General features: G+C 41.6%; 47 protein-coding genes. 16 read left to right on the forward strand and 31 right to left on the reverse strand.

Annotated elements, in window-relative coordinates; genetic code table 11:
• Positions 1 to 117 precede the first annotated feature (117 nt).
• From MF4640_RS11740 to MF4640_RS11765, 5 genes are all read right to left on the reverse strand, one after another.
• On the reverse strand, positions 118 to 507 hold the full coding sequence (locus MF4640_RS11740) for a DUF3106 domain-containing protein (RefSeq protein WP_078389691.1): 390 nt from the start codon (positions 505 to 507) through the stop codon (positions 118 to 120).
• The gene (locus MF4640_RS11745) at positions 497 to 814 is read right to left on the reverse strand and encodes a hypothetical protein (RefSeq protein WP_078389692.1); all 318 of its coding nucleotides are present in this window, start codon (positions 812 to 814) and stop codon (positions 497 to 499) included. The genes MF4640_RS11740 and MF4640_RS11745 overlap by 11 nt, the downstream gene beginning before the upstream one ends.
• On the reverse strand, positions 811 to 1,425 hold the full coding sequence (locus MF4640_RS11750) for an RNA polymerase sigma factor (protein ID WP_078389693.1): 615 nt from the start codon (positions 1,423 to 1,425) through the stop codon (positions 811 to 813). The genes MF4640_RS11745 and MF4640_RS11750 overlap by 4 nt, the downstream gene beginning before the upstream one ends.
• Positions 1,426 to 1,586: 161 nt before the next feature.
• Entirely contained in the window at positions 1,587 to 2,363 is a 777-nt protein-coding gene (locus MF4640_RS11760) for a TrmH family RNA methyltransferase (protein WP_004693884.1), read from the reverse strand.
• Positions 2,364 to 2,415: 52 nt separating this feature from the next.
• Positions 2,416 to 3,390: a class 1 fructose-bisphosphatase gene (locus MF4640_RS11765; protein WP_078389694.1), complete on the reverse strand. Its 975-nt coding sequence runs from the start codon at positions 3,388 to 3,390 to the stop codon at positions 2,416 to 2,418.
• Positions 3,391 to 3,571: 181 nt separating this feature from the next.
• Here MF4640_RS11765 and MF4640_RS11770 point away from each other — a divergent pair, with 181 nt between their 5' ends.
• Positions 3,572 to 3,772 (forward strand): NF038105 family protein, encoded by a 201-nt coding sequence (locus MF4640_RS11770; RefSeq protein WP_004980614.1) that lies wholly within the window; start codon positions 3,572 to 3,574, stop codon positions 3,770 to 3,772.
• Positions 3,773 to 3,831: 59 nt separating this feature from the next.
• Here MF4640_RS11770 and pal read toward each other — a convergent pair whose 3' ends face one another.
• The 6 genes from pal to ybgC form a co-directional block, all read right to left on the reverse strand.
• On the reverse strand, positions 3,832 to 4,401 hold the full coding sequence (gene pal, locus MF4640_RS11775; RefSeq protein WP_004693879.1) for a peptidoglycan-associated lipoprotein Pal: 570 nt from the start codon (positions 4,399 to 4,401) through the stop codon (positions 3,832 to 3,834).
• Positions 4,402 to 4,453: 52 nt separating this feature from the next.
• The gene (gene tolB, locus MF4640_RS11780; protein ID WP_005399723.1) at positions 4,454 to 5,737 is read right to left on the reverse strand and encodes a Tol-Pal system beta propeller repeat protein TolB; all 1,284 of its coding nucleotides are present in this window, start codon (positions 5,735 to 5,737) and stop codon (positions 4,454 to 4,456) included.
• Between the two features lie 360 nt (positions 5,738 to 6,097).
• Positions 6,098 to 7,333 (reverse strand): cell envelope integrity protein TolA, encoded by a 1,236-nt coding sequence (gene tolA / locus MF4640_RS11785; RefSeq protein WP_004693874.1) that lies wholly within the window; start codon positions 7,331 to 7,333, stop codon positions 6,098 to 6,100.
• A 3-nt stretch (positions 7,334 to 7,336) separates the two neighbouring features.
• Positions 7,337 to 7,789 (reverse strand): protein TolR, encoded by a 453-nt coding sequence (tolR, locus tag MF4640_RS11790; protein ID WP_078389695.1) that lies wholly within the window; start codon positions 7,787 to 7,789, stop codon positions 7,337 to 7,339.
• Positions 7,789 to 8,487, reverse strand: a complete 699-nt coding sequence (gene tolQ, locus MF4640_RS11795; protein WP_004980607.1) for a protein TolQ — start codon at positions 8,485 to 8,487, stop codon at positions 7,789 to 7,791. The genes tolR and tolQ overlap by 1 nt, the downstream gene beginning before the upstream one ends.
• A gap of 26 nt (positions 8,488 to 8,513) precedes the next feature.
• Positions 8,514 to 8,921: a tol-pal system-associated acyl-CoA thioesterase gene (gene ybgC / locus MF4640_RS11800; RefSeq protein ID WP_004693869.1), complete on the reverse strand. Its 408-nt coding sequence runs from the start codon at positions 8,919 to 8,921 to the stop codon at positions 8,514 to 8,516.
• A gap of 221 nt (positions 8,922 to 9,142) precedes the next feature.
• On the opposite strand from ybgC, the gene MF4640_RS11805 reads away from it, so the two are divergent.
• Together MF4640_RS11805 and MF4640_RS11810 are read left to right on the forward strand one after the other, a co-directional pair.
• Positions 9,143 to 9,724 (forward strand): hypothetical protein, encoded by a 582-nt coding sequence (locus MF4640_RS11805; protein ID WP_078389696.1) that lies wholly within the window; start codon positions 9,143 to 9,145, stop codon positions 9,722 to 9,724.
• 218 nt (positions 9,725 to 9,942) lie between these two features.
• Positions 9,943 to 11,175: an acetamidase/formamidase family protein gene (locus MF4640_RS11810; protein ID WP_078389697.1), complete on the forward strand. Its 1,233-nt coding sequence runs from the start codon at positions 9,943 to 9,945 to the stop codon at positions 11,173 to 11,175.
• 54 nt (positions 11,176 to 11,229) lie between these two features.
• Here MF4640_RS11810 and ruvB read toward each other — a convergent pair whose 3' ends face one another.
• From ruvB to MF4640_RS11825, 3 genes are all read right to left on the reverse strand, one after another.
• Positions 11,230 to 12,240 (reverse strand): Holliday junction branch migration DNA helicase RuvB, encoded by a 1,011-nt coding sequence (gene ruvB / locus MF4640_RS11815; RefSeq protein WP_005399718.1) that lies wholly within the window; start codon positions 12,238 to 12,240, stop codon positions 11,230 to 11,232.
• 196 nt (positions 12,241 to 12,436) lie between these two features.
• Entirely contained in the window at positions 12,437 to 13,039 is a 603-nt protein-coding gene (ruvA, locus tag MF4640_RS11820) for a Holliday junction branch migration protein RuvA (protein ID WP_078389698.1), read from the reverse strand.
• Between the two features lie 126 nt (positions 13,040 to 13,165).
• Entirely contained in the window at positions 13,166 to 14,506 is a 1,341-nt protein-coding gene (locus tag MF4640_RS11825) for a deoxyguanosinetriphosphate triphosphohydrolase (protein ID WP_078389699.1), read from the reverse strand.
• A 436-nt stretch (positions 14,507 to 14,942) separates the two neighbouring features.
• Between MF4640_RS11825 and purL the strand changes: the two genes are divergently transcribed.
• The 4 genes from purL to MF4640_RS11840 all read left to right on the forward strand — a co-directional run bounded on the left by purL (position 14,943) and on the right by MF4640_RS11840 (position 20,334).
• The gene (gene purL, locus MF4640_RS11830) at positions 14,943 to 18,779 is read left to right on the forward strand and encodes a phosphoribosylformylglycinamidine synthase (protein WP_078389700.1); all 3,837 of its coding nucleotides are present in this window, start codon (positions 14,943 to 14,945) and stop codon (positions 18,777 to 18,779) included.
• A 215-nt stretch (positions 18,780 to 18,994) separates the two neighbouring features.
• The gene (locus MF4640_RS19905; protein ID WP_004693854.1) at positions 18,995 to 19,123 is read left to right on the forward strand and encodes a KGW motif small protein; all 129 of its coding nucleotides are present in this window, start codon (positions 18,995 to 18,997) and stop codon (positions 19,121 to 19,123) included.
• A 124-nt stretch (positions 19,124 to 19,247) separates the two neighbouring features.
• Positions 19,248 to 20,018, forward strand: coding sequence for an abortive infection family protein (locus MF4640_RS11835; protein WP_078389701.1), 771 nt, complete (start codon positions 19,248 to 19,250; stop codon positions 20,016 to 20,018).
• Positions 20,019 to 20,022: 4 nt separating this feature from the next.
• Positions 20,023 to 20,334 carry a hypothetical protein gene (locus tag MF4640_RS11840; protein WP_004693851.1) on the forward strand — a complete coding sequence of 104 codons (312 nt, stop codon included), beginning with the start codon at positions 20,023 to 20,025 and terminating at the stop codon, positions 20,332 to 20,334.
• Positions 20,335 to 20,581: 247 nt separating this feature from the next.
• On the opposite strand, the gene MF4640_RS11845 is transcribed toward MF4640_RS11840, so the two are convergent.
• Complete coding sequence (locus MF4640_RS11845; RefSeq protein ID WP_004693849.1) at positions 20,582 to 21,337, reverse strand: nitroreductase family protein; 756 nt, start codon at positions 21,335 to 21,337, stop codon at positions 20,582 to 20,584.
• A gap of 103 nt (positions 21,338 to 21,440) precedes the next feature.
• On the reverse strand, positions 21,441 to 22,241 hold the full coding sequence (locus MF4640_RS11850) for an enoyl-CoA hydratase-related protein (protein WP_078389702.1): 801 nt from the start codon (positions 22,239 to 22,241) through the stop codon (positions 21,441 to 21,443).
• A 104-nt stretch (positions 22,242 to 22,345) separates the two neighbouring features.
• Between MF4640_RS11850 and MF4640_RS11855 the strand changes: the two genes are divergently transcribed.
• A complete protein-coding gene (locus tag MF4640_RS11855; RefSeq protein WP_004980593.1) occupies positions 22,346 to 22,915 on the forward strand; it encodes a nicotinate-nicotinamide nucleotide adenylyltransferase in 570 nt (189 codons plus the stop codon).
• A gap of 43 nt (positions 22,916 to 22,958) precedes the next feature.
• Entirely contained in the window at positions 22,959 to 23,555 is a 597-nt protein-coding gene (locus tag MF4640_RS11860) for a YceI family protein (protein ID WP_078389703.1), read from the forward strand.
• Positions 23,556 to 23,592: 37 nt separating this feature from the next.
• Here MF4640_RS11860 and MF4640_RS11865 read toward each other — a convergent pair whose 3' ends face one another.
• A complete protein-coding gene (locus MF4640_RS11865; protein WP_078389704.1) occupies positions 23,593 to 24,483 on the reverse strand; it encodes a LysR family transcriptional regulator ArgP in 891 nt (296 codons plus the stop codon).
• A 119-nt stretch (positions 24,484 to 24,602) separates the two neighbouring features.
• On the opposite strand from MF4640_RS11865, the gene MF4640_RS11870 reads away from it, so the two are divergent.
• The gene (locus tag MF4640_RS11870; RefSeq protein WP_078389705.1) at positions 24,603 to 25,202 is read left to right on the forward strand and encodes a LysE/ArgO family amino acid transporter; all 600 of its coding nucleotides are present in this window, start codon (positions 24,603 to 24,605) and stop codon (positions 25,200 to 25,202) included.
• Positions 25,203 to 25,274: 72 nt separating this feature from the next.
• On the opposite strand, the gene MF4640_RS11875 is transcribed toward MF4640_RS11870, so the two are convergent.
• The 6 genes from MF4640_RS11875 to dapD form a co-directional block, all read right to left on the reverse strand.
• Positions 25,275 to 25,733 carry a peroxiredoxin gene (locus MF4640_RS11875; protein WP_004693838.1) on the reverse strand — a complete coding sequence of 153 codons (459 nt, stop codon included), beginning with the start codon at positions 25,731 to 25,733 and terminating at the stop codon, positions 25,275 to 25,277.
• A gap of 9 nt (positions 25,734 to 25,742) precedes the next feature.
• Positions 25,743 to 26,435 (reverse strand): diphthine--ammonia ligase, encoded by a 693-nt coding sequence (locus MF4640_RS11880; RefSeq protein ID WP_078389706.1) that lies wholly within the window; start codon positions 26,433 to 26,435, stop codon positions 25,743 to 25,745.
• Between the two features lie 74 nt (positions 26,436 to 26,509).
• Positions 26,510 to 26,917 (reverse strand): hypothetical protein, encoded by a 408-nt coding sequence (locus MF4640_RS11885; RefSeq protein ID WP_004980581.1) that lies wholly within the window; start codon positions 26,915 to 26,917, stop codon positions 26,510 to 26,512.
• A 16-nt stretch (positions 26,918 to 26,933) separates the two neighbouring features.
• Positions 26,934 to 27,602 carry a 7-cyano-7-deazaguanine synthase QueC gene (gene queC, locus MF4640_RS11890; RefSeq protein WP_078389707.1) on the reverse strand — a complete coding sequence of 223 codons (669 nt, stop codon included), beginning with the start codon at positions 27,600 to 27,602 and terminating at the stop codon, positions 26,934 to 26,936.
• 43 nt (positions 27,603 to 27,645) lie between these two features.
• Entirely contained in the window at positions 27,646 to 28,356 is a 711-nt protein-coding gene (gene queE, locus MF4640_RS11895; RefSeq protein ID WP_004980577.1) for a 7-carboxy-7-deazaguanine synthase QueE, read from the reverse strand.
• 95 nt (positions 28,357 to 28,451) lie between these two features.
• Positions 28,452 to 29,273: a 2,3,4,5-tetrahydropyridine-2,6-dicarboxylate N-succinyltransferase gene (gene dapD / locus MF4640_RS11900; protein ID WP_078389708.1), complete on the reverse strand. Its 822-nt coding sequence runs from the start codon at positions 29,271 to 29,273 to the stop codon at positions 28,452 to 28,454.
• Between the two features lie 302 nt (positions 29,274 to 29,575).
• Between dapD and carO the strand changes: the two genes are divergently transcribed.
• A complete protein-coding gene (gene carO, locus MF4640_RS11905) occupies positions 29,576 to 30,319 on the forward strand; it encodes an ornithine uptake porin CarO (protein WP_078389709.1) in 744 nt (247 codons plus the stop codon).
• 54 nt (positions 30,320 to 30,373) lie between these two features.
• Here the strand turns inward: carO and MF4640_RS11910 are convergent, their stop codons facing one another.
• The 7 genes from MF4640_RS11910 to MF4640_RS11940 form a co-directional block, all read right to left on the reverse strand.
• The gene (locus MF4640_RS11910; RefSeq protein ID WP_078389710.1) at positions 30,374 to 31,570 is read right to left on the reverse strand and encodes an outer membrane protein transport protein; all 1,197 of its coding nucleotides are present in this window, start codon (positions 31,568 to 31,570) and stop codon (positions 30,374 to 30,376) included.
• Between the two features lie 189 nt (positions 31,571 to 31,759).
• On the reverse strand, positions 31,760 to 32,683 hold the full coding sequence (locus MF4640_RS11915; RefSeq protein ID WP_078389711.1) for a CysB family HTH-type transcriptional regulator: 924 nt from the start codon (positions 32,681 to 32,683) through the stop codon (positions 31,760 to 31,762).
• A gap of 57 nt (positions 32,684 to 32,740) precedes the next feature.
• Positions 32,741 to 33,802 (reverse strand): sulfate/molybdate ABC transporter ATP-binding protein, encoded by a 1,062-nt coding sequence (locus tag MF4640_RS11920; RefSeq protein WP_004693820.1) that lies wholly within the window; start codon positions 33,800 to 33,802, stop codon positions 32,741 to 32,743.
• Between the two features lie 12 nt (positions 33,803 to 33,814).
• On the reverse strand, positions 33,815 to 34,696 hold the full coding sequence (gene cysW, locus MF4640_RS11925) for a sulfate ABC transporter permease subunit CysW (protein ID WP_004693818.1): 882 nt from the start codon (positions 34,694 to 34,696) through the stop codon (positions 33,815 to 33,817).
• Positions 34,693 to 35,526, reverse strand: a complete 834-nt coding sequence (gene cysT / locus MF4640_RS11930) for a sulfate ABC transporter permease subunit CysT (RefSeq protein ID WP_004693816.1) — start codon at positions 35,524 to 35,526, stop codon at positions 34,693 to 34,695. Before cysT ends, cysW begins: the two co-directional genes overlap by 4 nt.
• An 85-nt stretch (positions 35,527 to 35,611) precedes the next feature.
• The gene (locus MF4640_RS11935; RefSeq protein ID WP_078389712.1) at positions 35,612 to 36,217 is read right to left on the reverse strand and encodes an RBBP9/YdeN family alpha/beta hydrolase; all 606 of its coding nucleotides are present in this window, start codon (positions 36,215 to 36,217) and stop codon (positions 35,612 to 35,614) included.
• Positions 36,218 to 36,254: 37 nt separating this feature from the next.
• Complete coding sequence (locus tag MF4640_RS11940) at positions 36,255 to 37,265, reverse strand: sulfate ABC transporter substrate-binding protein (protein WP_078389713.1); 1,011 nt, start codon at positions 37,263 to 37,265, stop codon at positions 36,255 to 36,257.
• Between the two features lie 164 nt (positions 37,266 to 37,429).
• Here MF4640_RS11940 and pabC point away from each other — a divergent pair, with 164 nt between their 5' ends.
• The 4 genes from pabC to MF4640_RS11960 all read left to right on the forward strand — a co-directional run bounded on the left by pabC (position 37,430) and on the right by MF4640_RS11960 (position 40,403).
• Complete coding sequence (gene pabC, locus MF4640_RS11945) at positions 37,430 to 38,239, forward strand: aminodeoxychorismate lyase (protein ID WP_078389714.1); 810 nt, start codon at positions 37,430 to 37,432, stop codon at positions 38,237 to 38,239.
• Positions 38,240 to 38,243: 4 nt separating this feature from the next.
• Positions 38,244 to 39,299: an endolytic transglycosylase MltG gene (mltG, locus tag MF4640_RS11950; RefSeq protein WP_078389715.1), complete on the forward strand. Its 1,056-nt coding sequence runs from the start codon at positions 38,244 to 38,246 to the stop codon at positions 39,297 to 39,299.
• Complete coding sequence (gene tmk / locus MF4640_RS11955; protein WP_005399695.1) at positions 39,300 to 39,899, forward strand: dTMP kinase; 600 nt, start codon at positions 39,300 to 39,302, stop codon at positions 39,897 to 39,899. It abuts the gene before it with no gap.
• Positions 39,900 to 39,986: 87 nt separating this feature from the next.
• Complete coding sequence (locus MF4640_RS11960) at positions 39,987 to 40,403, forward strand: PaaI family thioesterase (protein ID WP_078389716.1); 417 nt, start codon at positions 39,987 to 39,989, stop codon at positions 40,401 to 40,403.
• Between the two features lie 46 nt (positions 40,404 to 40,449).
• On the opposite strand, the gene nadB is transcribed toward MF4640_RS11960, so the two are convergent.
• Positions 40,450 to 42,084 (reverse strand): L-aspartate oxidase, encoded by a 1,635-nt coding sequence (gene nadB / locus MF4640_RS11965; RefSeq protein ID WP_017397087.1) that lies wholly within the window; start codon positions 42,082 to 42,084, stop codon positions 40,450 to 40,452.
• 229 nt (positions 42,085 to 42,313) lie between these two features.
• Here nadB and MF4640_RS11970 point away from each other — a divergent pair, with 229 nt between their 5' ends.
• Positions 42,314 to 43,693: a Do family serine endopeptidase gene (locus MF4640_RS11970; RefSeq protein WP_004980546.1), complete on the forward strand. Its 1,380-nt coding sequence runs from the start codon at positions 42,314 to 42,316 to the stop codon at positions 43,691 to 43,693.
• Positions 43,694 to 43,843: the final 150 nt, after the last annotated feature.

Here is a 43,843-nt window from a genome sequence, read left to right on the forward strand (position 1 = left end):
TTCTTGACTCAAGCATTAATGCAGTACGATCTTCAAAGTTAAGATGATGGTATGACAATTTTATATACTCCATAAACCCTTTAAATTAATTAGGTGGTTTATGTCGCACTTCAAGTTTTACTCTGCCATGTATTTATTGATATATTCATTTCGAATATTCACACGTTCATCTACATCTGCTTTTTGCATGCGTACACGTAAATCACGTCGTTCTTGGGTGCTCATCTGTTGCCAAGTGTCACGCATTTTTTGCTTTTCTTGCTCAGGTAACTGAGTAAACCAGTCCATACGTTGTTGCAGGGCTGCACTTTGTGCATCGGGCAGTTCTTTAAGGGATTGGTAACGTTGAATCAACGCACGCTGTTCTTCTTCAGACAATGATTCCCATGTTTCAGACACTTGAGTATCTGCATCTTTGGAAAAAATCCAAAAACGATCAAAACCTGCAAAACTGGTTTGTAAAAAACCTAGCGTGCAAAGTGCGAAAGCGACACGTTTAGCTGCCATGTGGAACAGTGTCCTCACCTAAAACCAATAACATTTCTAAATCTTCAACCATTTGAGGTGAAAGTTTAGGAGTCGAAACCACTTGGTTATGTGGTTTTTCATCAAGGGTTACAGAGTTCGGAAGTACGACAAAGCCAGTAATAGCCGCAGCTAAAGCAAAACCAGACATTTTCCAAAGGCCATAACGTGAGGACTTTTGATCTTGAATGTCATCAAGAACATGTTGCATCACCACAGGTTTGTTTTTGTGATGTTGCGCGAGCCCATCAAGTTTGGAGGTTACTTGCTTTAAGAAATCATCTTTCATTCGGATGATCCTCCTAGATGTGGATTCAAATGTGCGAGAGCATTGCGTAAGCCTTGAATCGCACGGTGGTAATGAGTTTTAACACTGCCTTCAGAGCAATTCATGATTTGCGCAGTGGTTGCAGTATCAAAACCTTCCCATGCACGTAACATAAATGCTTGCTGCTGACGAACAGGAAGACCCGCAATGGCTTCTTGAATTTCATCCGCAGTGACAGCTTGACTTAAAAAGTCTGAAGGATTCAGCGCTCTTTCATCGACCACCTCATTGACTTCAAAATCGTCATCATCAAGACTGACTTTTTTGAAGAAAGAAAACGGTTGTGCTCGACGTGCTTCTTTACGACGCCAATCCTGTAATTTGTTGGTTAGAATAGTATAGAACAGGGGATACCATTCTTCCGTAGATCGATCGGAATAAGATTTGTGTAATGAAATAAAAGCTTCTTGCACCAAATCCATGGCGATACCTTGCTGGTTTTGGGTGGCACTTTCCATCATTACTAACGCACGACCAGTCACTTCTTGCATGAAGTTTTTTAGGCGAGACTCGGTTGTACTCTTAAGAGTACTAGAATCTTGAGTTTTAGACTGTTTGGGTGCTAAATCCATAGAGATGGAAAATCCTGTCATCGGATACCCACCATTATTTCCTCGATCATGTACCTATAACGTTGGAAATAATGGTTTGGTTGACAACACAAGTAATTATTTTTTCTAGTGTAATCTATTTTTTCTGCTAAGCCGACTTTAGTTAATATAACTTAACGATTTTAAAGTCGTTGTCGTACCATTTCAAAAAAGCAGATTGAACCCGCAATAGCGACATTGAGAGATTCTTGGCCACCGGGCTGTGGGATGCTCAGTGCTTGAGCATGTGCTAAAGCAAAGTCAGAAACTCCTTGGCCTTCATTGCCTAAGATCCAGACACAAGCTTGTGTTAAATCTTTTTGATATAAACTTTCAGCCTGATGTGAGCTGGTTACATACACTGGAATTTCAAAGCGTTCGAGTACATCTTCGATGGCAACGTTTTCATAGGTGTTGAGTGAGAAGTGTGCACCCATGCCTGCGCGTAATACACGTGGTGACCAAAGTGCAGCAGAACCTTTGGTACAAATAACTTGCTTAATACCTGCTGCTGCTGCAGAACGGAGTAGTGTACCTACATTGCCTGGATCTTGAATGTTTTCCAAAATCAAGGTATCCAAGCTAAAGTCTACACTTTGGCTTGAGCTTGGTAAGTCTACAACTGCCAAGAAAGGCAAAGTGGTCCCCAATGTGCTTAAGTCACGATATAGGCTTTCAGCAATGACAAAAACAGCACCTTCATATTCATCTAGAATATCGCAAATATCAGGGTGTTCGAGTGCATTTTCAGTGGTGAAAATAGAATTGAGTTTCTTCTTTTTTTCAACCCAAGCTAAGCCTAAGTGTGTCCCTTCAAGCACAGTTTGACCTTGCTTTTTACGGTAGCTACTTTGCTCTATTAAACCGCGGAGATGTTTAATCTTTGGGTTGTCTTTTGATTCAAGGAAAATAATCGACATGGAGGAGACTCATGCGCATAACGCTTCAGATGGCTATGCGCATTTAAAAAAATTAGTTGTGGTAGCCGGTCACTAAATCGACTTCGTTTTTAGAGCCAATAATCACAGGGACACGTTGGTGTAGGTCAGTTGGTTCGATGTCTAAAATACGAACGCGACCCGTTGTTGATGCACCGCCAGCTTGTTCAATTAGCATACTCATAGGGTTTGCTTCATACATTAAACGTAGGCGACCTGCTTTTTTCGGATCTTTGAGGTCGTATGGATACATGAAAATCCCGCTACGGCAAAGAATACGGTGAATGTCGCCCACCATACAAGCCACCCAACGCATATTGAAGTCTTTCTCACGTGGACCTGTTTTACCTGCGAGAAGTTCTTCAATATAACGTTTTACTGGGTTTTCCCAGTGGCGTTGGTTTGATGAGTTAATGGCATATTCTTTGGTATCTGCTGCCACTTGAATATTTTCAGAGGTGAGCAAGAATTGTTGAGTTTCTGGGTCAAAGGTAAAGAATACTGTGCCTGCACCGACTGTTAATGCCAACATGGTTGATGGGCCATAAAGCACATAACCTGCAGCAACTTGCTGGTTGCCTGCTTGCATAAAGTCTTCAGCTTGTGTCACTGCATTTTTTGCAGGCAAGATTGAGAAAATAGTACCCACACACATATTGATGTCGATGTTGCTTGAACCATCAAGAGGGTCAAATAAAACTAAATATTTGCCATTTTCTTGAGCTGGTGTGAATTCATCCAATTCTTCAGACGCTAAACCACCAACTTGTGGGTGGATTTTTAGAGCATCAATCAAATAATCATTTGAAATCACATCTAATTTTTTCTGTTCTTCACCTTGCACGTTTTCATGCTGCGCGCTACCTAAAACACCTGCTAAAGCACCTTTTTGTAAAGCTTGATCGATGGTTTGGCAAGTGGCAGCAATGGTGCTAATCACTTGTGCCAATTCAGGCGTAAGATTTCCCGTTTGTTGTTGTAAAAATTGGGACAGATTGAGATATGACATAAGGGGGAGGACTCCACTAAAACTTGAATACGTAACAAAATCAACATTGCGCTATATTTTAGTCGAGAACGAGACAAAAGAACAATTAAACTCGACTATTTGCTGCGATTTTACCCTTGCAAGTCTTGTGGAAAGTGCTATGTTGATGGAAGGAATATCAGGTAAAAATAGGAGCACAACAATGACAACGCAAAAATTTGATGCGACTCCAACGCCGAGCGAAGGGATTAACTTAGATGATATTTCAGACGATAGCGTGAAAAAAGCGTGGCAAGACTACGAAGCAAAAGCTGAGTATAAAAAGTTCAATAAACATGACATGATTGAATCTATGCAACATGCTGAAGAATCTGATGAAAATCCCAAGCCTGAACAAGTTTAAGTCATAAAAAAGCGCTCATCGAAAGGAGCGCTTTTTTTATTTCAGTTGTGATACCAGCATTATTTTAAAAGTGGTGGTACTGCTTCGTAGTTAATTTCTACGCGACGGTTTTCTTTCCATGCATTTTCGTCATGGCCTGCATTGATTGGCATTTCTTTACCATAACTAACGGCTTCAAGTTGGTTTGGACTCACACCTGTGGTGATTAAGAAACTTTCAACCGCCTTGGCACGGCGCTCACCCAATGCCATATTGTATTCACGTGTACCGCGCTCATCGGTATGACCTGTTAACGCCACACGCGAATTTGCATTTGCCATTAAGAACTGCGCATGAGCTTGTAGCGTTTGGTAATCATCATTGCTGAGGTCGCTACTGTCATAGTCAAAATGCACAACGCGTTTTGCTAAAAATGCTTTGTTGGCTTCAGTTACGCCTTTTGCCGATGCACCTGCAAGATTTTGTGCATTTAAAGCAGCATCTTCACTTAGACCTTGAGTATTGACTGTGGTTGAACCATTTGGGTTTTGACCCGCTTCAATTGTCGCAGCGGGTTTGCGGCTCGCACATCCTGTAACTACAAGAGCAGTCGCTAAGATTGGAAGGGCTAAAAGTTTGATCGATTTCATTCTTCATCTCCATGAAAATTGATGATTATTAAATGACTAGTCATTAAAAAAGTTATTTGGGTGCCCAAGCGGGTTCACGGACTTCACCTTGTTCACTTGGTAAATTCATACGGAAACGGCCATCCAGTGACATGATCGATAACAAACCACGTGAACCTTCACGCGTTGCATAGACCACCATCTGCCCATTTGGGGAAAAACTTGGTGACTCATCCAAACTGGTTGGCGTTAAAATATTTGTAACACTTGAGTTTAAATCTTGAATAGCGACTTTATAGTTACTACCGCTTGGGCGGTGGACCAGTGCCAGCTTTTTGCCATCGGCACTGAGCGTACCACGTGCATTGAATGCGCCACGGAAGGTCAGGCGGTTATAACTGCTATTTGCCAAGTCATAACGGTAAATTTGTGCAGAACCACCCCGGTCAGAAGTAAAGATAAATGACTTACCATCTGGTGCATAACGTGCTTCAGTATCAATAGCACTGTCATTGGTCATACGTTGCAGTTGACGGGTTTCCAAGTTCATTTGGTAAATTTCTGGGTTGCCATGCATAGAAGCGGTGAACAACATACTTTTCCCATCTGGAGAGAAGCTTGGTGCGCCATTTAGACCACGGAAGCTAGCAAGCTTTTCACGCGCACCTGTCGAAAGGTCTTGGACATAAATTGCAGGGCGTTTGGTTTCAAATGAAACATAAGCAATTTTCTTGGCATCTGGTGTCCAAGCAGGCGATAAAATTGGATCGCGTGACGTTAAAATTGTACGTGGTTGCTCACCATCAGTATCCGCGATTTGTAGTGTATAGCGTTGTTCCGGTGTAGCTGGATTACGTAGCACATAAGCAATACGACCGCTAAAGTCTCCTGGAATACCAGTTAATGCTTGATAAATGGCATCACTAATCATGTGTGCAGCAGAACGAACGCGTGATGCTGGAACAGTTAATAATTCATTTAAAAGATATTGTTGTTTTTGGACATCATACAGTTGGTAATGAACCTCGTAGCTACCATTTTCAGTGGTTTTTACTGTTCCTGTAACGACATATGGAACACCTGCAGCCTGCCAGTTGGCTGCGTTCGGATTATTCATGCTGGCGGTTGCAGGTAAATTTTTTGAAGCGCTGGTAAATTTCCCTGAGCGGTTTAAATCCGTTTCAATAATGGGATAGAGGCTACTGTCATTGCTAAAAGGTACGATTGCAATTTTAGGCGCTTCTTCAGGTGCTTTTGCAATTTCTAAATGAAGCTGAGCATGCGCTTGAGTCACTAAGACTGGGCTGAAAGCAGTTAAAATGGCTAGGCTAAGAAGGTGTTTACGCGTCATTTCCATCATTCGTTATTTACTCAAACAAACGGCTTTTATTGTGGGTTTAATTGTTCTACATAATGGCATGATTTTCTAATATTAAAAGCATGAAATTATGACTGATCTGTTATAACACTGTGAAAAATGAGTAAGAATTAAGTCGTTGAAGCGTAAATGCAAAAACGCATAGGTAGATATGTGTGATAAGGGGGGAGTGGCGATTTGCTTATATGGAGTGCAATATCGACTGAAATTAAAGATATTGCACGGATTGTTATTGAAAGCTAAAACAGATTAAACGTATATAAAATAAGTTATTTGAGTATATAAAAGTACTGAGATTTAGGCTAAAAAAATCCCCCTGACTGTTCAGAGGGATTTGGGTTATTTTGCAGTAAAGGATGAGGTAAAGCTTTGTGCTTGCCGGCGCGCTTCTGGATCTGAAGGCATTGGATAGGGTGCAGCAGAACGAACAGCTGCTTCGACGCTGGCTTTCATGTCAGGGTCACTGGAGCTTACGAGCACAGATCGTACAGCACCACTATCCGAAAGCGTGACACGTGCAGTCGCGGTTTTACCCGTTGAACCTGCTGGGGTATCCCAAGCACGCTTAATTTTATTCTCAAAGTCGCGCTTAGCCGTTGAAGCAATTTGCTTTGCTTCTGCTTTCTTTTGCGCGGCTTCTTCGGCAGCTTGTTTTGCAGATGAAGCACGTGCTTCTTCAGCCGCACGCTCTTTCGCTTCAGCATCAGCTTTACGTTTTGCATCAGCGGCAGCCTTGGCTTTTTCGGAATCAGCTTTGGCTTTTGCATCAGCATTTGCCTTAGCTTTATCAGCATCAGCTTTACGTTTCGCATCAGCGTCAGCTTTGGTCTTCGCAGCATCTGCTTTAGCTTTAACATCAGCGGCGGCTTTCGCTTTGTCTGCATCGGCTTTACGTTTTGCATCAGCGGCAGCCTTGGCTTTATCTGCATCTGCTTTGGCCTTTGTATCAGCGTCTTGCTTCTGCTTTTTAGCGAGATCCGCTTTCTTTTGTGCCTCTAGCTTCGCTTTTTGTACTGCCTCTGCTTTTTTCAATGCTTCTAAGTTTGCTCGGCGTTTGGCATCTGCTTCGGCTTTCGCCGCTGCATCTGTTTTGGCTTTCTCTGCATTTTTAGCTTGCTCCGCTGCACGGGCAGCAGCACGTTCTTGCTGAGCTTGTAGTTTTTCAGCTTCAGCCTTCGCTCGTGCCTCTAACTGCTTTTGCATTTCTGCTTTACGCGTTGCCGCTTCAGCAGCTTTGGCATCCGCTGCTGCTTTTTGAGTGTCGACCTTTGGCACAACGGGTGTTATAGGTGGTGCAGTTGGGATCACAGGTGCAGGCTCTACAGCGGGCGGAGCAGTTTGTGTGACCTCTTTTGCTACATTTTCATGCGCTGTTTCAGTAAACTCTGTTTCTTCAAGCGTAACAGGCTTTAAGTCCTCAGGTTTGATGAGCACAGTTCTAATTTGCTTCGGTGGCTCTGGTGGTTTACTCATACCAAGATAAAGTAAGCCAACAACAGCAATCACATGGACACCAAAGGTAAATCCAAGCGCGATGGCTTTTTGTTTAAAAGGTGGCTTTTTAAAATCTTTCATAAATTACTTTAATGGCTCTGTGAGTAATCCAACTTGGCTGAGACCCGCTTCTTCTAGGCTGTTCATGAGCGACATGACTTCGCCATAAGAGCGTGACTGTTCACCTTCCACAACAACGGTTAAAGTTTTATTTTCAGCCTGAGCTTGTTGCTGTGCTTCACTTAAAATAGACGTCAATTCAGATAAAGCCAAAGGTTCAGCTGAACTATGCGTTTTATATTTAAGGAAATAGCGACCCTCTTTATCTAAGCTGACCATTGCAGGTGCATCTTTTGATTCAATGGGGTTGCCATTGGCCTGAGGAAGATCGACATTGATGCCGCTAGTAATCATGGGTGCGGTGACCATAAAAATCACTAATAATACGAGCATGACGTCAATATATGGGACGACGTTCATCTCACTTTTTAGTGGTTTTTTAATGCGCTCGAAGCGTCCTGAACGTTGAATTGCCATTAGTCATGTTCCTTAGTTTCACCCAAAGACTGACGTTGTAATAACGCAACCATTTCTTCTGCAAATAAAGCACGATCGGAGTAAACCGTTTCGCCTTTTCCTGTGTAATGGTTAAATGCCAATACTGCAGGAATCGCTGCAAATAAACCAATCGCTGTAGCAATGAGGGCTTCAGCAATACCGGGTGCAACCGTTGCAAGGGTGACTTGATCTACGTCTGCTAAACCGATGAATGCATTCATGATGCCCCAAACGGTACCAAATAAGCCAACATACGGGGCAACAGAACCAATGCTGGCCAAAGCACCTAAGCCTTGTTCAAGTTGGCTTTGGTCACGACTTAGACCGACGCGTAAAATACGTTCTGTGCCTTCAATGGTTTGAGCTGTAGCAGCATTGCGTTTTTTGAGTTTTAAAAACTCGCCTAAACCTTGATAAAAAATATCCTCAAGGCCGACACGTTTGGAGTTAAGTTGCGCATTGTTATACAGCGTATTCAGTTCAGCACCTGACCAAAAAATTTTTTGGAAATGGTCATCGTCTGCCTGTGCTTTTTTATAACTCATGTGTAACTTGGCAATCAGATACCAGCTAAACAGCGAGGCCAAAAGTAAAGCCAGCATTACCAGTTGTACGACTGGGCTTGCTTGTAATATTAGATCTGAAACTTGAAGAGATGATTCGAGTTGAGTTGCCATAGTTACTACATGTGCCAATAATTTTTTTAGTCTTGTCCTAATTCTTTTAGAATCAGTTCGCGGATTTCATCGGGAAGTCGACGTGGTTTCATTTCTGAACTGATACATGCCAATTCGACCTCACCAGATGCAAGCATGATTTCACCACGATAAATATTTTGTTGCAACACAAATGACGTAGCCTTACACGAAACAACACTTGCTGTAACAGTAATTAAATCATCCATTAAAATTGGACGTGAATATTTCACATTAATTTTGTGTACAACGAAGTTATAGTCTTTTTGATGCCAGTAATGATCTACACCAGAAGCACGTAACCACTCAGTACGGGTACGCTCCATAAAGCGAATATGATTGGCGTGGTAAACAATGCCACCTGCATCAGTATCTTCAATATAGACACGAATGTTGAATTCAAATTTATTCGCCATGAGAGTATTCCGTTTTTCCAGTTGTACGAGTCGATTTAGATTGACTTGGCGCTTTTATATTTAAGGACAGGGTCTTAAAATTGATGCACGTCAAAGTACTAATGCGTCGCAGTTTAGCATTATGAGATTTCACTCCAATGGCACAAGATGTCAAATATTGTGATTCATGACTGTTGGGGGAGTTGAACGCTGTATGGCTATAAAAATATAAGGATAAGGGAATGAATGGTTATTTTAAACTGCTGCTTATTTTGGCTGTGGCATTTGCGCTGTGGACATATTGGCTTAAGCCTGAGCAAGGAAGCAGAAGTTTAGAGTTATATTCACCGATTGAAAATGTACAGCAAGTTGAAGGCTACACAATTACTTCCTTAGAACCATATGCGGGAGAGTTTCGTGTGTTGGCGCGTGAAAACTATAGGATGGGTCGTGAAGCAGAGCTAAGTCCTGTGGATTTTGCTTTGGGTTGGAACGAGATGGCGAAGCCTGAAGTCTACAAGCAACTATCTATTACACAAAGTAATCGTTGGTATTATTGGCGTTATGAGAACAATCCACCCATTCCAGTAAATGACATTGCCTCGAGTAGTGCCAATACGCATTTGATCCCAGCCAATAAAGTTGTTGCACAAAAACTTGCAGATATTGATGTAGACGACATGGTTTATTTAAAAGGGCAACTGGTTGAAGTTAAATCGACTGATGGTTGGACATGGCGCAGTTCACTGAGTCGGACAGACACAGGAAATGGGGCGTGTGAGTTAATGCTGGTCGAAGAGGTGAGAGAAATTTCTTCTTTATAAATTGTCGAGAGGGGATGTATAGCCAAGGCTTGTGATGGATTCTCGTTTTAAAAAAAAGATAATGTTATTTAAAAATTTTATAAATGCATACCCAGTATTGTATTAAGAAGCTGACTAATAGAGCGACTAGGTATAACTTTATTAAAACGTGAATAATAACTTAAAATGGCATTAAATTTGCTTTTAGCGTTATGTAATTAAATTAGGGAAATTTACATATGCCAACGCGTTTAGCATTATCTATAGCTGTCACATCTGGTCTTTTAGCACTTTCATCTTTCACTTTTGCTGATGACTTTCAGGTTTTAAAACAACTAGAAAATAAGCCAATGTTATTAAAACAAGGTGAATATCAAGGGAATTATTATGTTCCAAGTACATTAAAAACAATTACATGGGGCTATTTACCAAATAAGAATGCTAAACCTGTATTAACAGTTCCATCGGAAAGTACAGTGACCTTTGATACTGTTTCACATGAAGGATTGCTTGAAGATCAGGGGAGAGATGCTGAAAAGTATTTTTCATCGCATGGGGTTGAATCTGAAAATGTTCTAGATGAAGCAAAATTAATTACGCGCTCCAATTTAAAGCATGATTTTCATAAAGATGGTCCACACATCATCACAGGTCCAATTGCAATTGATGGTGCAATGCCTGGGGATATTTTAAAAGTTGAAATCTTAAAAGTTGAACCACGAGTTCCTTATGGTGTGATTTCAAATAGACATGGAAAGGGTACATTACCTGAGTTTCCAAAGCGTAAAAAGATGGACGGAGCTTCAGCAAATAATCCAGATGCATACGGTAATGTTTCTATCTTTACGCCAATTGAAAAAAATAAAAATGGAGTTTGGGAAGGTGTTTTAAAAACTGATACAGGTCCATCAATCCGCTTTCCTTTAAACCCATTTATGGGGACTATGGGGGTGGCTGCAAATACAAGCGAACCTGTGCATTCAGTACCCCCATCATTTTATGGAGGAAATATTGATATTAATGAGTTAAGTGCTGGGGCAACGGTATACTACCCTGTACAAGTGCCAGGTGCACTGTTCTATACAGGTGATAGTCATTTTGTTCAAGGAGATGGTGAAGTTTCTTTGACTGCTCTTGAGGGATCAGCGAGGGCAACGTTTAAAATTACGTTGTTAAAGGCGGGCAAGGATAAAGTACCTGGTAAAACCATTAGACAACCTCTAGCAGAGAATGCGGAGTTTTGGATTACGCCTGGTTTAGACGAAGACTTGGACGAAGCAATGCGTAAATCAACACGTGAAGCGATTCGCTTTTTGGTTGATGAATATGGTATTTCAGAAGAAATTGCATATGCTTATTTAAGTGCCGCCACAGACTTTGAGGTATCCCAAGTAGTTGATCGTACCAAAGGTATTCATGCCATGATCCGTAAAGCAGACTTTAATGAGTTTAAAGAAACAAAGAATAAATAGTGAATGCAAAAGAAGGTGGCATTAAGCCTCCTTCTTTTGCATTAAACAGGTGTTTTAGGGTTTATCTTTCGGTTCAGGCGGTGTCATACCAAACTGTAAATATGCCATATTGGTGGCAATACGGCCACGGGCTGTCCGCATGACATAACCTTGTTGAATCAAATATGGTTCAATCACATCTTCTAATGTGCCCGAGTCTTCAGCCATCGCTGCTGCCAAAGCTTCTACACCACCAGGTCCGCCATCAAAACGTTCAAGTAACATACTCAAATAACGACGGTCTAAAGTGTCTAAACCATCTTTATCGACATTGAGCATATCGAGGGCACGCTGAGCCATATCTTGTGTCACTTCACCTGTACCTTTGACTTGTGCATAGTCACGGACTCGACGTAGTAAGCGGTTGGCGATACGCGGCGTACCACGTGAACGACGTGCAATTTCTGCTGAACCTTCACGTGTAATAGGTACATCCATCAAATTGGCAGAACGAGTCACAATATGCGTTAAGTCAGTGACTGAATAGAATTCAAGGCGTTGCACAATACCAAAACGGTCACGTAAAGGAGAGGTGAGGAGTCCAGCACGTGTGGTTGCGGCAACTAAAGTAAAAGGGGGTAAGTCGAGCTTAATTGAACGAGCCGCAGGACCTTCGCCAATCATAATGTCGAGTTGATAGTCTTCCATGGCTGGGTAAAGAATTTCTTCAATCACGGGGGAAAGACGGTGAATTTCATCGATAAATAGTACATCACCTTCTTCAAGGTTGGTCAGCATGGCTGCCAAATCCCCAGCCCGTTCTAGTACGGGGCCTGAAGTCGACTTTAAGTTCCCACCCATTTCACGCGCAATAATATTGGCAAGTGTGGTTTTACCTAGTCCCGGTGGACCAAAAATTAAGGTGTGATCGAGGGCTTCACCACGACCACGTGCTGCGCCAATAAAGATTTCCATTTGTTCACGAACTACGGGCTGACCGATGTAGTCATCGAGTGAGGTCGGGCGGATAGCGCGGTCGATATGATCTTCGGGTTTTTCGGAACCACCGATGAGACGGTCTTGCATATAGTTAAATCAATCTCTGGCTGAACTTTCGAGGCACAGCCTCAAATTATGATTTGTGTTTAGGTACCATTGTGTAGGCATTGCCTTACTTTTGAAAGATCAAAAGTAACAAAAATCTTGTGTTGGATTGAGGATATGTCCTTATATCCCAATCCAACATGGCGACATCCATGTCGCCTTCGTGTGTCTATTTGGATTATTTATTCATCGATTTGAGTGCAGCACGGATGATGTCGCTTGCTTCAGTGAAATCACCTTTTGCTGCACTGACCAATTTCTGTGCTTCTAAAGGTTTGTAACCTAAAGATTGTAATGCCGCTTCAGCTTCTGCAACGGCAGAGTTGCCTGTGAACTGGATTTGTTCACCGGTTGAGTTGCTTGGCGCTGCGCCTGAAGACATCGCTTTAAAGCGATCACGTAGTTCAATCATGAGGCGTTCAGCAGTTTTTTTACCCACGCCCGGTACTTTGACCAGTGTGTTGATATCTTCATGCTCAACAGTATGAATCAGCATATCGACACTAAGCGTGGATAAGATACCTAAAGCCATTTTAGGGCCGACACCGTTGACCTTTAACAGGGTGCGAAAAATGATTTTTTCTTGTTGATGCAAAAAGCCATAGAGCAGTTGAGCATCTTCACGCACGGCAAGGTGCGTCCATAAGGTAATGTTCTGGCCTTTTTGTAGTTGGCAGAAGGTCGTCAGTGGTGTATCAATTTCATAACCGACACCATTTACATTTAAAAGTACGGTGGGTGCTTCTAGTGCGAAGACTTCACCAATAAGACATCCGATCATGTTGTGTGATTCACTTTTTTATCAATGGTTGCATAGTAGTGAGCATTGCGCAGAAAGGCAAAAGACTCATGGAAAATTGAGTTCGGATTGATGGCTTTATCATCAAACTGGATGTTGATGACTTATTTAAATCAATCCTGCCTTATTGCCTTGTAACTCTTGAGACAAGTTATACGCTTGGTGGTCTGAAAATTTAGAAATAATATCTAAGACCTGCATAATGTTTTCATAATGGTTACTGCCAAAGTGCGCACCAGAACGACATAAAATAGCCATTAAGCGTTGTTCTTTAAAGCTCAATGTTTTATGAGGTGTAGTGAGCGGAATAAAAGCATCTAAAATATTTTGTAAGCTTTGATGGGCAATAATTTCCAAACCCGCTTTTTGTGGGTGTTCAAATATTTTATCGCGAGCTAAATCCTTTGCACGGTTAATGCCTAACTCAATATCGGCAGCGCAGTATTGCAGTAAGCTGCCAGCCAGTTGTCCGTTTAAAATTTCAAAATGATGCTTAGCAAAAGCAGATGTGACTTCTTCAACCAGACGTTTCATCACGCGTCCGCGCAACGCTGCAATTTTTTGCTGCCACGTAGTATCTGGCATCGACAGTTCAGTTGGTGCGCTATATTCACCAAGTAAGCTTAAAAAAATCGGTTCAACTTCTTCATAAGACAACATGTTTAAAATAATGCCATCTTCAAGGTCAATCAGGGCGTAGCAAATATCATCTGCTGCTTCAAGTAAATAAGTCAGTGGATGACGACAATAATGGTATTCACCCAGTTGAATCAGTCCGAGTTGCTCTGCGATTTGTTGTAGGATTTCTTTTTCTGCCTGATAGCAGCCAAATTTGGCACGTTTACTGGCAGGAGTATTACCTTGTGATTCGATGGTTTTCGATAGCCACGGATATTTTAAGTAAGCCCCAAGTGTTGCATAGGTTAGACGCATGCCACCATCATTAGGGTGATAGTCAATTTTAGTCAGTAAGCGGAGACCTTGGGCATTTCCTTCAAACTGACGCACATCGGCTTGTTCTTCTGCGGAAAGCTTCTCTAAAAAGTTGCCATGTGATGCATCGTCAAACCATTCACGAATGGCATATTCACCCGCATGACCAAACGGTGGGTTCCCAATATCATGTGCTAAACAAGCCGCTTGAATAATGGCTCCAACATCGGCAGGAGAAATCCAAATTGGTAGTTCGTCCTTGATCTTTTCCGCTGCGAGCATGCCAAGAGAGCGTCCAATGCAGGAGACTTCGAGCGAATGCGTTAAACGAGTATGAATGCCATCGTGTTGAGTCAGAGGATGGACTTGGGTTTTTCGGTTCAGTTGGCGAAAGCTTTGAGAAAAAATAATTCGATCATAATCTTTGTGAAATGGACTACGTGCCAATTCGGTATTTTGTTTTTTACTTCCAATACGAACTGTTGAGAGCAGTTCCAACCAACGCATTTGCATCATTTATCGTTATTCAGTGAGTTATTGGCTTCATCATGCCAAAAAAGTGTGACGAGCTCTAGAGGGCTGCGACATAAGTTGTCTTTTAATTTATGCAGTATTAAGTTTTCAGAAATAGAACATCTTAAAGCAGTCATGTTTGATCTCAAGGAGACTAGCGACTTCGTCATTTGCAGCTTAAATATCAATTGAAAATGGTTTTTAGAACTGAATCAAAGCCTAAAAGTCGGGCATCTTTGAAATTTATCCCTTAAAACATTTGTTACTAATCATGTTTGATTTTTAAAGTCAAAGTAAATTGATCTTTTAAAACAAAGAAATCTCACTTTTTTAAGTCGTAGACGACTAGCTGATTGTGGCAATACACAGTAGAATATGCGCTCTCTTCAAGTCACATTGAGGTAGGTTGTCTAGACCTGCCCGTGGAGCCAAAAACAGCATGTTTATCGTTGCCGGTGCACCTGCACACTCTTCTTTTAAGCAAACACAACTTTTAACACGTCTATCGTCTATCAGTTCTGTTCAATCAATAGAAAGCCAATGGGTTTACCTTTTCGACCAAGCGCTCGACGAGCAACAACAGCAATCTGCTTTGCAGCTATTAAATGATGGCGCAACCTTCCAAGTTCGCGAAGCGACAAGTGATGAAGTTCAAGTCCTTGTGACGCCACGTGTAGGCACAATTTCGCCGTGGTCATCAAAGGCAACGGATATTTTTGCCAACTGTAATACCCCGATACACCGCTTAGAACGCGGTGTTTTGTTTACTTTAAAGGGTATTTCTGAAGTATCGGATGCAGTAAAACAAGTTTTACATGACCGTATGACTGAAAGTGTGTTCAATCAAATAGAAGACGCTACTGCATTGTTCTCTGAAACTGCACCAAAGCCTTTAAATGCAATTGACATATTAGGTCAGGGTAAAGACGCTTTAGTGAAGGCGAACTCTGAGTTTGGTTTTGCACTCTCTGATGAAGAAATTGACTATTTAGTTGCTGCTTTTAACAAGCTTGGTCGTAACCCACACGACATCGAACTGATGATGTTTGCTCAGGCAAACTCAGAACACTGTCGTCATAAAATCTTTGGTTCTGAATGGACAATTGATGGTAAAAAACAGCCATTGTCATTGTTCCAAATGATTAAAAACACTTATAAAGAATCACCGACAGATGTATTGTCAGCATATAAAGACAATGCTTCGGTGATCGTTGGTTTTGATACTCAGCGTTTCTATCCAAAGAAAGATGAAGCGACTGGTCACCACGTTTATAAATACAAGAGCCAAGCCGCTCACATCCTGATGAAAGTGGAAACGCATAACCACCCAACAGCGATTGCACCATTTGCTGGTGCTGCGACTGGTTCGGGCGGTGAAATTCGTGATGAAGGCGCAACAGGCCGCGGCGGTAAGCCAAAAGCAGGTTTAACAGGTTTTACTGTTTCTAACTTGAATATTCCGGGCTTTGAACAGCCTTGGGAAGAAAACTACGGCAAGCCGTCACGTATGGCATCTCCGCTGCAAATTATGATTGAAGGCCCATTGGGCGGTGCTGCGTTTAACAACGAATTCGGTCGTCCTGCTTTAAATGGTTACTTCCGTACATTTGAACAAAATGTAAATGGCGACGTAAAAGGCTTCCATAAGCCAATTATGATTGCCGGCGGTTACGGTAACATCCGTCCTGACCACGTTGAAAAAGATGCAATCCAACCAGGCGATCTTTTAATTGTACTTGGCGGTCCTGCAATGCTGATCGGTCTAGGCGGTGGTGCTGCGTCTTCTGTAGACAGCGGTAAGTTGGGTGAAAACCTAGACTTCGCTTCTGTACAACGTGAAAACCCTGAAATGGAACGTCGTTGCCAAGAAGTGATTGATGCATGCTGGCGTATGGAAGACTTCAACCCAATCGTGTCTGTGCATGACGTGGGTGCAGGTGGTGTTTCTAACGCAATGCCTGAGCTTGTGAATGATCACGAACTGGGTGCGATTCTTGATTTGCGTAAGATTCCTTCGCTTGAGCCGGGCATGTCTCCAATGGAGATCTGGTCAAACGAAGCGCAAGAGCGTTATGTGTTGGCGATTCGTCCAAGTTCTTTAGAATTATTTGAATCATTATGTGCCCGTGAACGTTGTCCGTTTGCCGTTTTAGGTGAAGCAACTGAAGCGCGTCAATTGACGGTGAACGACCCATTGTTTGATAACAAAGCCGTGGATATGCCAATGCAAGTCATGCTGGGTGGCACACCTCGTATGAGCCGTTCGTATGAAACGATTGAACGTCAAGGCGACGACTTTGATGCATCTAAAGTTACAGATTTGAAAGATGCGATTTACCGTGTGCTTAAAAATCCAACGGTTGCATCGAAATCATTTTTGATCACCATTGGTGACCGTTCAATTACAGGTATGGTTGCACGTGATCAGTTTGTAGGTCGTTGGCAGGTTCCTGTTGCAGATGCAGCAGTCACTACAACAAGCTTACAAGGTTATACAGGTGAAGCCATGGCGATGGGTGAACGTCCACCTGTTGCCTTGTTAAATCCTGCGGCATCTGCACGTTTATCGGTTGCAGAGTCGATCTCGAATATTATGTCTGCAAAAATCGACCACATCAGTGACATTAAATTGTCTGCAAACTGGATGGCGGCGGCAGGGCAAAAAGGTGAAGACCAAGCTTTATTCGAAGGTGTAAAAGCCATCGGTATGGAAATGTGTCCCGCTTTGGGTATTGCAATTCCAGTCGGTAAAGACTCATTGTCAATGCGTACGACTTGGAATGATGAAGGCGAAGACAAATCGGTGACTTCACCGATGTCAGGTGTAATCACAGCCTTTGCTCCTGTGACTGATGTACGTAAAACCTTAACGCCTGAATTGAAAAATGAAGAATCAGTACTTGTCCGAATTGATCTTTCTAAAGGTCAGTTCCGTCTAGGCGGTTCGATCCTTGCTCAGGTCTATAAAGCGATTGGTTCAGTGACACCAGATGTAGATAGTTTTGATGACTTCAAAGCATTCTTTGCCTTGGTTCAAGACTGGAACAACCGTGGCTTAATTAAGGCTTACCACGACATCGGTGATGGTGGTTTACTTGCAACTGTTGCGGAAATGATGTTTGCAGCACGTCTCGGTGTGGCTTTAGAAGATCAATCAACTGCAAGTTTATTTGCAGAAGAAATTGGTGCAGTGCTTCAAATCAGCGCGTCTGATTGGGCAACACTTGCAGAAGAAGTTGCGGCATCTACATTACGCGATGCAATTGCGGTTATTGGTACGGTAAACAACACCGATCAATTGACTGTAAATGGCTTAGTGCTTGAACGTGCAGATTTGCAAGTGGCTTGGACTGAAGTGTCACACCAGATTCAACGTCTACGTGATAACGTAGAAACAGCGGATCAAGAATTTGCATTGATCACGGACAAATCACATGCAGGTATTATTGCAAAACCTACATTTGATTTGAATGAGCCAATCGAAGCGCCGTACATCAACGAACGTCGTCCAAACATGGTGATCTTACGTGAACAAGGCGTAAACGGTCATGTTGAAATGGCTGCGGCATTCGACAAAGTCGGCTTCAACACTGTAGACGTACACATGAGCGACTTACTTGCAGGTCGTATCAGCCTAGATGACTTTGAAGGTCTTGTGGCATGTGGTGGTTTCTCTTACGGTGACGTCATGGGTGCGGGTGGTGGCTGGGCGAAATCAGTTTTGTTCAACCCAAAACTTCGTGACCAATTTGAAAAATTCTTCAACCGTGACGAAACGTTCTCTCTTGGTATTTGCAACGGCTGCCAAATGTTGTCGCAATTGGCTCCACTGATTCCGGGTGCTGAAGCTTGGCCGCGTTTCCACCGCAACACTTCTGAGATGTTTGAAGCGCGTGCAGTTAACGTTCGTGTTGAAAAATCGAACTCTGTATTGTTGGAAGGTATGGAAGGTTCAATCCTGCCGATCGCAGTTGCACATGGTGAAGGTCGTGTGGTGACAAGCGAAGATAACTTAGCGGCATTAAATGCAGGTAATCAAGTGATCTTGCGTTATGTTGATAGCCAAGGGAACCCAACTCAACACTATCCAATGAACCCGAATGGTTCGCCAGAAGCGATTTCTGGTGTAACTTCGAAAGATGGCCGTGCAACAATTATGATGCCGCACCCTGAACGTAACTTCCGTGCGATTCAGCATTCTTGGAAACCTGAAGATTGGGATCAAGATGGTGCTTGGTTACGCATGTTCCGTAATGCACGTAAGTTCATTGGTTAATTTGAAGTCAGTGTTTTGAAAGCCACCTTCGGGTGGCTTTTTTATTGAATCATCTTTTTAATTTTTTATTTCTCCCGCTGATGTTGGTTTAGATTTTGCTTTTATATTTGTGTGAAAGTGATATTGTGTAATAAATGCACAAATATCATGCACAATAGAAGAAAGATGGATCACTAAACAAATTCAGTATCAACACTCATGTATGAGGTGATGACATGATTAAAACAGTTACATACGAAGCAGTTGATAAGTCTGCGTTGCGTAAAAAAGGATGGAAGTTGTTTGCTGTGATTTTGAGCTTGCAATTGATCTTTTTGATTTTGGGTTATGCATTGCAGATGTGATTTTTGAAAGTTAAAGAACCAACGAAAGGTGGATTTTTATTGATGATAAGATATTCAAAAATATTTATGGCTTTATTTTTATATACTTATAAAATATTTAAAGTTTGAATATTTAAGATTAAAAATGACAGATTTAATAAAAACAGTTTCATTATTACAAGAGTTAATCATCTCTAGAGTCTTAGACAAATTAGAGCAAGGCTCTGACGAAGCATTTATTCAATTGAGAAATGAGCTGATTAAAATTAATAATCTAAAACCTTATCTTCCAACATTAGTGAAAAATTCTAGATCTTTAGATCAGGCGAATGACTATTTAAAAAATACTTTTAATAGTTATGAGGAATGTAAACAACATATCTATGATGATTTTAATGAATTGTTCGATGTCTTGGAAAGTTTAGATACAACTCCATTAGACCATCTAGTGATGAATAAAATTGAAGGTTTAAGTTCTGATTACATTCATCAAATATGGGGTAAAGCTTTAGAAAGACGAAGTACAGATCCCGAAGGGGCAATTACGTTGTCGAGAACATTATTGGAATCTACTTGTAAGCATATATTGGATGACTTCAATGTTGATTATGGAAATAGTCCTGATATTAATCATTTGTACCGTCTATTAAACAAAAAGTTGAACCTATCTCCATCACAACATACAGAGCAAACTTTTAAGCAGATTTTGGGCGGTTGTAGTTCTATTGTTGAGGGATTAGGTGCATTAAGAAATAAAGTTGGTGATGCACATGGACAAGGGCAGAAGAATTTTAAACCATCTTCGAGACATGCAGAATTAGCAGTGAATTTAGCAGGAACCATGTCGGTGTTTCTTTTCTCAACTTGGGATATAAGAGCCGAGTCCGAAAAATTATCAAATTCTCATAAAGAGTAGTTCCATGCTCAAACTTATTTACTATGTTCCCGAATCACATCTTGAATCTACCAAACTTGCGATTTTTGAAGCAGGGGCAGGTGGTATAGGAAACTATGAACACTGTGCATGGCAGGTTTTGGGTACAGGCCAGTTTAAACCTGTAAAAGACGCAAATCCGTTTATAGGTGAGTTGGATGCTTTGGAGAAAATTCCAGAGTGGCGGGTAGAAACCATTGTTCCAGAGGAGAAAGCTGTCACTGTGGTAAAGGCTTTAAAATTAAGTCATCCCTATGAAGAACCAGCTTTTGAGTTTATTCAAATCGTGGATATTTAATCTTAAAAGAAGTTTGTGGCGGAGTCTTAAGGTTTAATATTTAATTGAGACTTTAACCTTCGGTTCGACCTACTTTTCTTTCGGGAAAAGTAGGCAAAACCATTGTCATCAGCAAAACTCGATTGCTTTTATCATATGATTAAATAAGTCGCAGAAACTCTATGATAGGTATTTAGGTTAGCTCGAACAGTTGCTGATGACCTTAACGCGTATCAAACTTTTGCAATCACTATAATTAAGACAGCAGCTAAACCTTCTGAATAAATAACTCACGATCAAAACGGTACTGCGGGAAAAATACACCGTCTTCTGCACGCTCACCTGCACCAATCACCATCACAGGGTATTGTTGATCATTCAGATTTAACAGTTTACGCACCAAAGGCTCATCAAAACCTTCCATCATACAACTATCGAAACCATAGGCACGTAAAGCTAGCACTAGGTTCTCACAAGCTAAAGCTGTAGTTTTACTTGCCCAAAGCTTAGCATCGGCTTGATTAAATGCAGTAACAGGAAGTTGTTTATCAAGTGTACGGGCTACTTTAAATGCAACTTTTTTGAAGTTACCCAATGCATTGAAATAACCTGTTTTATAGTTGTATGGAATAAAGCGGTAATACTTTTGAATCGCTGGTGGTGCTTCGGGAAATGGAAACTCGGTGATATTTAGTTTCGCCATCTCATCAACACGATCTGTTCTAGCGACACATACGATTAATTCGGATGCGGTTTTAGCAGCAAGTTGTCCTAAACACGCTTTAACCAGCTGCTTTTTCTTACTCGGATTTTGCACCACATAGAATGTCCAAGGCTGTAAGTTTGATGAATTGGGTGCAAGCAACGCTAAATCTAAGCATTCATCTAAAATTTCACTTGGAATCGGTTTATCCGTGAACTTACGTACTGAACGACGGCTTTGGATGACTTTCTTAAAATTTTCAACATCGATGTCTTGTGGGGCAGGCTCAAAGTAACGCTTTTTTTCTGTAGTGTTTGACATAAGAAGTTTTCCGAATAGGTTCTTAAATATTTTGGGACGGAAAATAAAAAAACAACTGTGTAATATGAAACACAGTTGTTTTTAGTGATTCAACGATGAACGATTAGTTGAATTGGGTGAAATCAGGTTTACGCTTTTGCATAAATGCTGATACGGCTTCCATCATTTCTGGAGAGCCGACACGATCCATGAAAATTTCAGCTTCATGATCAATCCAAGCCACAATTTCATTTACATTGTGCTTCATTAATGCCTTAGACTGCACTAAAGAGGCTAAAGGTAAAGCAGACAACTGTGCCGCTTTTTTAGCTGCTGCTGCATACACATCATCTTCAATACTATTCACAAGGTTTGCAGTAACTGCAGTTGCACTGTCAAACTTCTGAGCGGTCAGTAGTAATTCAGCAGCTTTGTGATAACCTGCTTGTTCTACCAATAATTTGCTTGAAGCGCCTTCTGGAGATAAGCCAAGGCTGACAAATGGAATTTGGAATAGGGCAGTGTTGTCACTATAAACCAAATCACAATGTAATAAGATCGTTACTCCTATACCAATCGCCACGCCACGTACAGCAGCAATCAATGGCTTAGAAAACTTTGCTGCAGATTTGAGTAAAATAAATGGAGGGCCTTCAGATGCCGGTGCTTGGCCTTTTTGCGCCGCAGATTTCATAAAGTCTTGCATGTCGTTGCCTGCGGTAAAGTCTGCATCTTCACCACGTAGAATCACGGTACGAACGCTATTGTCCTGATCTGCTTCATCTAAAGCTTTTGCAATCCATAAATAAAGTTCGCCATACAACGCATTCTTTGCTTCAGGACGGTGAATGGCTAATGTCAGTACGCCATTGTCTAATTTTGCATTCAAATGTTGATGAGGTTGTTGAATACAGCTCAGTGTCATCGTACTATCCTTGCTAGAAAGTTTGGTTTAATTTTATGGGCTCATTATGTCGCATAATTTTATGATCGACACAACTGACCAGTTCATAAAAAAGTAAAATATTTATGCCATATACATTTGATTATCTCGTATTCATTGGTCGCTTCCAGCCATTTCACTTGGCGCATATGCAAACCATTAAGATTGCTTTAGAGCAAAGTGAAAATGTCATTTTGGCTTTAGGCTCTGCGCAAAATGAACGAAATACGAAAAATCCATTTTTAGCATCTGAACGTGAAGAAATGATTTTATCGAACTTTTCAGAAGCACATCAAAAACGGATTCACTTTGTACATGTAATTGATGTTTATAATGATGTTAAATGGGTGCAATTGGTAAAAAAATTAGTGAATCATGTAGTCACACCTGAGGCGAAGGTTGGACTGATTGGCCATTTTAAAGATGATTCCTCGTATTATTTACAGCTTTTTCCTGAGTGGCAAATGGTTGAGCTTGATAGCCTACAAGATGCGATGTCTGCAACACCTGTTCGTGAAGCTTATTATCGTGGGGAAATTTTAGAGCAGGCGTTTCCATTGGGAACCAGTGATTTTTTACATAAATTCCAACAAAGTGAAATATATAAACAGTTACAACACAAATTTTTAACTCAGGACTTATCCAATTTAGACTAAGGTTCTCAGTCGAATAAAAATATTTCGACGAGGATCGAGTTCCATGGATAGAAAACAACAGACGAAACAGATTGCACGTTATGCGGTCATTAAAAATGCTTTGCTGATTGCAGGTGTTACATTTGCATTCAGCACTCAAGTGCAGGCCCAGTCATGGACATTGACGCCTCAGAGTAATGTAGGTTTTGAAATTAAATCCTTGGGTGTAACCGTTGTAAGAGCTAAGTTTAATCGGGTGCAATCCAGCATGCAGTTTGATGCCAAAGCACCACAGCATGCTTCAACGAACGTTGCCATGGATGTAAATAGCCTAAGCTTGAGCAAACCTTCACTGAAAAATATCATTTTGGGTGAAGATTTGTTTTATGCATCTAAGTACAAAAGCGCTAATTTTAAAAGCACCAGTTTTAAAGACTTGGGTGGTGGTCAATATAATATTGTCGGAAACTTAACACTTCGCGGCATTACCAAGCCAGTTAGCTTTAGCACCACACTAAAACCGAGTGCCAATAATGCCAATCTACTGGATGTTCAGTCCTCTGCCGTGATTAACCAAAGTGACTTTGGCATGAAAAAAGCCATTGGAGGTGTAGGCGAAAAAGTGAATATTCAACTGTCAGGGCAGTGGAAAGTGCAATAGAGGCTTCATATCTTAAAGACCTACATTCAGGGCTTTATTAATTCATCACTGCGTGAGCCTGTTCAATCAAGAGATCTGTTAGCAGATTTAACTGCATCGACTGCTGTTTCCAATGATGCCAATACAAAGGTAAATCAATATTGAGTTGAGGATCTACCTCAACCAATGAGCCATCCTGCAAACGCGGTTTGGCTTGATAATAGGGCAACCAACCGTAGCCGAGTCCCATCGTAACCGCATCAAAAAATGCACTGGAAGATGGAATAAAGTGATGTGGATATTGAGTTGGATTGAGGCCAAACTTTTGTTGGATATACGCGGTGTGGAGTTGGTCTTTTGCATTAAAGATCAGTGCAGGAGCTGTACGTAGAGACTCTCGGTTGACACCTTGTTTAAACCATTGCTGCACAAAAGTTGGCGTGGCGACAAAACGATAGTTCATATCGCCAATGTATTCCGCTACGCAGCCCTTCATGGCTTGGGATTCATCTGTCACGCAGGCATTCACCAAACCGGCTTCAAGTAAGTGGTGGGTTTGCGATTGGTCATCGACCTGAAAATGCACCACGATCTTTTTTTCAATTAATGTCGACTGTAGCAAGGGCAACAGCCATGTCGCTAAGGAGTCGGCATTGGTTGCAATGTTGATTTGATAAAAAGCAGAGGTGTTCATATGACCCGTGAGGTTCTGAAAGAAACTTTGCTCTAACAGTCGGCTATGTTGCAAATAATGCAGCAGTGATTGACCTGACTGTGTGGGTCGGCAGGGTCTTTCCCGCACAATTAATAAATGCCCCAAGCTTTTTTCTAAGCTTTGTACGCGTAAAGTGACGGCTGAAGCAGTAATGCATAGCTGTTCAGCAGCAAGGTCAAAACTTCCTGTTTCTGCCACAGCTAAAAATGCATCGCACTGTTTATGATTCAGCATATCTGGACTCACTTTAAATTAAAAATATTTTAGTTATATTGATATTTTCTAAATAATACTTAATTTAATTAAAAATGAAAGATAATCCTGACATCATCAATTAAGTTGAAAAGTCAAAAATGTTAAGTACATATGTACAAGGGCTTGCAGTCGGGATGAGCCTCATTATTGCTATTGGGGCTCAAAATGCATTCGTGCTTAAACAGGGGCTCAAAAAGCAGTTTGTTTTTTGGGTATGTTTTGTCTGTGCATTGTCGGATTCGATTCTAATTGTCTTGGGCGTTTCTGGTTTTTCAAAAGTGCTTCAGCACTATCCTGAAATTATTCAGTTTTCCAAATGGGCAGGGGCGCTTTTCCTGTTTTGTTATGGATTCCAACATGCACTGCGGGCATTCAAATCACAGCAGGGCTTGGAGGCAAGTTCCATTGAAAAGCATCATCTAATGAATATTGTTTTGCTGTGTTTGGCGCTGACTTGGCTTAATCCGCATGTGTATTTAGATACGGTTATTTTACTGGGTTCAATTTCAACACAGTTTGAGCAACCTGCGTACTTTGCTCTAGGAGCAGTGTGTGCGTCTTGGTTGTTTTTCTTTGCTTTGGGCTATGGGGCTCGTGTGCTTATCCCTATTTTTGCAAATCCGAAAGCGTGGAATGTGCTAGATGCGATCATTGCTCTGGTGATGTGGGGAATCGCCATTTCACTGCTTGTGAAATAAAAGCGTGTGCAAAAAAACTATAAATTAAAAAATCACAAAAAAACAAAGCCCGCATCTGCGGGCTTATATGCATTAAGCTTGTAATGCTTTTAAGTCTTCTAAAACTTGTTCAGCATGTCCCGCAGCTTTTACCTTACGATACTCTTTAACCAACTTACCGTTATGGAAAATAAAAGTTGAGCGCTCAATACCCATCACTTTTTTACCATACATATTTTTTTCTTTAATCACATCAAAGTGTTTACACAGTACTTCTTCTTTGTCGCTAATTAAATTAATGGTTAAAGCCTGCTTTTCTGTAAAATTCTGGTGCGCTTTAACCGAGTCACGTGAAACACCAATGATTGTGGTTTGTAGGGCATCGAACTGATCTTTTAAACATGAAAAACCAACGGCTTGAGTTGTGCAACCAGGCGTTGAATCTTTCGGGTAAAAATACACAATCAGCCACTCAGTCGGCACTTCAGTTAAGTTCACTTCACCCGTTGTGGCTGGAAAGTTCTGATTTGGAAGTTGGATGGTATCAGTCATGTTCTATCCTTAAATATCGCGTTGTTCTAATTCAAGTGGTAAAAAGGCATAATTTTCGTGATACAGAATATCACCTTTAACGACTGAAAGTGGATGTTTGAAAATTGGGCCATCAATCACCGTAGTGTGGAATTCACCCGCTTCACCACAAGGGTCAATACCTCTTGCAACCAGTTCATTGACATATTCAAGACTAAGCACTTGACCTAAGTCTTCAACTGTCATGCCTAAGTTTAAGTTGACCGTAACGATGATGCTTTGAAATCCAAGTCGAATAAACTCATGCACAATGTCTAAACGTGGACGTTGCCACAGCGGCATACATAAACTGAGCTTACTTTTATCACAAACGGATTGATTCCATTCAGCGTGTGCCATTAAATCAATATCACCTGTGACTAAGCTTTCTGCTCCAAGAGCTTGAGCTTTTCGTAACAGTTGAATGAACTGGTTTTCATAGTCTTGCCATGTCGCAGAGGCACTGTAGATGGGAAGTCCAATTGCTTTGGCCTGCGCATGAATAATATCGAGAGACATCCCATGTGAGCGTGACTTCAGACCTTGCTCTTCTAACATGACAATCAACGCAACAGGTTCACCTATTTGCATCGCTTGGTATAAAGCAAGGCTGCTGTCTTTTCCACCACTATATGACGCAACAAATTTGCGATTTTGGGCACGTGTATTCCATTCGGTGAGCATATTCTTAGGTTCTATCTATTTTGAACATATAAAAAAGCCTGCATAGAGCAGGCTTCTCATTCACATTCTGTGAATTATTTTTTCGGAGCAGCTTTCATTGCCTCTTCAGTTAAAGATTTTAATTTACCTGTTAACTGTGGACCGAAACATGTTTGTAAGTCGTTATTTTGCTTTTGTACAAAAGCTAAAGTAGACGGGCTTTTCTTTTGGTTGATCGCACTTTGGATTTCCCATTTTTGTGCATTGGTCAACTTACCATCAGCTTCAACTGCACAAGTACAGTATTTGCTTACTTCTGCTGCGCTAAGCTTTTTGCTTTTTGCAGTTTCTTCTTTACAAACATTAATTAATGCCGATTTTACATTGCTGCTTTTATACGCTTCTTGTAATTTGTTCGATTCAGCAGCATTTGAAGCTGTAGCGAACAATGCAGCTGCAGACACCAATGTAGAAAGCAAAATGTTTGATTTTAAATTTTTCATAAACTGTACCTTGTCGTTACGGTATATAACGCGTTGGGTCTGTTACGCCAGCATCTGCAAAACCTTCTTTACGAAGACGGCAGCTGTCGCATTTCCCACAAGCACGTCCTTGGTCATCTGCTTGGTAGCAAGACACCGTTTGACTATAGTCTACGCCATGTTCTATACCTAAGCGAATAATATTTGCTTTGGATAAATGTAACAGAGGTGTTTCAAATTTAAGAGGTTTTCCTTCAACGCCAACCTTGGTTGCAAGGCGAGCCATGTTGGCAAATGCCTCAACAAATTCAGGTCGACAGTCAGGATACCCTGAATAATCAACAGCATTAATACCAATCACAATGGCTTCGGCATCTAAAACTTCTGCTGCTGCTAGGGCATAAGATAAGAAAATCGTGTTACGTGCTGGAACATAAGTTACAGGAATACCGACTTGTTCATGATCTGGAACATCAATGCTATGGTCTGTTAATGCAGAACCGCCCAAATTACCTAAGTCGATATTAATGACACGATGTTCTACGCCTGCTTTTTTTGTCAGTTCGCGTGCGGCATCGAGCTCAGTGGTTGAGCGTTGACCATACATAAAGCTGAGCGCTTTACAGTCATACTGTGCTTGCGCCCATGCTAAACAAGTTGTTGAGTCTAAACCGCCAGATAACAAAACTATGGCACGAGGGCGCATACAAATTTCTCCAAATATAAATTAAAGATGAATAGGCAATGTATTAGCGACCAGTTTCGTCATTCCAAAGCAACTTGTGGAGTTGGAGTTGGAAGCAAACAGGGAGATGGTCTTCTAATATCCATTGCGCTAAGTCACGTGCAAGTTGAGGTAAACGAGCAGCACCTTTCTCAACGGCAAAAGCAGGAGAGAACCATACTGTGCTGACTTTTTCATTGAGTTTATAGTCTTCAACTTGCTGTTTTGACCACTCATAATCCTCACGGTTACAAATAACAAACTTGATTTGGTCGTGCTGTGTTAAATGGTCGAGATTCGAAAGCAAATTTCGTGCAACTTCACCTGAAGTTGGAGTCTTCAAATCTAATACTTTTGAAACACGTGGGTCAACCTTAGACACATCTAAAGCGCCACTGGTTTCTAAAGAGACTGCACAGCCGAGGTCAGCAAGACGTTGCATTAAAGGCAACGCATTGGGCTGTGCAAGAGGTTCACCACCTGTCACGCAGACATAAGGGGTTTTAAAATCAAGCGTGGTTTGAATAATCTGATCTAAAGATTGGCGTTCGCCACCTTCAAACGAGTAGGTCGTATCGCAGTATGTACAACGTAGTGGACAACCCGTTAAACGAATAAAAACTGTTGGCAGTCCTGAGGTGTTGGCTTCTCCTTGCAAAGAATAAAAGATCTCCGTGATACGTAGACCCGCAGAAGGATCAGAAACAGGGATAGCAGAAGATCGAAGCGTATTCATAGCAAAATTAAACCACAGGTTAGAAAAACAAAAATCTCTACGGCTAGTCTTAACCGTAGAGATGAGGAACTTTAGTTCCGCACGACAACTAAAAATTATTCGTCGCGTAGTAAATCGTTCAAGCTCGTTTTAGAACGTGTTTGTGCATCTACTTTTTTTACGATGATTGCAGCATACAGGCTATAAGTACCACATTTAGAAGGTAAGCTACCTGCAACTACAACAGAACCTGCTGGTACACGGCCGTAGTGAATTTCGCCAGTTGCACGGTCAAAAATCTTAGTCGATTGACCAATGAACACGCCCATAGAAATTACAGAACCTTCTTCTACGATCACGCCTTCTACGATTTCAGAACGTGCACCGATGAAGCAGTTGTCTTCAATAATCGTTGGGTTTGCTTGAAGTGGCTCAAGAACACCACCAATTCCTACACCACCAGATAAGTGAACGTTTTTACCAATTTGAGCACATGAACCAACAGTTGCCCATGTGTCAACCATGGTGCCTTCGTCAACATATGCACCAATGTTTACATAAGAAGGCATTAACACCACGTTTTTCGCTTGGAAAGAACCTTTACGTGCAACCGCAGGAGGAACAACACGTACGCCAGCCGCTTTAAACTGTTCTTCAGTCCAACCTGTAAATTTGGTATCTACTTTATCGTAGAATTGAAGGTCACATGACTCAATTGGTTTGTTGTCATTTAGTTTGAATGATAAAAGCACAGCTTTTTTCACCCATTGATGAACAACCCACTCACCATCAATTTTTTCAGCAACACGTAATGTCCCGTTATCTAAACCAGCAATGACTTCCTCAACTGCTGCACGAATTTCAGCAGGACAGTCCTCTGCTGTAAAATTCGCACGGTCTTCAAACGCTTGTTCAATAATTGTTGAAAGCTGAGACATGATCTTCCTTCCAGAAAAAAAATTTTCCTGATTTTACACTATATTGTGCAGAGAATAGATGAAAAAACAGCATAGGATCGGAAATAATAATGAATGATTGGATATAAGGCTTTTAGGGCTGGTTTAACTGGAGGATTAAGTAAAGAATTGTGATTTAAAACAACAAGAAAGTATAAAATGTATCAAAAAATAACAAAAACAACCTAAATTTAGAATAAAAAACAGTCAAGAGGTGTTTTATGATGGGCTCATCAAAAAATTGTAAATGATGTAAAAAAATCTTTAATTGGAGGAGAAAAAACATGAAATCATTACGTTTAGTTGCAATTGCAGCAGCAATGTCAGCAGTCGCAGGTACAGCTTTTGCTGATGATGCAGTCGTAAAAGATGGTTATGCTTTTGACCAAAATAAATTAATTCCTACTGGTGTTCGTGCTGAAGTCGGTACAACTGGTTATGGCGGTGCTTTGTTGTGGACGGCTAACCCATATGTGGGTTTAGCGTTAGGTTACAACGGTGGCGACATTTCATGGTCTGATGACCTATCTATTAATGGTACTAAGTACGATATGGATATGGACAATAACTTGACCTATTTGAACGCTGAAATTCGTCCATGGGGTGCTAGTCCAAGTAAATGGGCGCAAGCCGTTTATGTTGCAGCAGGTGTTGGCTATATTGACAATGAATACGGCTTAGATAAGCAAAATAAAAATGCGCAAGGTACTATTCATGTAAATGATGTTGCATACACAGGTTTAGGTGGGGTGAAAGGTAAACTCGCTTATGAAAATGACATTGCTCCATATCTAGGTTTGGGTTTTGCTCCAAAGATTAACAATAACTGGGGTGTATTTGGTGAAGTTGGTGCATTCTATACAGGCAATCCGACTGTTAATTTAAGTGAATATGGTAATTTATCTAATGCAGTTGCTGGTTCTCCAAGTATTTCACAGTCTGTGCGTGCGGAAGAACAAAAAATTGCCAATGATGACAAATACGAATGGATGCCAGTTGCAAAATTGGGTGTAAGTTACCACTGGTAATATCTATTAGCTTGAGCTAAACCAAAAAACGAGCTTCGGCTCGTTTTTTGTGTCTTAAAAGCGGTGTGCTAATTTCAAGTGATAAACCCAAGCCTCACGTTGTTCGAGTGAAGAAAAACTTGAAATTTGAGTGATTAATGAATGTGGCTGTACCGTGTCTGGCTTAGTAAAGTGCAAATAATGCAGACCCGCAATCATAAAAGTTTTGGGGTTGAAGTGATAAACCGCACCCGTACCAACACCAATATAGCCGTCTACAGGGTTTAAGCTTGAGGCTGGATTACCTGCACCAGAATCCCACAATCCTTCCACCGCAGTGATCCATTTGGATGACCATTGATGGACAACCCCCAAACGGGTCGACCATTGATTCTTTTGGTAATCAATCAGGTTGAACTGATTACCTAGTCCTTCAGATTGCAGAATTGCAGCAAATTGAGTGGGCTGAATTTTAAAATCTTGCCAATTGACCCATCGCAATGATCCATACAGAAAATTTTGCGCAGGTAAACCTGTGTAAAAATCTAAATTCACCGATTCTGGGGTCTGAATTTCCGTTGCTTGTTGTGGTGCAATCTCTAAAGGAAATCCCCAAAAACTTTCGCTTGCATTGGTCCTGTGTTTGATTTTAGCGCGATAGGTAATTGCTGTATTAAATGCATATTCAGGAATTTGGTAGCTTACACCTGCTAACCAACCCCACGCATGGTCTTTGGGAAAATGCGCGTGATAATCAAAAAAGGTATAGTCAACTTGTGTACCAATTTTCAGATCACCTGAAAATGACTGGTAACTCAGACCTGTAAAGAGGTTCCAATGTTGTGTGGGTTGATAGCCAATGAGCGCTGTAATATTTCTTGAGTCAAACTTAATATCTGCGTTTTCTATAGGTAAGGGTTCACCTGAAAGAATAGGACTATAGTGATAATCCACATCAGCAAAATAAGGTTGGTCAAATAATAACGCCACAGAAATTTGTGGATGTGGTTGTAATTTTAATGCAGCTTGGATGAATTGTTGATGATTGACTAAATTGCCTGTTGAAAAATCTTGAACGCCTAATTCCGCAATATTTTGTTGATGCTGGACCTGACCTGAAATATTGGTATCCACGTGTAGCAAAGCGACTTCCGCATAATTACCTTTTTCAAAGAAAGCTTGAATGGATTGATTGCTGCTTTCTAAAGCTGCAGCAGAGGCATAACTTAGCGGCAGGACATACAGCAATCCGACAAAAATGTGAAATTTCATGTTTCGTCCTTGGTCTAAATTATAGAATCGTTTTTAAAATCAAATTAAGTTTTTTATTGTTGATTATATTTTATTCATTTTTCTTATGAATTAAAATCATTATTTTGATTATTTCTAGGTGTATAGAATAAGCAAGAGTTTTGCTAAAGATCAAAAAAGAGAGCCTAGACTCTCTTATGTATTGCTGTTTTATTCTTCAGGATAAGCTACTCTTTTAAGCGCTTTAATGTCTGCATCTGGTGAGCACAACGAGATAAATTCATAGCCATAGCCACGTAGGAGGTGACCTTTACGCACTGCAATCCATGTTGTATTGAGACCAAAAATATCAGTTGGAATTTGTTTTAAACGATAGTCACGTTCAACGTCATAGGCCACATTATTGACAATACCGACGCCCATATTGAGTTCAACATAGGTTTTAATCACGTCGGCATCTAAAGCAGACATTACGATGTCAACATCCACACCTGCATCTTCAAAAGCTTTGTCAATTTTTGAACGGCCTGTGAAACCGCCGTGATAGGTAATCAGTGGATATTCCGCCAAGTCTGCAATACTAATATTTTGTTTGCTTGCCAGTGGATGATTTTTTGGGGTAATAATACTGTGTTGCCAATTATAGAACGGCACGCTAGCCAGATTATCTTCTGTGGTCAGTGATTCAGTTGCGATACCAATGTCCGCTTCACCTTGTAGAAGCATTTCGGTAATTTCAACAGGACTGGCTTGTTGCAAAATAAGATGAACCTTTGGAAACTCTTTTTTGAATTGATTGACAATCGGCGGTAGCACATAACGCGCTTGCGTATGTGTAGTCGCAATCGTCAAAGTGCCTTCATCGACACGGTTAAAATCATCTGCAAGACGTTTAATATTGTCCGCGTCGACCAACATGCGTTCAACAATGCCCAGTAGTGCTTGACCTGGTTCAGTTAAACCGAGTAAGCGTTTCCCTTTACGAATAAAAAGCTGTACGCCTAATTCATCTTCTAGGTCTTTGATGTGCTTACTGACGCCTGACTGAGAGGTATATAGTGCAGCAGAGGCTTCGGTGAGGTTGAAGTTTTGTCTCACCGTTTCTCGAATAATTCTGAGTTGTTGAAAGTTCATAGTTTTGGATCTCTTTTATGATGAATGAGGCATTCAACATGCCCCATTCAATTGATCTTAAGCCGCAGGTTTTGCAAATAAATGCAAGTTTGATGGGCTTAACCATACCGTTTGATTAGGTCTAAATTGGTGTAATTTTGCTTCTTCAGAAGTCAGTGAGATTTCAATCAGTTTGCCTTGACGATCGTGGAGCTCTGCAACCACTTTACCCGCGATCCATAATTCTCGAACGAACGTTGCTTGGATGGCATTGTCTTGCGGCTGTGCATGGATTCTTAATTCATCTGGACGGGCAAAGGCAATCACGTCGCCCGAAGGTGCATTACGTAAAGAATCTAATTGAATGCGGTCTTCACCAATTTGGATCGTCCCTGCGTTATTTTGACCTTCGAAACGGTTTGCTTGACCTAAGAAGTCAAACACAAACGGCGTTGCAGGCTTTTCATAAACCTCGCGGGGTGATCCAATTTGCTCGACGTTCCCTTTATTCATCACAATGATTTGATCCGCGACCTCTAAAGCTTCTTCTTGGTCATGCGTTACAAAGATTGAGGTGATATGAAGTTCATCATGCAAAGTACGTAACCAACGACGGAGCTCTTTACGTACTTTTGCATCCAAAGCACCAAAAGGCTCATCTAGTAACAGTACGCGTGGTTCAACCGCCAAAGCACGTGCCAGTGCAATACGTTGACGCTGACCGCCAGAAAGTTGAGCTGGGTAACGATCTGCCAAGAACCCCAATTGGACTAAGTCCAGCAAACGTGTGACACGTTTTTTAATTTCAGCTTCAGATGGGCGTGTTGCACGTGGGCGAACGCGGAGACCAAAGGCGATATTGTCAAATACAGTCATATGGCGAAACAAGGCATAGTGCTGAAATACAAAACCAACTTCACGTTCACGTACGTGTACATTGGTTGCATCTTCACCTTCCAAGATGACTTGACCGCCATCTGCGGACTCAAGTCCCGCAATAATACGAAGCAGGGTGGTTTTACCACAGCCTGATGGGCCAAGTAATGCAACCAATTGACCATCAGGAAAATCGAGAGAAATGTTATTCAGCGCATGGAACGCACCAAAGTGTTTTTCAATATTTTTAACTTGAATACTCATGAGGTCATTCCTTTAAACTGTTGAATCATTATGTTTGTTTTGCTTTTCTTGGCGAATCTCAACCCATGTTTTTAACACAAGGGTCACAATCGCTAAAAGCGCCAAGAGTGAAGACACAGCAAAAGCCGCACTGAAGGTATATTCGTTATAGAGAATCTCGACATGCAGAGGTAAGGTATTGGTTTCACCACGAATATGACCTGAAACGACCGATACCGCACCAAATTCACCCATTGCACGTGCATTACACAGAATGACGCCGTAAATCAGACCCCATTTGATGTTAGGTAGGGTTACTTTCCAGAAGGTTTGCCAGCCTGATGCACCGAGTACAATCGCAGCTTCTTCTTCTTCAGTTCCTTGGGCTTCCATGAGAGGAATAAGTTCACGTGCAACAAAAGGAACAGTAATAAAGATTGTTGCTAATACAATGGCAGGAACGGCATACAAAATTTTGATGTCGTTATCCATAAGCCAACTACCGAACCAACCTTGCGTACCAAAAATCAGCACCAGCATTAAACCAGCAATAACAGGGGATACTGAAAATGGCATATCAATAATTGTGGTTAAGATGGATTTACCACGAAAGTTAAATTTGGCCACACACCAAGCGGCTGCAACACCAAATACGACATTCAGTGGGACTGCAATCACCGCGGTTAATAAAGTGAGTTTGACTGCGGAGAGAGTGTCTGGATGAACCAAGGCTTGTGCATAGACGCCAACCCCTTGTTTAAAGGCCTCAACGAACACCAAAATCAGCGGTAAGATCAAACAGCTTAAAAAGAACAGTAGAGCAATCGTAATCAGGGTGTAGCGAACCCAAGTTGGCTCACGTGTTGCATCACGCGATTGTAACTTTTCAGCAAGCGCATTACTGTTGATATTCATCGTGCTGTTCTCCCTGTACGACGGCTTGCCCATGCTTGTAACAAGTTAATCAGGAATAAAATGGCAAAAGACAGCACCAACATGACGACTGCAATCGTGGTTGCACCCGCATAGTCATATTCTTCTAAGCGTGAAATAATCATGAGCGGCGCAATTTCTGTTTTAAACGGTTGGTTCCCTGCAATAAAGATCACTGAACCGTATTCACCGACGCCACGAGCAAAGGCAAGTGCAAAACCGGTGATGAGTGCTGGAAATAAAATCGGCAAAATCACTTTGGTCACAATCTGTAAACGGTTGGCACCTAATGCTGATGCTGCTTCTTCTAACTCTGTTTCCAAGTCACTGAGAACAGGTTGCACAGTCCGCACTACAAAAGGAATACCAATAAAAATCAGTGCCAATGTAATACCAATTGGGGTATAGGCCACTTGAATTCCTAAAGGCTCAAGATACTGACCGATCCAACCTGTAGGGGCATAAAGCGAAGTGAGTGCAATACCTGCAACAGCGGTGGGTAAGGCAAATGGTAAGTCGACCAAGGCATCTACAATGCGTTTACCCGGAAAACGGTAACGAACTAAACACCATGCTAGAAGTAGACCAAAAACCACATTAATAAACGCGGCGATCAGGGCTGTACTAAAACTGAGCTGCAAAGATTTTAAAATACGTTCTGAACTTAAAATTTCCCATAAACCATCCCAACCAATGCCTAAAGATTTAATAAAAACAGCGGACAATGGAATAAGAACGATTAATGACAAATATGCTAGGGTAAAGCCTAGAGAAAGACCAAATCCTGGCAGCACTCGGGATCGCTGCGACATGATTACTCCTCAAAGAGAGAAAGCTGACCTAAAAAGAGTCAGCTCAAATAAAACTGAATTTCGGCACAAGTATCATTTGCAGCGTTTAAATTGCAAATTTAAATAAATACTTGCTTTCATTGTAAAAACTAATGTTTTTTAGCACATTTTCTGAAATCAAAAAATCATAAATTTCAGGGAATGGCCCAAAACCTGACGCCACATTAATATGTCCGACTTGCCCCAAGTTCTTAGGTCTAATTTTCCATGCTTTTGCCAGTTGCAGCGCATCTTGAAAATTGAGCCAAGGATCATTTTCACTGATGATCATTTGGGTGGGAACTTGTAGCTTGAGTTGGTGGAAATACTGTTGATAGTCGTTTTGGCTCTCACGAGCAAAACCAGCATCACCAAAGCGAGCAGGGTTAGCTGGTGCAACCAGAACTAAATTTTTGATTTTTTGATTTAGTTCAGGATGCTGTGCTAAAGCCGCGACTGTCGTTAAACAGCCAAAGCTATGCGCCACAATTTGAATCGGTTCCTGAATGGATTGAACTGTTTTGACAAATTGTTCAATCCACTCGTGGAGTACAGGTTTATTCCAATCCTGCTGCTGGACACGAGAGCATGACTTGAGCTGACGTTGTAACCACGATTGCCAGTGGTCATGTTCACTTCCACCCACGCCCGGTACAATTACAGTATGAATCATGTCGATGCTCCCTTATAGCTTTTTACTGGACTCGATTTTATTTCGTCGTATTGGCTTTCACAATTTGGTCAAATACACCACCATTTTCAAAGTGCTGTTTTTGTACCTTGCTCCAACCACCAAATTCTTTATCAATGGTCACCAACTTCAACGGTTTGAATGTGGCTGCATATTTTTTCAAGACAGTTGCATTACGTGGGCGATAGAAGTTTTTCGCCGCAATTTCCTGTCCAGCAGGTGAATACAAATAGTTGAGATATGCTTTCGCCAGATTCAGATTGCCGTCTTTTTCCGCATTTTTTTCAACAATGGCAACAGGTGGTTCTGCCAAAATAGATAAGGAAGGCGTCACGATTTCAAATTTACCCGGTTGTTCACGAATTGCTAAGTGCGCTTCGTTTTCCCATGCTAAGAGAACATCACCGATACCGCGTTCAGCAAAAGTTGTGGTTGCACCACGTGCACCTGAATCCAGCACTTTGGTATTTTTATAAATTTTACGCACGAATTCTTGTGCTTTTGTATCGTTACCTGCAGGTTGATGTTTTGCCCAAGCCCAAGCTGCTAAGTAGTTCCAGCGTGCACCACCTGATGTTTTTGGATTTGGTGTAATAATGCCAACACCCGGCTTAATGAGGTCGCCCCAGTCTTTAATGCCTTGTGGGTTACCTTTACGGACGAGGAATACAATAGTCGAAGTATATGGTGTCGAGTTATTGGGTAATTTCTTTTGCCAGTTGGTCGGTAAAAGTTTTGCTTTTTCAGCAATTACATCGATATCTGCTGCAAGAGCAAGTGTCACAACATCTGCACCTAAACCATCAATGACCGAACGGGCTTGTTTACCCGAGCCGCCGTGAGACTGTTTGAAGTTAATGTCTTGTCCTGTGCGTTGTTTCCAATAAGCGCCAAACTGTTTGTTGACATCTTCATACAGTTCGCGTGTTGGATCATACGACACGTTAAGGAAATCTTTTGCTGCAACACCAAAAGATGTGACTGAAACTAGCGCTGCTAGTACCCCAATTTTTAACTTAGATAAGCTCATGTGAGACCTCAAATTTTAAACGTTCTTAAACATGAGGAAAGAATACTGCGAGTCTTATTGCTAAAAAAATAATAAAAAATGAATTTTATATGAATAAAAAAGAAAAAGAGTTCTGCTTAGAATTCATTAAACTAAAGCAGAAAATTATTTCAGGGTAGATTGGCATGCATTGCTATAAAAATGCACAGGAAATCAAACAAATAGAATTATTAGATCGTGCATTTCACTATGGAGATGGTTGTTTTAGTACAGCGCGTATCCGTGATGGTGTGATTGAGCTAGAGTCTCTACACATAGCACGCTTGAAATTGGCCTGTGAAAGACTGTTGTTGTCAGCAGATTTAGCCTTTATTCAGCGCAGCATCGTGCAATTAAAACAAACCTATGCACACTTAAACGGAACGCTGAAAATTATTATTAGTCGGGGTGAAGGGCAGCGCGGTTATAGTTTGCCAGCACATCCTGCTGACGTTTGGGTATTTTTCTATCCGCAAGCATCAGAGGCTTTCACATACAGTGAAATTGGTTCAGGGGTACTGCAACATGCGATTGGGCTGAATATGCCGCAAATGGTGGGGGTAAAAAGTTTAAACCGTTTAGAGCAAGTCTTGCTCAAGCATGAAGCAGAACAGCACGGTTGGTTGGAAGCTTTGGTCACAGATGTGCAAGGTTCTGTCGTTGAAGGTGTGAGCAGTAATTGTTTCATTCTGCTAAATGATCGATGGATTAGTCCCGAACTTCGTTATAATGGCGTACATGGTGTCATGCGTGCCGAAATATTGGCACGGATGCAGCAACAAGGGATGAGCTGTGAGCTGAGAATGATTGATATGGAAGAAATTCCACGCTTTCAAAGTTTATTTTTCTGCAATGCCTTGAGTCCTATGAAAATAGCCAAAAGTTTGAATCATCAGCACTTAGATGTTCAGCCGTGTATAGATTTGTTCCATCGTCTTCAACTTAATCAGATGTAGTAGTATGTCCGCAGCCAAAACCAAATCGAAAAAGAAAGCTCAACCACCCCAACGCAAAGTGAAAGGGTTGTTATTGATTGCTGTGAGCATCATTGTTTTATTGATGATTGTACTGTGGTCGAGTTTATTTAAATCCTATCCTGTCGAAGGTAAAAAGCAGTTATTGGCAATTAACTCTGGCGATACCTATTCCGGTTTTATTGACCGCTTAGCCAAAGAAGACATGGCTAGTTTTCCCATTATTTTAAAGCTCTATCAAAAAATATTTATTCATGACACGTTGAAAGCCGGTGTTTATGAAGTGCGTGAAGGTATGAGTATTCGCCAAGTTTTGGATATGATTTCCAATGTCGATAATGCCGAGATGAATCGTATATTGGTGATTGAAGGGACGACCTTTAAACAGCTGATCGAGGCATTGAAAAAGGATGCATTGGTTAAAAAGGAAGTCTCCAATTTACCCATGGATCAGCTTTTAAAAGCATTAGATATTCCGTATACGCATGCTGAAGGACTTTTTGCCCCCGATACTTACTTCTTCGCCAAAGGGGAGTCAGACAAAAAAATCTTAACGGATTTATACAAACGCCAAATGAAAGCTTTAGATGAAGCGTGGGTAAACCGTGCGGCAAATTTGCCGTATAAAGACAAATACGAAGCCTTGATCATGGCCTCTATCATTGAAAAAGAAACCAATGTTGACCGTGAACTGGAGCAAGTTTCGGGTGTGTTTGCGCGTCGCCTTCAACTTGGCATGCGTTTGCAAACGGACCCAACGGTGATCTATGGTATGGGCGATAAATACACAGGCAACATTACCCGTCAAGACTTGCGGACCCCAACAGCCTATAATACTTATACCATCAATGGTTTACCTCCTACACCAATTGCTTTGCCAAGTAAAAAAGCCATTGAAGCCACTATGCATCCAGACAGCAGTAAAAACATCTACTTTGTTGCAACGGGCAATGGTGGGCACACATTTAGTGAGACTTTAGAGCAGCACAACCAAGCTGTAAAAGAATATCTCAGCGTTTTAAAAACCAAGAAGGATGAATAGATGTTTATTAGTTTTGAGGGCACAGAAGGTGTCGGTAAAACCACACTGATTCGCAAAATTTATGAGCATCTAGAACAACAAGGTCAGCAGGTTGTTTTAACGCGTGAGCCAGGTGGTACACCAATGGCTGAGCAAATTCGCTCGCTATTATTGTCAGTCAATCATGAAGAGTCGATGTCGAATGATACCGAACTGCTGCTGATGTACGCGGCTCGTGCACAGCACTTACAACAAGTGATCGTGCCTGCTTTAACGAAACATAAAACCGTATTGTGTGACCGTTTTACCGATGCCAGCTTTGCTTACCAATGTGCAGGACGTGGTTTAAGCCAGTCGAAGCTGCAACTGCTGAATGAGAACTTTGTCAGCCATATGCCTGATATTACATTTTGGCTCGATGCCCCGATTGAGACAGGCATGTCTCGTGCGCGGGAAAGAGGAGCTTTGGACCGTTTTGAACAAGAAAAAGTCACGTTCTTTGAAAAAGTCAGAGCAGGTTATCAGCAGTTATGGGAACAATATCCTGAGCGGGTCAAACGCTTGGATGCGACCCAGTCACCAGAGCAGGTTTTTGCACAAGCGCTGCAATATTTAAACTAAAAATATGCCTGAAATGTTATTTCAGACTGTAGTGAAATGCATTTTTCTTTTATAGTCAGTGACAAAGGACTGTATGTTGAAGAAAAAATGAAAAGTAACTTAACTGAGATTGTGGCTTTTTTAGAAAAGGAATTTCCGCAAAGTTTAGAAAAATGTCGTATCGAATCTGTCACTAAGCGCGCAGCAACAGTTGTGTATCACGTCGATGAGCGCGATTTGAGACCGGGTGGAACGGTATCAGGCCCAACCATGATGACCCTTGCAGACTATGCATTGTATATCGCTATTTTAGGGGAAATTGGGCTGGTCGGTTTAACCGTGACCACCAATTTATCGGTCAACTTTCTAAGTAAACCCGCAGCATCTACAAATATCCGCGGTGAATGTAAGTTAATGAAAGTTGGCAAAGCATTGGTGGTTGGGGATGTGTGGTTGTATTCAGTGGGTAAGGATGAACCCATTGCACATGTGGTGGGAACTTATTCTATTCCACCCAAATCTTAAAATAATGATCGCATAAAAAAGCCTGACGAATCAGGCTTTTTTTAAATTAGTTATTCACTAAAGGGGTTTCAACTTTAAAATTTAAAGGGGTGAGTACGGTTTTACGCAGTTCATTCGACAGTTCAGGGTAATCTAAAGTGTAGTGTAGACCGCGCGATTCTTTACGCTCCATAGCACAACGCACGATCATTTCAGAGACTAAAACCAAATTACGCAGTTCGATCAGATTTTTGCTGACTTGGTAATCTTGGTAATACTCGGTAATTTCTCGCTTCAACATTTCAATGCGGTGTAGCGCACGTTCAAGACGTTTCGTAGTACGCACAATGCCGACGTAGTTCCACATGGTTTGACGGAGTTCATCCCAGTTCTGCAAAATCACCACATCTTCATCAGGATTCATCACTTGTGAGTCATCCCAAGACGGAGCAGTTGGGGATTGGTAATTTGAATCAAAACTTTTTTCGATGTGCTCTGCTGCACTCATGCCATACACAAAACACTCTAACAGTGAGTTGCTGGCCATACGGTTGGCGCCATGCAAGCCAGTATATGAGGTTTCCCCAATCGCATAGAGACCTGTAATGTCAGTTTGACTGTGTTCATCAACCACTACACCGCCACAGGTATAGTGCGCAGCAGGAACAACAGGAATCATTTCCTTGGTAATGTCGATGCCGAGTTCGAGTAAGCGTGCGTACAAGGTCGGAAAATGTTCTTTAATGAAACTTTCGGGCTTATGGCTAATGTCGAGCCATACGTGACGAATTCCTAAGCGTTTGATTTCATAGTCAATAGCTCGCGCCACAATGTCACGTGGAGCCAGTTCTGCGCGTTCATCAAAGCGCAACATAAAGCGTTCGCCATCGGGTAAACGTAAATAAGCACCTTCACCACGCATTGCTTCAGTAATGAGGAAAGAGCGTGCTTGCGGGTGGTATAAACAGGTTGGGTGGAATTGGTTAAATTCCATATTGGCCACGCGGCAACCCGCACGAAACGCCATGGCAATACCATCGCCCGTTGCAATGTCTGGGTTCGAGGTATACAGATAGGCTTTCATGGCACCGCCACACGCCAGCGCGGTAAAAGGGGCTAAAAAGGTATGTACTTTTTCAGTCTTTTCATCGAGTGCATAGAGTCCTAATGCACGATTTTGTTCTTCCAAGCCCAGTTTTTGAGAGGTAATTAAATCGATAGCGATGTAATTCTCAAAAATGGTGATGTTGTCTTTTTCAATCGCACGCTCAACTAAGGTGGTTGAAATGGCACGACCTGTAGCATCTGCGGCATGAATAATACGGCGTTGAGAATGTCCACCTTCACGTGTTAGATGCAATTGCTCTTGATCATCAAGGGTAAACTGCACGCCGTGTTTCAGTAGAAAATCAACAGAAGGTTTACCGCCTTCAACGGTTTGCTTTACGGCTTCGGTCTCACACAAGTGAGCGCCCGCAATCATGGTGTCATCAATGTGCTGTTCGATGGAATCCGTTTCATCTAAAACAGCGGCAACGCCACCTTGTGCATAGAAGGTACTTGCATCGGTCAGGTTTGATTTTGCAAGAACAGCAATATTGAAATGTTGAGGCAACGATAAGGCCAAGCTCAGGCCTGCACCGCCACTTCCCACAATAATCACATCAAAATGATGTGTTGTGTTTAAATTAGACATGTCCATCAGCTAATTTGGAAAAAGTTCGCTAATGACAGCGCTTTTTTCACGAAAAGGCAAGGGTAAAATCTCTACAATTGATGGGAAATATAAATAAAGAACGTATTTTTTAAGCAAATTTTAAGCTCTTGTTTATACAAACATAATAGAACATATTATTACCCAAGATAGACAAAGATTATGCTAAAAACGCTAATACATAAATTGATAACAAACATATAGGTCAATACTTGATATGAAAAGTCGCGCGATACAAACTGGTTTTTTTGCTGTTGCATGCACAATGGCTGCGGTGCAAACACAAGCAGCACCTGTTGATTTCTCAAACTTAGTTGAGCAAGTTAGCCCTGCGGTAGTGAGTGTCAATGTGGTTAAAAAGATGACTCAAGAAGAGTTACTGCAGCAGCAAATACCTGAGATTTTGAAGCGTTTTTTTGGTAATCAAGTCATTATTCCGCAGCAGCAAGCGCCGCAAGAAAAAACGGCTTATGGCAGCGCATTTTTTATTAGTAAAGATGGGTATTTACTGACAAACCACCACGTCGTAGAAGATGCATCGAAAGTCACGATTATGTTTAATGACCGTCGTGAACTGGATGCAACTGTAGTAGGTAGTGATGAACGAACGGATGTGGCCCTGCTTAAGGTGAATGGTACGAATTTTCCATCACTCCGTGCTGGCAATGTTGATCAATTGCGTGTAGGTGAACCTGTGCTTGCGATAGGTTCACCGTTTGGTTTTGATTACTCGGCTTCGGCAGGAATCGTGAGTGCGAAAATGCGCAATATGATGGGGGAGACATCGGTACCCTTCATTCAAACCGATGTGGCTCTCAACCCAGGAAACTCAGGCGGTCCGTTATTCAACCAACAGGGTGAAGTGGTTGGGGTGAACTCGCGTATCTTCAGTGGTACGGGCGGTTATATGGGGCTGTCTTTCTCGATTCCAATTGATGTCGCAATGGATATTGCTGACCAACTTAAGAAAACCGGCAAAGTGACCCGTTCTTATTTAGGCTTTAATCTACAAGATCTAGACCGCAATTTGGCAGAGTCTTATAATTTGCCAAAACCTGAAGGTTCATTGATTACCAATGTTCAGCCGAATTCACCTGCGCAGAAAGCGGGACTAAAAGCAGGCGATATTATTTTAAAATTCAACGGAACGCCGATTTCACGTACCTCTGAGTTGTTGAACTATTTAAATCGTACCATGCCAAATCAAACGGTACAGCTTGAAGTACTGCGTGATGATAAAAAGCGTAATATATCGGCAACATTAACCACAGCACCAGATGATACACCTGCAAAATCAGATACAGTTACACAAAGTAAAGGGCCTGTGTTAGGTATTGCTATCCGAAATTTAGCACCTGCTGAATTGTCACAGCTCAATGTGAAAGGTGGTGTGTTAATTCAAGAAGTGAAACGTGGCGGTGCAGCAGCACAGTCAGGTATGGCGGCTGGTGATGTGGTCACTCACATTAATAATAAAGTCGTAAAAGACACCAATGATTTTGTCCAAGCGGCGTCTGAGTTGAAAAAAGGTCAGGTTGCCCGCGTTGGAATCATCCGACAAGGCACACCAGCCATTTTAGGGATGCGCATCCAATAAGCGAAAAAAACCACTCTTCGGAGTAATGCCAGTCAGTTAAGAAATTGACTGGCATTTTCTTGGGTACTTTTGAGGCTTTATTTTGACGACTCTAGGGCATTGCCTTGATCTTCTTTCAGGCAAAACAAACATTTTAGACTGTTCCAGCAA

The sequence above is a fragment of the Acinetobacter sp. MF4640 genome (genome assembly GCF_002018895.1).
GTDB classification, from domain to species: Bacteria; Pseudomonadota; Gammaproteobacteria; order Pseudomonadales; family Moraxellaceae; genus Acinetobacter; species Acinetobacter johnsonii.

Bases quoted from the DNA above. Each gene is read 5' to 3' on its own strand.
- MF4640_RS11740 (WP_078389691.1), bottom strand. From the start codon at position 507: ATGGCAGCTAAACGTGTCGCTTTCGCACTTTGCACGCTAGGTTTTTTA.
- MF4640_RS11745 (WP_078389692.1), bottom strand. From the start codon at position 814: ATGAAAGATGATTTCTTAAAGCAAGTAACCTCCAAACTTGATGGGCTC.
- MF4640_RS11750 (WP_078389693.1), bottom strand. From the start codon at position 1,425: ATGGATTTAGCACCCAAACAGTCTAAAACTCAAGATTCTAGTACTCTT.
- MF4640_RS11760 (WP_004693884.1), bottom strand. From the start codon at position 2,363: ATGTCGATTATTTTCCTTGAATCAAAAGACAACCCAAAGATTAAACAT.
- MF4640_RS11765 (WP_078389694.1), bottom strand. From the start codon at position 3,390: ATGTCATATCTCAATCTGTCCCAATTTTTACAACAACAAACGGGAAAT.
- MF4640_RS11770 (WP_004980614.1), top strand. From the start codon at position 3,572: ATGACAACGCAAAAATTTGATGCGACTCCAACGCCGAGCGAAGGGATT.
- pal (WP_004693879.1), bottom strand. From the start codon at position 4,401: ATGAAATCGATCAAACTTTTAGCCCTTCCAATCTTAGCGACTGCTCTT.
- tolB (WP_005399723.1), bottom strand. From the start codon at position 5,737: ATGGAAATGACGCGTAAACACCTTCTTAGCCTAGCCATTTTAACTGCT.
- tolA (WP_004693874.1), bottom strand. From the start codon at position 7,333: ATGAAAGATTTTAAAAAGCCACCTTTTAAACAAAAAGCCATCGCGCTT.
- tolR (WP_078389695.1), bottom strand. From the start codon at position 7,789: ATGGCAATTCAACGTTCAGGACGCTTCGAGCGCATTAAAAAACCACTA.
- tolQ (WP_004980607.1), bottom strand. From the start codon at position 8,487: ATGGCAACTCAACTCGAATCATCTCTTCAAGTTTCAGATCTAATATTA.
- ybgC (WP_004693869.1), bottom strand. From the start codon at position 8,921: ATGGCGAATAAATTTGAATTCAACATTCGTGTCTATATTGAAGATACT.
- MF4640_RS11805 (WP_078389696.1), top strand. From the start codon at position 9,143: ATGAATGGTTATTTTAAACTGCTGCTTATTTTGGCTGTGGCATTTGCG.
- MF4640_RS11810 (WP_078389697.1), top strand. From the start codon at position 9,943: ATGCCAACGCGTTTAGCATTATCTATAGCTGTCACATCTGGTCTTTTA.
- ruvB (WP_005399718.1), bottom strand. From the start codon at position 12,240: ATGCAAGACCGTCTCATCGGTGGTTCCGAAAAACCCGAAGATCATATC.
- ruvA (WP_078389698.1), bottom strand. From the start codon at position 13,039: ATGATCGGATGTCTTATTGGTGAAGTCTTCGCACTAGAAGCACCCACC.
- MF4640_RS11825 (WP_078389699.1), bottom strand. From the start codon at position 14,506: ATGATGCAAATGCGTTGGTTGGAACTGCTCTCAACAGTTCGTATTGGA.
- purL (WP_078389700.1), top strand. From the start codon at position 14,943: ATGTTTATCGTTGCCGGTGCACCTGCACACTCTTCTTTTAAGCAAACA.
- MF4640_RS19905 (WP_004693854.1), top strand. From the start codon at position 18,995: ATGATTAAAACAGTTACATACGAAGCAGTTGATAAGTCTGCGTTGCGT.
- MF4640_RS11835 (WP_078389701.1), top strand. From the start codon at position 19,248: ATGACAGATTTAATAAAAACAGTTTCATTATTACAAGAGTTAATCATC.
- MF4640_RS11840 (WP_004693851.1), top strand. From the start codon at position 20,023: ATGCTCAAACTTATTTACTATGTTCCCGAATCACATCTTGAATCTACC.
- MF4640_RS11845 (WP_004693849.1), bottom strand. From the start codon at position 21,337: ATGTCAAACACTACAGAAAAAAAGCGTTACTTTGAGCCTGCCCCACAA.
- MF4640_RS11850 (WP_078389702.1), bottom strand. From the start codon at position 22,241: ATGACACTGAGCTGTATTCAACAACCTCATCAACATTTGAATGCAAAA.
- MF4640_RS11855 (WP_004980593.1), top strand. From the start codon at position 22,346: ATGCCATATACATTTGATTATCTCGTATTCATTGGTCGCTTCCAGCCA.
- MF4640_RS11860 (WP_078389703.1), top strand. From the start codon at position 22,959: ATGGATAGAAAACAACAGACGAAACAGATTGCACGTTATGCGGTCATT.
- MF4640_RS11865 (WP_078389704.1), bottom strand. From the start codon at position 24,483: ATGCTGAATCATAAACAGTGCGATGCATTTTTAGCTGTGGCAGAAACA.
- MF4640_RS11870 (WP_078389705.1), top strand. From the start codon at position 24,603: ATGTTAAGTACATATGTACAAGGGCTTGCAGTCGGGATGAGCCTCATT.
- MF4640_RS11875 (WP_004693838.1), bottom strand. From the start codon at position 25,733: ATGACTGATACCATCCAACTTCCAAATCAGAACTTTCCAGCCACAACG.
- MF4640_RS11880 (WP_078389706.1), bottom strand. From the start codon at position 26,435: ATGCTCACCGAATGGAATACACGTGCCCAAAATCGCAAATTTGTTGCG.
- MF4640_RS11885 (WP_004980581.1), bottom strand. From the start codon at position 26,917: ATGAAAAATTTAAAATCAAACATTTTGCTTTCTACATTGGTGTCTGCA.
- queC (WP_078389707.1), bottom strand. From the start codon at position 27,602: ATGCGCCCTCGTGCCATAGTTTTGTTATCTGGCGGTTTAGACTCAACA.
- queE (WP_004980577.1), bottom strand. From the start codon at position 28,356: ATGAATACGCTTCGATCTTCTGCTATCCCTGTTTCTGATCCTTCTGCG.
- dapD (WP_078389708.1), bottom strand. From the start codon at position 29,273: ATGTCTCAGCTTTCAACAATTATTGAACAAGCGTTTGAAGACCGTGCG.
- carO (WP_078389709.1), top strand. From the start codon at position 29,576: ATGAAATCATTACGTTTAGTTGCAATTGCAGCAGCAATGTCAGCAGTC.
- MF4640_RS11910 (WP_078389710.1), bottom strand. From the start codon at position 31,570: ATGAAATTTCACATTTTTGTCGGATTGCTGTATGTCCTGCCGCTAAGT.
- MF4640_RS11915 (WP_078389711.1), bottom strand. From the start codon at position 32,683: ATGAACTTTCAACAACTCAGAATTATTCGAGAAACGGTGAGACAAAAC.
- MF4640_RS11920 (WP_004693820.1), bottom strand. From the start codon at position 33,802: ATGAGTATTCAAGTTAAAAATATTGAAAAACACTTTGGTGCGTTCCAT.
- cysW (WP_004693818.1), bottom strand. From the start codon at position 34,696: ATGAATATCAACAGTAATGCGCTTGCTGAAAAGTTACAATCGCGTGAT.
- cysT (WP_004693816.1), bottom strand. From the start codon at position 35,526: ATGTCGCAGCGATCCCGAGTGCTGCCAGGATTTGGTCTTTCTCTAGGC.
- MF4640_RS11935 (WP_078389712.1), bottom strand. From the start codon at position 36,217: ATGATTCATACTGTAATTGTACCGGGCGTGGGTGGAAGTGAACATGAC.
- MF4640_RS11940 (WP_078389713.1), bottom strand. From the start codon at position 37,265: ATGAGCTTATCTAAGTTAAAAATTGGGGTACTAGCAGCGCTAGTTTCA.
- pabC (WP_078389714.1), top strand. From the start codon at position 37,430: ATGCATTGCTATAAAAATGCACAGGAAATCAAACAAATAGAATTATTA.
- mltG (WP_078389715.1), top strand. From the start codon at position 38,244: ATGTCCGCAGCCAAAACCAAATCGAAAAAGAAAGCTCAACCACCCCAA.
- tmk (WP_005399695.1), top strand. From the start codon at position 39,300: ATGTTTATTAGTTTTGAGGGCACAGAAGGTGTCGGTAAAACCACACTG.
- MF4640_RS11960 (WP_078389716.1), top strand. From the start codon at position 39,987: ATGAAAAGTAACTTAACTGAGATTGTGGCTTTTTTAGAAAAGGAATTT.
- nadB (WP_017397087.1), bottom strand. From the start codon at position 42,084: ATGGACATGTCTAATTTAAACACAACACATCATTTTGATGTGATTATT.
- MF4640_RS11970 (WP_004980546.1), top strand. From the start codon at position 42,314: ATGAAAAGTCGCGCGATACAAACTGGTTTTTTTGCTGTTGCATGCACA.